This is a genomic window from Mesorhizobium sp. BHscii (assembly GCF_053848065.1).
The window spans coordinates 54,412-110,064 of record NZ_JBSPKW010000014.1; the positions used below are offsets into that span (position 1 = coordinate 54,412).

Sequence of the window (55,653 nt, forward strand, 5' to 3'; positions counted from 1 at the left end):
TCGAGCAGTACGGGTATCTTCTGCATCCGGGCGGCGAGGATGGCGCCGGCAATCGCTGCGAACTCACGGCCGCCAACCCGGCGCAACGCTTCCAGCGGATTCCTGAGACTTGTGCCGTGGAAGGCTCGCGCGGCATCGACCACTTCCGCCTTGCGCGCCCGCATCGATGCATCGGCGCCCGATCCGGATCCGACCCAATCGGCGCCCTCGCCGCCAAACAGTGCGGCAAACAAAGTCGCTGCAACAGTGGAATTGCCGACGCCGAGGTCGCCAAGGCAAAGCAGATCGGTGCCGCCGGCGATCGCCTCCATACCGAAGGCCATGGTGGCTGCGCAGCCGCGCTCGTCAAGCGCTGCGTCCTCGGTGATGTCGGCGGTCGGAATGTGCAGCGCTAGATCGAACACTTTCAGCCCGAGATCGTTGGCGATGCAGATCTGGTTGACCGCAGCACCGCCCGCCGCGCAAAGCTCGACGGCGTTCGCCGTGGCAGCGACAGGCCGCGGCGAAATGCCGTGCCGGGCGACGCCATGATTGCCGGCGAAGATCGCCACCAGGGGACGGTTCACCGCCGGCGGCGCACGGCCGCTCCAGGCGGCGAGCCACGCGGCGATGTCCTCGATGCGGCCGAGCGAACCTTTGGGTTTGTCTGCCTTGGCAAACAGCGCACGGACGCGAGCTTCGGCCGCCGTGTCGGCCGGCAGCAGGGTCGCCAGAAGATTGCGAAAATCGTCGAAGGGCAGCGCGCTGGTCATGTCGTTGGTGATCGTTCCCAGAGTTGGCGAGCGGCATAGCCGCCTTGCTCGGCCGGCACAACTGCCTGCGTTGACGCGAAAGCGGTTGCCGGCGGCGCTTTCCGGAGGGCTTGCATTGGCCTTGCCGTTACACCATGTGGAAGCGAGACAAGGGATTCCTGGCGGAACCCTGAGAGAATATCATGACGGCCATCGAATCCCCATGCATCCTGGTCTGTTCGATCGATATGAAAACCGGCTTCTGCTTCGGTTGCGGCCGTACGCGCGAGGAAATCGGCGCCTGGATCGACATGACCCCTGAAATCCGCCGCAGCGTCATGGCCGAGCTGCCGGCCCGGCTTGAAACGGTTGAACGCAGACCGCGCCGGGAAACGCGCCGCACCCGCCTCGCGCGCGAACGCGACGCTCTCTCGTGAGCCACATATGAACCGATTTTACTGGGTTTTGATGATCGCGATCGGGGCAGGCGTGGTCCTGCTCATGCTCAACGATTCCGCCGGCAGCACATTCGGCGTCGAGAATTACGATTTCAGCCGGCTGATCTGGCTTGGCGCATTGGTCGCGCTCATCGGCGCCGGCCTGCTCAGATCAGGCCGCCCCTTAGGCGCGATGGCCCGCAATCTGGGCACCTGGGCCGTCATCGTGCTCGCACTGATCGCCGGCTACCAATATCGTTATGAATTGCAGGATTTCGCCAGCCGGGTAACGGCCGGCCTTGTTCCCGGCAGTCCGCTGGCATTGGGCCTTGAGGACGGCCATGCCACGGTGACCCTGGACAAGGCCGGCAATGGCCATTTCGAAGCGCGCATCATGGTCAACGGCACGCCGGTCCGGGCCGTGGTCGATACCGGCGCAACCAGCACCGTGCTGACCGCGCAGGACGCGCAAGCGGCCGGATTTAATCCAGCCGCTCTCAATTTCACCATACCGGTTTCCACCGCCAACGGCATGGCGCGCGCCGCCGCTGTGAGAACCGACGAATTGGCGATCGGCGGGATCGTGCGCAAGGACATGCCGGTCATGATCGCCGCGCCCGGCATGCTCGGCCAGAGCCTGCTCGGCATGAATTTCATCGGCTCACTGTCCGGTTTCGACGTGCGCGGCGACCGCATGATCTTGCGCGATTGAACAGTCAGGCTGCTTCGGCGCCGCTCAGTGAGCGTTGAGCATCTCGACCGCTTGATCAAACCGGCCGTCCCGCTCCGCCCAGCGCAGGAAGCCACGCGCTCCACCAGTATCTCCTTGGGGGTCGGCTCCCGGCTGAACAACGCCATCGCCTCGTCAATGAACGCGTTGAGCGGCATATACTCCTCGCGCCTCGACTGGCCGGGCGTGAGTTCGGTGCGAACCGCGGGCGGCGCAAGCTCGATCACTTCGACCTTGCCCCTGAGTTGCTCGCGCAACGACACCGTATCGGAATGGATCGCTGCCTTGCTGGCATTGTAGGTCGGCGTGCCAGTCAGCGGCACGAAGGCCAGGCCTGACGAGACGTTGACGATCACGGCATTTTGCCGGGCCGCCAGATGCTCGATTAGCGCATTGCTGAGGCGGATCGGCCCGAACAAGTTGGTGACGATCGTCTCCTCCGCGTCGCGCAGATCGCGGGTCCTGGTCAGATCCTCGCGGCGCATGATGCCGGCATTGTTGATGAGCACGTTGAGCACCGGGTGCTCGGCGACTACGCGCTTGGCAAATGCTGCGATTGCTTCCGGATCTTCAACATTCCCGACCACGGCGTGCATGCCTTCACGCCCGGCGATCGTCCGCTCGAGCGCCTCCTTGCGCCGTCCCGCGATGATCACAGTGTTTCCAAGCGCATTGAAGCGCAGCGCCAGTTCCCGCCCGATCCCGGATCCGCCGCCGGTGATGAGGATGGTGTTTCCCGTCATTTTCATCGTTCTGTGCTCCATCTATTCCAGCCAATCGGGTCAAACGATCCCGCCGTTTGCGAATACCGTCTGCCCGTTGATCCAGGCACCGTCCCCGCCGCAGAGCGCCGCGATTGCGTCGGCGATGTCGGAAGGCTCGCCCAGCCGCTTGTGCGGCGTGCGAGCGGCGAAACCGGCGATCTGCTCGGGGGTCTTGCCGTCGGTGAAGAGTGTTGTGTTCACTAGGCCCGGCGCCATCGCGTTCACCGAGATCATGCGGCTTTCAAGTTCCTTGGCGAGTATGTTCGCGTAGAGTTCCTGCGCGGCCTTGGTGGCAGCGTAGGCTCCGTAGGTCGGGCTGCGCAGCTGAGTGATGCTCGAGGACAGGGCGATGATCCGGCCGCCGTCACGCACGCGCAGCGCCGCCTCGCGCAGCACATAGAAGCTGCCCTTCTGGTTGACGTCGACCATCCGGCTGAAGTCGGCGTCGGTCATGTCGCGGAAAGGCGCGAGCCGCATGATGCCGGCATTGCTCACGACGACGTCGACGCCGCCAAACGCGCGCTCGTTCTCCTCGAACAGGCGTTGTACCGCACTTGGGTCGCTGACGTCGGCCTGCACCCAGATGGCGCGCCCGCCAGCTGCCTCGATCTCTCGAACTACGCCAGCCGCGAGACCGCGGTTCTTTTCGCAATTGACGGTGACGGCATAGCCGTCACGAGCGAGGCGCCTGGCCGTCGCAGCGCCGATGCCCCGGGAAGAACCTGTCACCAGGGCGACCTTGCCGAGCGACACCGGCGCCTGGCGGGTCGTTTGCGCGTGGGCGGCACCCACCGCGAGTGCTACGGGAGCCATGGCGACAGCCGCCAGCACGGCTCGTCTCGGTACTTCATTCTGTCCAGACATATGAATTCCCTTCCTTGTCCAGCGGCTTGTTCGGTTGGGACATTTCCTACCGGGCGATGCGGTCGACAGCTTGCCAACGCATGCGCAAAACTTGCTCGATCCTGCAGCCCAGGTGATGTTTGTCCGCCCGCATGCTAGGATCGCCAGGATCGCGCCGCTGCAGGAGACATTGCATGGACGTCCTCAAACATGCCGTTCACACCTATGCCGCCCGCCATGCAAACCGAGATGGCCTGGCGCTGACGCCAGTGCCGGGTCTGCGGATGATGTGCGTCGAGTCACCACATCGCGACTTGCATTCGGTCTATCGGCCGCTGGTTTGTCTGGTTCTGCAGGGCGCTAAGCTGATGACCGTGGGCAGGGAGCAGCAAGTCTTCACCGCCGGGCAGTCCGTGATCGTGAGCGCGGACATGCCGGTCGCCGGACGCATCGTGCAGGCAAGCCAGCGCGAGCCTTATCTGGCCGTCGCGGTCGAACTCGAGATGACGCTCCTGCGCGAGGTCGCGGCGCAGTTGGGCAGCGTGCGTGCGCAGCGCCCGTCAGAGACACGCACCTTGTTCGTTGAGGACACCAAAGCCGCGATTCTAGATTGCGCAGTGCGGCTGTTGCACTTGCTGGACCGACCGGATGCTACGTCGCTCCTGCGCCCCGGAATTATGTACGAGCTGCATTATTGGCTCCTCTCCGGTCAGCACGGCGCAGCCCTGCGGTCGCTGGCGGATCCGGACAGCCACGCGAGTCGTCTCGCGGCGGCCATCGCGATTCTTAGAGCCGAGTATCGATCGCGTGTTCCCGTCGAGCGTTTAGCGGCAGCAGCGGCAATGAGCCTCACGGCCTTCCACAAGCACTTCAAGCACATGACGTCGCTGACGCCGGGACAATACCAGAAGCGGCTTCGCCTAATCGAAGCACGCCGCCTCATGCTCGATGAAGGTTTTTCGGCAACCAGCGCCGGGTTCGAGGTGGGCTACGAGAGCATCTCGCAATTCACGCGCGAATATGCCCGACTGTTCAAAGCGCCGCCGAAGCGCGACGCCCTTCGCGTCCGGGACGCAGCAAGCGGGATCAGAGAAGAAATGCAGGACGGCGAGCGGGCGAGCGCCGCTTAGCTTGACCGGCTTGCCCCAACTATCGACGGTCCCCTGGATTGCTGAACGGACTGCGCAACGCGCGCAAACGGCCGCAGATCTTGCTCGACTGAACAGTCAGGCTGCTTCGGCGTCCGTCCCGCTAAAATCGACTGCAGCGAAAGCCGCCTTCAGCACATCCGGTCCGGCGCCGGGCCTTGTCGCATCGGTCGAAAGGATCTGCCGGTAACGGCGCGCACCGGGCAGACCGTGGAACAGGCCGACCATGTGACGGGTGACATGGCCAAGCCGCCCGCCCCGCTCAATATGGCGCGCCGCATAATCCGCCATGGCATCGATCAGCGCGGCAAAATCGAACGGGTTGGGTTTGTCACCGTAAAAAGTGGCGTCGACGCCTGCCAGAATGCCCGGCGTGTGATAGGCGCTGCGTCCAAGCATGGCACCATCGACATGATCAAGATGGCGAAGCGCTTCGTCTACCGACTGAATGCCGCCGTTGATGCCGCTGAATTTGTTCGGATTTTTGGCCTTCAGCCGATACACCCTGTTGTAGTCGAGCGGCGGGATGTCGCGGTTTTCCTTCGGGCTCAGTCCTTCCAGCCACGCTTTGCGGGCATGCACCCACAGCGCATCTGCGCCGGCCGCGAAAACGCCGTCCGCCAGCGCATCGAGCGCCGGCTCAGGATCCTGCTCGTCGACGCCGATGCGGCATTTGACGGTGACGGGGATGCCGACAGAGGCTTTCATCGCCGCCACGCAATCGGCGACCAGAACCGGTGCTTTCATCAGGCAGGCGCCGAACGTACCCGACTGGACGCGGTCGGATGGGCAGCCGACATTGAGGTTGATCTCGTCATAGCCGAAGGCTTCGCCGATGCGGGCTGCCTCGGCAAGCTTCTGCGGATCGGAGCCGCCGAGCTGCAACGCGACCGGATGTTCCGTACCATCGAAGCCGAGCAAGCGCTCGCGCTCGCCGTGGATGACCGCGTCGGCGACGACCATCTCGGTGTAGAGCAATGCCCGGCGCGTCAACTGGCGATGGAGGAACCGGCAATGCCGATCCGTCCAATCCATCATGGGCGCCACGGCAAATCGCCTGTCTAAGTATTTCATTCCGTTACACTTTTTTGCTCTCAGTCGGCCCAATGCCCCACTGGACCGACTGATAAGGTAATTGCCATATCATATCCAAGAGCACGCTGAACAGCGACACAAACGTCTCCGACGCGGAATTAGAGCCCGCATTTGGCCACCTGAGTGTGCACGGTCATCCGAGGCGGTATCCCGCTGAACGGCGCACGTTCGATCGCGACCGGATGACGTTGGGGAACGGTCGGCGGGGCTTCAGGCGTCTCACCGCGCAATCACCAAGGTTTGGTTTGCCCTGTCGACGCTTCGAGTATGTCCCGTCTGTGCAACGGATGCGTTCGAGGCGGCATTCTCTCATTGATGACCAGTGTGGCTTTGGGCCAAAGGACCGCCCGATTGGTCAGCTTTGCGCCTAATATCGGTCTTGGAGTTCCGCCGTCGCCCGCGAACACGAAGGATGGGCCTTGGCCAGGGGTTGGCGTGCCTATCGAGCGATAATCGGACGCGGGCCGAACTGACTACGACCCCTGATCTATTCGGCTCGGCTCAGCACACTGTGCGAGCGCTACAGGTCGGTTTCGGCTCAGGAGGGGCGAAAGAAACAGTACTGCGGAAGATCGTGCTGGGTTTGCGGTAGACCGGAGGGCCCTTCTGCCGAACGACCATGTATTGCGGCACTTTCTGCCAAACGCCTGCGGCTATGCTCGGCTAACACGGCAGATTGACAGGAACCAAGGACATGGATCGCTTCCGGCCGAAATACGTGACTTTTGATTGCCACGGCACGCTGATCAATTTCCAAATGGCGGGAGCCGCTCGGGATCTGTTCGGTCATCTTCTGGATGGGCCGCGCATGGACGAATTCATCAGAAACTTCCAAGCCTACCGCCTCGATGAGGTGTTGCAGGACTGGAAGCCCTATGCCGATGTCGTTCACAACGCACTGGAGCGCACGTGCCGCCGCAACAACGTCGCATTCCGTGCCGAAGACGCTGAAACGATCTACAACCGCATCCCGACCTGGGGACCGCATCAGGACGTTCCCGAGGGCTTGGCTAAACTAGCCAAGGAAATTCCGCTGGTTATCCTTTCGAACTCCATGATGGCCCAAATTCCGTCGAACGTGGCAAAACTCGGCGCGCCATTTCATGCCCTCTACACCGCTGAACAAGCGGGGGCTTACAAGCCACACTTCAAGGCGTTCGAATATATGTTCGACATGCTGGGATGCGGCCCGGAGGACATAACTCACGTTTCCTCGTCTTTCCGCCACGACCTGATGTCTGCCTATGACCTAGGGATCAAGAGCAAGGTCTGGGTTAATCGCGGCCATGAGCCGGCCAACCCTTATTACGAGTACACCGAAATCCGCGATGTGACGGAGCTACCGGGCGTTTTCGGGATCTGAGGGCGAAGATGGGGCGCGGGTTTATTGGCTGGACCGCTCCACCTCTCGCAGCATGAAGAACACCATATCCAGCAGGCGAGGATCTTTCGAGTTGGGTGCTTGTAGTCATCTGGTCTCCGACGAAGAAGCAGGTCAGCCCAATGGCTCCATGGCTGCGGGACGCGACCATCTGCCTTACGCGGCAGCCTCAACCGAAGCCTATTTTCGCGCTGCCGCCGCAATCCTGGCCATGCGGCCGGGCTCCTCGGAACCGGACATGTCGGCGGCACTGCTTAAGCGCCACTACGGATTGGCGGGATCGATCGCCACATTATCCTCCGAGGTCGAGCGCACCGTTGAGGTCAACCTGCCGGACGACCGCCGACTGATCCTGAAGACGTCGACAAGACCGGAGGCGGTCGACAGCTTTCGTTTCCAAAGCGCCGCCATGGCGGGATTGCAAGGGGCCGCGGGCTTCGTTGCACCCGAAGTGCTCCGCACGAGCAGCGGCGCATTGATGTTTGAGGAAGAAGGGGTATGCGGGTACTTGCAGACCCGGATTGAAGGCGTTCCGCTGCACAAGGCGGTGCCCACTCCGGACCTGCTTTTTCGAACTGGCAGCGCTCTGGCCCGGCTGGACTTGGCCCTTGCGCAAGTCAATGTGCCCGCGGCCCGCCGCCCCGTTCTTTGGCATGTCGGGTGCTGGTCGCGGTTGATGGAACTAGAGCAATACCTCCCATCCGGGAGCATTGCCGACAGCGTTCGCGTCGCGATGGCGGACTATGTGGAGTTTGTTGAGCCACAAATCTCGAACGTGGCGTGGCAGGTCACCCATAATGATCCCAGCCCATTCAATATGATGACGACTGCCCAGGGAACGGGTTTCATCGATTTTGGCGATGGCTGCTGGAGCCCCAGGATCCAGGATCTGGCGATCGCGGCAAGTCACGCGGTGACGGATCCGAACCTTCCTTTGGGTGGGGCCGAACATCTTATCGCCGGCTATGCCTCGGTCATTGCAATTTCGGCGCTGGAAGCAAGACTGCTCGTCGGATTGATGCGGGCGCGACAAAGCGCTTTGATCCTGGTCAATTACTGGCGCTCCCACCTTTTTCCGGGCGACGCCCAGTACATCAAAAAGAACGTCGCGCGTGCCGAGCATGGCCTCTCCATCCTGACGCCTCTTGGTGGCGCCTCGGGCGAGGCGGCAGTCCAGGCGGCAATGTCGTCGTCCCGCTGCAACGCCGTATCGGTTCGCCCGACAGGCAGGGTCGCCGAACCGCGAATTGATCAAGATACTCGTTCAGATAGGCAGCAGCACATGTCCACCGATCTCATGCCGAATCGCTACAGACCTGGCGAATCCGATCTTCCCAGGCGCGAGTCCGAGCTAATTGCTCGCCGTGACGACGTTCTGGGGGCCTCCTATCGGCTCCAGTACCGCCGGCCCGTGCACTTCGTTCGCGGCGAAGGCATGTGGCTCTACGATCCTGACGGGCGGGCCTATCTTGACTTCTATAATAACGTGCCGTCTCTCGGCCATTGCCACCCGGAAGTAATCGCCGCAATGGCTGAGCAGGCGGGCCGAATAAGCGCCAACACGCGCTATCTCGAGCCGAAACTTGTCGACTATGCCGAGCGGTTGGTTGATACTTTCCCAAACGAGCTCGACCGTGTGGTTTTTACTTGCACGGGGAGTGAATCCAACGATCTGGCCCTGCGTATCGCGCGATTTGCGAGCGGCAACGAAGGTGTGATCGTGTCCACCTATGCGTATCACGGCACGAGTGCGGCTACCGCCGCGGTTTCGCCGAACCTGGGCGACGCAGTCAAGCTCAGCCCATTCGTGCGCATGGTAACCCTACCCGGGCCGGCGGGCGTGCCGGAAGCCCAGGCTGAGGACTTTTTCGAGGCACAGATTCGTTCAGCCATTATGGATCTGAACCGTCGTGGCATAGGCGTTGCGGCCCTGCTCATCGACAGTATTTTTTCCAGCGATGGCGTATGGGCAGATCCTCCTGGTTTTATTGCCGGCGGAGCTACGGCGGTGCGGGAGGCAGGTGGCCTCGTCATTGCCGACGAAGTTCAACCGGGCTTTGGGCGAACTGGCGCCCATATGTGGGGCTTCGAGCGGCACCGGATCGTTCCGGATCTTGTTACCCTCGGCAAGCCGATGGGCAACGGATTTCCAATTGGCGCCGTCGTTGGTCGCAGAGCCCCGATGGAGCAGTTTGGCGCCACCGCGCGCTACTCGAACACGTTCGCCGGAAACACAGTTGGAGTAGCTACCGCGGACGCCGTGCTAACGATCCTGCAGCGTGACCAAATTCCCCAAAAGGCGCTTGCCATGAGCCAGCGCCTCCGAGCCGGACTGGAAAAGATCGCAAAGCAGCATCATGGAGTTCGTGCGATCCGAAACGCCGGTCTTTTCTTTGGCATCGACATGGGGCCTGAGGACACACCGGCTGCGGGCCGGCGTGCAATGGCTTTGGATGTGGTCAACGCGATGCGGGATGACGGCGTACTTATCAGCACGACAGGGGCCAATGAGGATACACTTAAAGTGCGCCCTCCGCTCGTTTGCCAAGCCGAGCATGTGGACCTCTTCCTTGCATCCATGGAGCAAGCGCTCATCAAGGTCGCAGGCTAGACCGCACACCGCAATGTGCGGAAGCGCTCACCGAAGGCAGCCTGTTGGAATAGATGGCGCCACCGGCGCGCGTCCCTGCGCCTGGCGAGATGACGCCTAGAAATAGCCGAGTATAGATTTGACCTCGAGATACTCCAACATGCCCTCGAGACCGTACTCGCGTCCGTTTCCGGATTGCTTGACACCGCCAAACGGCGCGTGGGGATCCCAGGCCGGATAGTTAAGATGCACCTGACCGGCGCGGATCCGCGACGCGACGTCCTTGGCGCGGTCCATATCTCTGCCCTGCACATGCGCCCCGAGGCCATAGACGGTGTCGTTGGCGATCGCGACGGCCTCCTCCACTGTCTCGTAAGGGATGATGCAGAGAACAGGCCCGAAAATTTCCTCCTGCGCAATGCGCATGTCCGTGCGCACCTCGGAAAAAATCGTCGGCTTGACAAAGAGCCCGGCGTTCAGACCGCCCGGACGTCCCGTGCCGCCGGTGACGAGCTTCGCGCCTTCCGAAATCCCCACGCCGATCATAGTCTGGATGCGGTCGAACTGGGCGCGGTTGGCGATTGCACCATGGGTGGTAGTCTCCAAGTGAGGATTGCCGACGACGATCTCGTCCGCGGCACGCTCGGCGATCACCTCGATCTCGGCAAGCCGCGCCCGCGGCACGATCATGCGCGTCGGCGCGCTGCACGACTGGCCGAGATTCCGGAAGCCGGCGGCTACGCCCAGAGAGACGGCGCGATCGAGGTCGGCGTCGGGCAGGATCACGTTGGGTGACTTGCCGCCGAGTTCCTGCGCGACGCGCTTCACCGTCGGCGCGGCGGCCTGGGCCACCGCGATGCCAGCGCGGGTGGACCCGGTGATGGAGATCATGTCCACGTCCAGGTGGGAGGCAAGCCTCATACCCACGCCTGGACCGTCACCATTCACGAGGTTGAATACACCGGCAGGGAAGCCGGCTTCCTCGATAGCCTCCGCGAACAGAAGAGCGCTCAAGGGAGAAAGCTCGCTTGGCTTCAAGACGATCGTGCAGCCTGCGGCGAGCGCCGGCGCTACCTTGGCGGTGATCTGGTAGAGCGGCCAGTTCCACGGCGTGATCAGCCCGCAGACACCGACCGGTTCGCGGGTGACGGCGGTGTGGCCGCGCTGCTCGACGAAGGTGAAGGCTGTCAGGACATCGCGAGCGGTCTTCACATGGGCGATCGCCAGCGGAACCTGCGCGGCCCGCGAATACGCGATCGCCGCGCCCATTTCGAGGGTCAGACATTGTGCGATGAGTTCACTGCGCTCCTCGAGCAGCGCCTGCAGACGATCGAGCAACCCCGCGCGATATTCCGGCTCGGTCCGGCTCCAGGTGGCGAATGCCCGACGGGCCGCGGAAACGGCCGCGTCCACGTCCTCGCCATTTCCGAGCGGAAACTGCGTCACCACTTCTTCCGTCGCCGGATTCGTGACGGCGGCCTGGCCAGTGCCCCTGGGCGCGCGCCATTCGCCGTCGATGAAGAATGTGCCGAGGCGGCCGTTGCGAGACAGGTGCTCGAGGGGCGTGGTCATGTCACGAGATCCTTCATCCGATAGTAGGCGCCGAGGACTCGGCAGGAACCAGGGACGCCCGAAATATCCGGGGATCGCCGGCCAGCGGAACTTCTACCAGCCGCGGATCCGCTCCCACCGCGCGTCGATCTCCGGACTTCCTCCATTGACGACGCTGTAGAAATCGTGCTGGCCGGCCATCGCGCAGGCGTGGTTTGGCAGGATCCGCACCCGGGCTCCGACCCGAAGGTTTGGCATGCTCTTGGCCGAGCCGCTGCGGATCGCCAGGATGCCGTGTTCCTGGCTGGCCTGTGATACGATCACGTCTTCGAGCACGCGACCCGCCTCGTCGCATACCAGGCCGTAACCCTGATCTACCCGCTGGCTCGCGGTGCCGCGATCGCGCGAGAGCGCCATCCACCCCGCGTCGACGAGCACCCAGCCCTTCTCCGGCTTGACGCCGATCACCGTGGCCAGCACTGAAATCGCGATGTCGTCGACGGCACAGACCCCGACTCCGTGCTGGACGAGGTCGAAGAACATGTAGACACCGGCGCGCAGTTCGGTGATGCCATCGAGATTCTCGGCGAAGTGTGCGGTGGGCGTCGAGCCGAGGCTGACGATCGGGCAGGCGTGGCCTCGAGTGCGCAGAATTTCGGCGGCTCGCACCGTGGCCGAACGCTCGTTCTCTGCCGCCTTCACCAGCGCGTCGGGCGTGCTCAAACCATAGGACTCGCCCGCATGGGCGAGGACGCCGACGAGGTGGGCGCCCGCCGCGACCACCCGGTCGGCGACCTCGATGAGCTTGGGATCGTCCGGCTTCAGTCCACCGCGATGGTCGTCGCAATCCAGTTCGATGAACACGGATGGAGTAACGCCCGTGGCCTTGCGCACATCGGCCAGGGCATCGGCCTGTTCAACGGTATCAAGCAGCAGCTTCAGGTCGACGCCGGTGCGGCGGCAGAGCTCCGAGGCACGCAGAGCCGAGGCCGGCGACAGGCCGACGGCATAGGTCATGTCGCGATAGCCGTGGCTGGCGAAGTATTCCGCCTCGGCGATGGTCGAGACCGTGATCGGGCCGGGTTCAGTGGGGAAGACCTGTCGGGCGACGTCAATGCTCTTGGCCGTCTTCATGTGCGGGCGCAACACAACGCCAAGCTTCCTGGCGTGGTCGGCGAGACGGTTTATGTTGCGCTCGAGCTTCCCGCGATCCAGCAGCAGCGACGGTGTGACAAGGCCATCGATCTTTTGGACCGGTTCCAGCGATTTCGCGTTCGTTTCCATGTTCTCGATGTTCCTCATCACTAACCGAAGGACTGGTTCGCCAGGGCGTACATGCAGGCCGCACCGTCGGGCATTGGTCGCCGCCCCTTGACCATGGCGGTGGCGCCGCCGACCCTGACAAGGCCCAGGCTTTCCAGCCAGTCGCCCAATCCATGCTCGGCATAGACGTCGATGCGCACGAACTGGCCGTGGAGCCTCGAAAGCTGGTCTAGGATCAGGCGTTGCGCGTCTTCGGCGCTTTCGGCGGCCACTGGGCCGACAACATAGCCGCGCCCGAACTTCCTGGCGATCGCGTAACCGGTGACCCGTCCACGGCGGTCGATCACCACCACGTCGCCCACATCGGCGAGCGCAGCGACCATCGGCCCGCGAGGCATTCCGGTGGCCCGTTCGTCGAAGGCGTGGAGTGCCGGCAGGTCTGATACCGTCCCCGGCCTGATGTCGGCGCAGGCCTTCGCGGGTACGGGGACGTTCAGTTGGCCCTGGTGCTGAAGCACGGTGCCCCAAACGGTGAAGCCGCGTCGCCGGTAGAGCGTCAGCCCATCTTCGGTCGAATTGAGCAGCACGTTGCGACCTTCCGTCGCCTCAAGCAACGCGTTGAAGAGCCTCGAGCCATTGCCGCCGCCTTGCGCGGAGCGGGTGACGATGATCATCCCGGCCGAGGCATAAGCCTGCCCGTAGTTCCACCACATTGCCGACCCGATCACCTCGCCTGAACGCTCAAGAACAAGGCCCTCGCCCACCCTGGCAGCAAACTCCCAGTCCTCGCTGCGGTAAGGCCAGCCCATTTCCTGCGACAGCTTCAGCGCGCCCGGCACATGGCTGATCTCGAACGCGGTCAGCTCGGTCGGATCGCCGACGATGTCATTGTTAAGCCCAACGGCCATGCGCAAGACGCCTTCGATTTACCCAGAGATCGAACCTCAAGGTGCCGTCCGGAGCACAGATTTCGCTGCTGTTTTGCCCGTTCAGATCAGCGAGACTATTCGTTTTGAGCCATTCCTCGGCATACCAAACTGCGCAAAGCGGGCGAAGTATATCCGGCGCCTCGTATCGCCTCGCTTTCATCGTTTGGCGATCCGTGTTGCGCCCGCACGGTTCACAACGGACGCGATCCAAGCCCCGCAATCGCACAGTCGCAACACGCCCCAACGATGAACAGCTTGTTGCTCAGGAGGTATTCGGGATGATCTACATCAGCGAAGAGGACTCAGCCGCCCTGGTCACCCATGAACTGGCTTTCGACGCCGTGCGGAGAGCTCTCGTTGCTGCCGCTTCGAAACAGAGCCTGGTCTTTCCCGCGGTTCTCGGGCGTGCACGGGAGGCGACCAATACCTTCTCAATCAAATCCGGTTCGTCGGACGAGCTGACCGGAGTCAAGATCGGCTCCTTCTGGTCGGGCAATCCCGCGCGCGGCCTGCCCCGCCACAACTCCACCGTCGTCCTGCTCGACCAGGAAACCGGACGCCTCGGCGCCGTGATCGAGGCAGGCAAGGTCAATGCCTATCGAACAGCCGCCGCCGACGCGGTGGCGGCCGACCTTCTTGCCCGGAAGGACGCCAAGGTGCTGGCGATATTCGGCGCCGGCAACCAGGCGGGTTTCGAGGTGGCGGCGCTGGCTCGCATCCGTCCGGTCGAGACGGTATTGGTCGTGGCCGGACCTTCACCGCGACGCGACACTTTTGTCGAGCGTATCCGCGCCAAAGACCTCGCGGCGCGCGCCGTCTCGGCCGAAGACGCCGTGCGTCAGGCGGACATCGTGGTCACTGCAACCCCCTCGCGCGAGCCACTGTTTCAGGCCCATTGGGTGCGTGACGGCGCGCACGTCGTCAGCATGGGATCGGATGCGCCCGGCAAGCAGGAATTGCCGACAGAATTGCTCTCGAGGGCAAGCCTCTTCTGCGACTTGCCTTCACAGTCCGTCCAGATCGGCGACTTTCAGCACGTGCGCGACGAAATCGACGCCGGCATGCTCGCCCTAACGGCGATCGGCGATGTGATCGAAGGCCGCGCGCCGGGACGCCGCTCCGACGAAGAGATTACCGTCTTCGACAGCTCCGGCATCTCCCTACAGGATCTCTACATGGCCGAGGCGCTGATCCGCGCTGAGGCGTCCCACCGCTGATCTAGCGCACGAGGGATTTGACCGGCATCTACTGCATACCTGCTGAGCCAAACGAAATCTTGCATTCTGCTTCCAGCCATCGAGCAAGATCGTGGGCTTTCCCAGACAGTTCAGTTTGTCCTATCCATATGAGCCCGTAGTGGCTTCCGTCGGGATCGAAGCCGACCGGTGCGACGAGCCGCTCTCTATCTATGTCGTCGGTTGCGAGGACCATGGGACTGAGGGCAACGCCCAACCCCGCCGATGCGGCTTCAACGATCAGAAAGTGATGGTCGTAGAAGCGAATTTCCGTTGGGCGCAGCACCGAGGGGTGGAGGGTTGGTGCGCGTCAGGCCTGACTTCCGGTTGACCTTCAGATGGCGGCAATGTCCAGCTTCGAGCCGTCGACCAGACGCGACAGGCGGAACGGTGTAGGATCGACGCAAGGCGTGTTGTTTACGACGAGCTCTGCGGCGAGATGGCCAAGCCCCGGGCCCAAACCGAAGCCGTGGCCCGAGCAGCCCGCCGCGAGGACGAGGCCTTTCACCCCGTCCACCTGCGACACCACAGGCACTGCGTCCGGCGTGCAATCGACGAAGCCGCCCCAGGCGCTATCGATCTCTATATCGCCGAGTTGAGGGAAGGTTTTCCGGACACTCTCCACCACTTGGCTTACCAGCCATTTCAAGGGTGGAGGATCCAACACGCGATTCTTTTCGAAGATCCGATCGTCGCTGGTCAGGAGCGCCGGCAATGAATCCGGCCCCGAAACGAACGATTGGCCGATGCCGAGCCTGACGTTCTTCAGGCGACGCAAGAACTGCGGCATGAATTCCCGGCTATACCGAATAGCCTGGGGCGTGATTTCGAGGTTCGCCTTGCCGCTGATCGCAAGCGTATAGCTGCCGTCCAGTCGGCGCGTGATCGTGCAGTAGGGTGTGGAGACCGCCTCGCCTATGTTGATTGTCGGGGTGGAACGCAGCGCGGTCTGCCGGATGCTCGCTTGGGGGAAACTGATTCCGAGCGGCCTCAGGAAGCGCGAGGCCCAAGCGCCAGCGGCGCACAGCACCGCGCTGGTTCTGATGTAGCCCTTCTCCGTGTGCACGCCCGCAATCTTGCCATTGGCCAAGTCGAGCGCCCGCGCGGCGCATCCCTGGTGGATCGTGGCGCCCAGAGCTCTGGCCCCATCGGCGATAGCCGGCGCGGCGAGCGCAGGTTCGGCCTTACCGTCCCGGTCCGAATAGGTCCCGCCGACCCATTTGTCGCGCGCTTCGGGGACGCGCTCGGCCACTTCCGCCCGGCTCAGCACGCGGGTGTCGACGTCGTACTCCCTGGCGACCTCGCGCCACTTTTCCCAGCCGGCGAGCACAGCCTCGTCGTGGGTTGCATAGACGAGACCGCAGCGTCGAAATCCAAGGTCCCGATTGATATCGCGCGTGAGCTCGTCCCACAGTCGCATGGAGATCACCGAGAGCGGCAGTTCGCGCCGATCGCGGTTCTGCTGGCGGCACCAACCCCAGTTTCGGCTCGATTGTTCACAGGCGACGTGGCCCTTCTCGAGCAGAGCCACAGAGAGGCCACGTTTCGCCAGGAAATAGGCGGCCGTAGAGCCGAGGATGCCGCCGCCGACGATGACGACGTCGGCCTCGGCCGGGAGACGCTCATCGCTGTGAATGCGTTCGACTCGGGGCGACATGTTCCAACCAACCTCGGCTGCCAAGAATGCGGAAGCAAAGTTCCGATCAGCCCTTCATCGCATCGCGCGCTCGAAAGAATGTGCCGAAATCATCCAGGACTTCGCCAGATATGCGGGTTTTTGATCGCTTGATCGATACGAGTTGCTCAGGCCCGATCGAGCGCCCGTTCCGCGAAGGGCGGCACCTGCTCGCGAGTGCGTCGGATAGCGCTCAAGGGTCTTGAGCCTGCGAGCGAAGTTGTAGGCGGCAACAAGGTCGGCGAGGTGTTACCTGAGCTGATCGTGGCTCTCATAGTAGAAGCGTTTGACCGTGGCGTCCTTGATCGTGCAGTTCATGCCGCGGATCTTGACATAGGTCTCGTCGATCCGAACTGAGCCACAGTGAGGCCGACGAAACTGACGGAGCCGCTTCTCGATCAGCGGCGCGTAGGCGAGGACCCAGCGATTGATCGTACTGTGGTCGACTTCGAAGCCACGTTCGGGAACATCTTGTCCAAGTCTCGGTAGCTGAGTGGATAGCGTAGATACCAAGTCACCGCCTGCACAATGAGCCGTGCCGCGAAATGCCGCCCTTTGAAATCATCCTTCGATTGACGCTTCAGTTTCTCGGCAATGGCGTTCAGGATCATCGCTACGCTCCACAACATTTTGAGCGGGAATTTCTCCGGCGATGGTCGATAGGCCGTTAACGGAGAAAATTTGCGACACGCCCGTTACGACCGTGTCCTATCGAGGCGACTGGAATAGCGTACCGGAAGTTGGTGCCGATCGACTAAGAGTGTTCGGTGTCGCTGCTCAGGCCCTGGGCTAATTCGCCTAAGGTGTGCTGATTTTCGGTGAAGAGGTGGCGCGATCGCTCATCGGGCCACCTCGGTCACCGTCAGGCTGCCGGTGTAGCCTGAAGCAGTTCGCCGAAGCGAGAGAGGTCGATATTGCCACCGCTCAGGATCACGCCGACGCGTTTTCCCGCAAGCTTCGCGGCATCGGCCTGCACTGCGGCAGCGCCGAGGCAACCGGTGGGTTCCACGATCATCTTCATTCGTTCGGCGAAGAAGCGCATGGTCGACACGAGTTGCGCATCGGTCACGGTCATGATGGCGGAGACCTTCTCGCGGATGATCGGAAAGTTATGCTCGCCGAGATGGGTGACGACGGCGCCGTCTGCGATCGACTGCGGCACGGGGATTGTGACGATTTCGCCCTTCTCGAACGACTGCTGGCCGTCGTTACCTGCCGCTGGCTCGACGCCAACGACACGGCATTTGGGCGACAATTCCGCAGCAGCCAAGGCTGCGCCGCCGAGCAAGCCACCGCCGCCGAGGCAGACATAGAGCGCATCGAGCTCGCCGACCTCCTGGATCAGCTCCAGTGTGGCGGTGCCCTGGCCGGCAATCACATCGGCATGGTCGTAAGGCGGGATGAGGGTCGCGCCGCGCTCGGCGGCGACACGTCTTCCGATTTCCTCGCGGTTTTCGGTATAGCGGTCATAGAAGATGACATCTGCGCCGTAACCCTTGGTCGCCTCCACCTTCAGCGCCGGTGCGTCCTTCGGCATGATGATTGTTGCCGGTACCACGGTGATCTGTGCTGCATAGGCAAGTGCCTGCGCGTGGTTTCCGGACGAGTAGGCCACGACACCGCGGGCACGGAGTTTCTCGTCGATCGCCAGAATGGCGTTCATCGCACCGCGGAACTTGAAAGCTCCGCCGCGCTGAAGGTTTTCGGATTTGAAAAACACCTCGGCGCCGGTCATCGCATTGAAGGTGCGCGACGTCATCACCGGCGTCTTGTGTGCGATCCCGTCAATACGTTTAGCCGCGGCGGTGACATCGGCAAACGTCGGAATCTGGATCGTGTTATTCTGGGCCATGAAGCCTCTCTGCTACGTCGGGTTAAGCAAGACAAAGAAACGCAGTGCGTCAAACCGCGTCCTCGATCAGGTCAGGGCAGGAGATCCTTGACGCGATAATATGCGCCAACGACCGGCAGGAACCAGGGCTTTCCGGTGTGCATAGGTACGGCATCGAGTTCCATGCCGTCGAGGGGATTTGTTCCCTTTATGTCCAAGGCGATGTCAGCAAGTACATTGCCGATTAAGGTCGACATCTGCGCCCCATGTCCGGAATAACCCATCGCGTAGATGACGCCGTCGGCTTTGCCGGCCCGCGGAAAGCGGTCGGGCGTGCAGCCGACCAAACCACCCCAGCAATAGTCGATCTCGACGTTCTCCAACTGCGGGAACATGCTGAGCATCTGCCGACGTAGCAACTCGCCGGAGCTTTGATCCGTACGGTGGCTCGAAGCGGCGGAAAAGCGGGCACGTCCGCCGAACAGGAAGCGATTATCCGGCGTCAATCGGAAGTAGTTGGCGATGTTGAGCGAGTTGACGTAGGTGCGATTGCCCGCAAGCGTGTCAGCGACTTCCGTGCCGGTCAAAGGCCGCGTCGCGATGATGAATGAGGCGATCGGTATGATGCGTCGCTGAAAATATCCGAAGGCCGACGTCGTATAGGCATCAGTGGACAGAATGACCTGTCGCGCCGTAAGACTGCCCGTCGGCGTCGTCAGCTGCCAGCCATTGGCGACCTTCTGCCGCGAGATCACCAGATTGTTTTCCCAGATCGACGCACCATGCCGCTTGGCGGCCGCTGCCAGTCCGTTTGCATAGCGCCCCATATGGGCCATTGCTGTCTTCGGATAGAGAACCGCGCCGTGGAAGGCGTCAGACCCGAGTTCCGAGCGCAACTCGTCTTTGTCGAGCCAGCGGACTGACTGATCGACTTCACGGGCGATTTCCGCACCCATAGCGCGCAGCCGCGCAACATGGGATGGTTTGGACGCGAGCTTCAGCTTGCCGGAGCGCCGGAAACTGCAGTCTATCGCCTCCTCCTCGACGATCGCTTCGATCATGTCGATTGATCGATTATAGGCGTCCCACAGCGTACGCGTCCTTGCTTCACCCAAATGGGCGCTGGCCGCCCCGAAGCTTTCGGCAAGGCCGCTATTGAGGTGGCCGCCATTGCGCCCCGATGCCCCGTAGGCGATGTGCTGTGCCTCGATAAGGGCAACCTTTGCGCCGGACTTTGCGAGTTTTCGAGCGGCGTTCAGCCCGGTAAATCCGGCGCCGACCACCGCGACATCGAAATCCCCTGATACAGGCGCGGCGTTGGCGCCATTGAAGCGTTCAGAGGTGTCATGCCAATAGGAAGCGAGCTTCATTGAAATGGTCCAGTCTCAGACGTTACAGGCCAACCACCGAGGCAAGGCCGGAAATGTCCTGAATTTCGGTATATTCATAGAAGGGGTTGGCCGGCTCGTGGCGACGATTGACCCAGACCTTGTTCTTGATGCCGAGATCATGCGCGGACATCAGGTCATAGCGGAATGACGAGGAGCAGTGCAGAATGTCTTCCGGGCCACATCCGAGCATGTCCATCATGTACTCGAACGCGCGGAAGCGGGGCTTATAAGCCTGCGCCTGCTCGGCCGTGAAGACATGCGCAAACGGAGCGCCGAGCTTTGCGACATTCTTGTGGATCTGGTCGTTCGACGCGTTCGACAGGATGACGAGCGGAATTTCCGCTGCGACCTTTGCAAGGCCTGCCGGAACGTCGGGCCAAGGACCCCAGGTCGGAACCTTGTCATAGATCTGCTGGCCGTATTCCGGCCGATGGGCAAGGCCGTTCGCCTTGCAAGCGCGCTCAAACGCGTCGGCGACGACTTGCGAGTACGGCTTCCAGTCTCCTAGGATTTCGTCAAGGCGATAAGCCGCGAAGTTCTTGATGAGCTTGGCCATCTTCTCTTCGGAGAGCAACGTCCCATAGATATCGCGCGCGGCGCCCGCCATGTCGAAGTTGATGAGCGTGCCGTAGCAATCAAAGGTGATGAATTTGGGACGGAAGGTCATGGCTCTCTCCGGTTCGTCAGGTGGTTCCAGAATGCGTGTTTGCAAGCGGTAGAGCTTGCGGCCTTTTATGTTCGGCGCGCAGGAAATTGCGTTTTCGGGCAGGCTCCACGGCATGGACTGCTGCCGGTCGCAAAAGAACAGGAAAAGCGAGCAAGGCGACGGCGATACATTGGTCTGAATTCAAGCCGCTCAGTTATGAGGCATGGACTTGAAGCCTGTCAGCAGATCACGGCAGACGGCCTTCGGCGGAGGGATACTATTGAACCGCCCCGAAGCTCGATGAAAATGACATTGCACAAGAACGCCTGCGCAGGCTCAGCGGCGGGCGCGCCACCAGGCGATCTTGTCCTGCAGGCCATAACCCTTGATGACCGCCGGCATGAACCACGGATTGCCCCGATAGAACGGCACAGCCGCGGGCGGCCGGAAGTCGAAAGCCGAGCGTGCCCTGTCGGCATGGCCCATGAGTTTGTGGGCGGCACGCGTACCGACCCACGGCGCCCAGACCACACCCGAACCGCAAAAGCCGGTCGCATAGACCACGCCGTCCTTCTCGAAGATGCGGGGAATCATGTCGCGGTTCATGGCCACGTTGCCGAACCAGCTGTACGAAAGGCGAACCTTCTCCAGCTCCGGGAAAATTTCAATCAGACCGTTACGCAGGCGGAGCGTCGGGGCTGTCGGATCGCTGTTGCCGCGGGAGCTGTCTCGCCCACCAAGCAGAATGCGCCTGCCGTCGGGCGAAGGACGATAGTAGAAGCCCAGCTCCCGGTTCTCGCCCATCATCATCAGCTTGGGCATCAGCCGCGCCATCAATTCAGGCGGAAGCTCCTCGGTGACGATGATCCGGCTGCGGACGGGAACCAGACGGCGGCGCAGGAAGGGCGCGCCGCCATCGGTATATCCGTTGGTGCAGACCAGCACCTGCCGGGCCTGCACAGTCCCGGCCGATGTCGCGACACGGAACCCGGACACATCTTTCTCGATGGAAATCACGGGCGTTCCTGAGTGGACCGTCAGCCCGGAAGCCAAGGCCACCCGCAGGAGCTCGGCGTGCAACTTAGCCGGGTGCAAACCGCCAATGTCCATCCGAACCGTGCCGCCGCGGTAGAAGTCGGTGCCGATGTAGTTGCACTGCTCGGCATGCGGAACAGCGTAGGATTCGATCCCCAGCCTCTTCGCCAACGCCTCGGCGCCGCGGGCCATCTTCTCGTACTGGTCGTATCCGAGAGCACCCATGAACCGGCCGACCAGCTGGAAATCGCAGTCGATCCCTTCCGTCTCGATGAAGTCGTACAGGAACTCGCGGGCGATCTTGCCCTCGGCCTCGATCGCCATCGCCTTTGCCTCGCCGAAGCGCCTGGTGATCGTCGCATAGTTCGGTCGGATGCTTCCGCTGGTGATCCCGCCGTTGCGCGACGAAGCTCCTTCCCCGGGGTTCATCGCATCGAAGGCCGCAACTGACCGTCCTTCACGCGCCAGCACCAGCCCGGCGGACAGCCCGGCATAGCCAGCGCCGACGATTGCCACATCGAGCCGCTTTGCCAGCGGCTGCGACGGCAGCGGCCTGACAGGTGCGGCTTCCCACCAGTAGGGCGTGTTCTTGTCGGCGACTTTCTCCTCATGCACGTGCGCTACTTCCCGTTGCGTTTTTAGGATCTGCAGTGGGTCGCGTTTGCTGACGAGATCAGACACGGTCATCTCGCACGTCGAGCGCGTCGCGCAGTCCGTCACCGATAAAGTTGAAGCTGGTGACTGCGATGGTGATGGCGGCGCCCGGGATGATCGCCAGCCAGGGCGCGCTCGCCAGATACTGCTGGGCCCCCTCCAGCATGTTACCCCAGCTGGCCAGCGGCGGCTGAATGCCATAGCCCAGGAAGCTGATATAGGCTTCCAGAAGGATCGCGTGCGCAACTGTCAATGTGGCGGCCACAATGATCGGTCCCATGGCGTTGGGCAGGATCTCCCGGAACATGATGTGGGCGCCGCTCAATCCCAGCATGCGCCCAGCCAGGACGAACTCGCGCTCGCGCAGAGAGCGGACCTCGGCCTCAACAATTCGTGCGACCTCCATCCAACTGGTGACCGCGATGATGACGGTGACCATAGCCGGGCTCGGCTTCAGCGCCGCAGCAAGCGCCAGCAGCAGGAAGATCGACGGGAAGGACAGGAAGCCATCGACCGTGCGCATCAGCGCCGCGCCGATCCAGCCGCCGCGATAGCCCGCGATTACGCCGACGAGCGTTCCGATCAGCGTCGACAGCAACATGGCGAAGAAGGCCACCGCCAGCGAGATCCTTCCCGCCATGAGCAATCGCGCTGCCAGATCGCGCCCCAGCGGGTCTGTCCCCAGATAATGGTGGCCGGTCAGCGGCGGGGAAAACCGGGCGCGCAAATCGATGTAGAGCGAATCATAGGGCAGAAGATGAGGGCCGAAGACGCATGCCAGCGTGAGGAGCGTGATCATCGCCACCCCCAGCAGCGCCAGATGATGACTCGTGAAACGGCGCACCGTGCGGCTGCGCCACCAGCGGCCTTGTCCTGCATTTGCGACGAGAGCGGTCATGTGGCTGCCTCCTGTCAGGGGTGAGATTGCGCGCTCAACCCAGGCGAATGCGCGGGTCGACGATCGCCACCGCGATGTCTGCGATCAGGTTGCCCAGGATGACGAGGATGGCCGAGAACATCAGCAGCCCCATCACGACCGGGTAGTCGCTGTAGCCGAGGCTGTCGAGGAACAGCCGCCCCATGCCTGGCCAGGTAAACACTGTCTCCGTCACCAGTGCGCCGGTCAGGATGCTGGGAAGCTGCACCCCTGCCAGCGTGATCATCGGCAACAGTGCATTGCCAACGACGTGTTTCATTATGACTCGGCGCTCGGTCAGGCCCTTGGCGCGGGCAGTCTTGACGAAATCCTGGCTGATCGCGTCGAGGGTGGAGGTGCGCATGTAGCGGCTCCAGATCGCCACATGCACCAGCGACAGCACGAGGCTGGGCAGGATAAGGTGGTGCAGATAGTTCAGCACCGAGCCGTCGCCGATGGTGTACATGTTGCCCGCAGGCACCCATCCCAACTTGAGCGAAAAAATGTAGATGCCGACGAGCCCGAACCAGAAGGTCGGGATCGACAGCGCGACCATGGCGCCAACCGTCGCCAGATGGTCAAACAGCGAGTAGCGGTGCGTGGCGCCACGGATGCCGATCCAGGTGCCAATGGCGATTGCGATCGCGGTGGATGTGCCCATCAGCAACAGCGTGGCAAAGACGTGCCGGCCGATCACCGACAGCACCGGCGCCCCATCGCGGAAGGAGTTGCCCCAGTCGCCCTGGAGAAGCCGCCAGGCCCAATCGAGATATTGCATCCACAGCGGCCGATTGAGCCCTAGTTGCTCCTTCAGGCGATCGAGATCGTCCTGCGTCATGCCGGGATCGAGCCCGAATTGCGCCAGTGGCCCCCCCGGTAACAAGTTCAGGACAACGAACCCGATGACCGACACGATCAGGAGCAGGATGAGGCTCTGCGAGAGCCGGTTGAGCAGGAAGCCACGCATTCAACTCTCCCCTTTCAAGACGCCGGTGACACGCCGCCGCCCTAAGGCGGCGGCGTAAGAATGTCAGTCCTTCCAATGCCATCCGGCGGCATGCCAGGATGCGACGCGGGTGTTGGAATTTGCCTCGAAACCCTCCAGCCCTGCCTTGCGGCCGAACACATTGGCGTAGGCAAACAGAGGCAGGAACGGCAGATCCTGACGAACAATTTCCTGAACACGCAGATAGATGGCGCGCCGCTCTTCCCGATCGAAGGTGCGGGTACCCTTGTCGAGCAGCGCATCAACCTCCGGGTTGGAGTATTGGCCGGTGTTCGAGCCCTTTCCGCCCTTCGCGACGATCGCCTTTGTGTGCAGGCGGTTGGTAACGTCGGGGTCGCCCGCGATGACATTGGTTACACCGGAGATAGCTGATTCGAACTGCGATTTGAGCCAGAAATCACCCCACATGACGGCGGCCGGCAGGTTCGAAATGGTCATCTCCACCCCGATCTCGGCGAACGTCTGCTGCAAGAACTGCTGCGTCTGCTCGCGCAGGTGGTTGCCGGAGGTGGTGGAGTTTGCGAACGACAGACGCACCCCGTCCTTCACTCGTATTCCGTCGGATCCGGGTACCCAGCCGGCCTCGTCGAGGATCTGGCGCGCGCGCTCGATGTTGAACTCCTGCGCCGGCAGGTTAGGATTGTAGTAGTAGGAATTCTGCGGCATGAAGGTCTCGGTGGGGTTGTGGACCCCGTAATAAAGTCCTTCGAGGATCGCTTTCCTATCTATTGCGGCGTAGAGCGCCTGGCGAACCGCAGGGTCCTTGAATTGCGGCTTCTCAAGATTGAGATAGATCGACTCGACCGATGCTCCGCGCTCCAACATGACCACGCGATCCGGTAGTGTGCTGGCTTCCGCATAGTTGTCGGCGGTTATGAATGCCTGGTCGACAAGATCAATGTCGCCGCTCTTGAACTGGGTGTAGAGCACCGTCATGTCGGGGATGTATTTGAAGACGAGCCGCTCCAAATAGGGGCCCTCCCCGGCATAGTCCGTGTTCGCCACGAGTTCGATGTGATCGCCGGCGATGCGCTGCGCCCACTTGAATGCGCCAGTGCCGACAGGCGCCTGATTGAAGGCGGCGGCGTTCGGGTCGGCCTCTTTTTCGAGGATGTGCTTGGGAACCATGAAGGTTTCGGCGAGAAACGACAGGTAGGGGGCGAAAGCCTCCTCCATCCGCCAGGTGAGCTCGGTCGGCGAGACCACCTTGATGTCGCGCACCAGCGAATGACCCGCCGTGCGCCACGCGCGGAATTTCGGATTGGTGATTAGCTCAAGCGTGAACTTCACATCCTCGGCCGTGAAGGGTTGGCCGTCGTGCCAGCGAACATCATCACGCAGGCGGATGCGCCACAAAAGTCCATCCTCCGAAATGCCGCCGTTCTTTTGGCTGGGCACTTCGGCCACAAGATTGGGCTGAAGAACGCCCTTGGGGTCCATGCGAACGAGTGCATCAAACACCGAGAAGTGCACGGCGTCGTCGCACTCGGTATGCGGCATCAGTGGATTGAAGACGGTGGGTTCCTGCGAAAATCCGACGACGACGCGGCCGGTCGGGCTCGCTGGAGGGTTCTGGGCGAAGGCGGGTTTGCCCAAAAGATTGGGCGCAATGAGGCCTGCGGCCCCGCCTATCGCCATCAATCGAAGGGCGTCGCGCCGCGAGTAGTTCGATTTGGAGTTCGTACGTTCACTCATTGGAATTCCCCTTGTTCTGGCGGTGTCCGCCGTGGCTCTTACCCGTTTGCTGCAACCGGGCGGTTAGCTCCCGGCTGCTCTCCCGGAATCGCCGCCACCAGCTCACGCGTGTAGGCTGATTGCGGGTCGAGGAAGATCTGCGAGGGTGGTCCGCGTTCAACGATCCGCCCTTTCTGCATCACCGCGATTTCGTCGCAGATCTGGCTGGCGACGCGCAGGTCGTGGGTGATGAAGATCATCGATACGCCGGTCTCTCGCTGGATTTGGTCCAGCAGCTTCAGGATCTGCGCCTGGATCGAAACGTCGAGCGCCGACACGGCCTCGTCGGCGATCAGCAGCTTCGGCTTGAACATCAGCGCCCGGGCGATGCCTATGCGCTGGCGTTGCCCACCGGAAAATTCGTGCGGATAGCGGCCGAAGGCGCCGGTATCGAGACCGACATGAGCCAGTAGCACCTTCGCCTCTTCACGCGCTTGGGCATACGGCATCCCGTGCGCGACCGGGCCAACAGTCAGGATGTGGCCGACAGTCGAACGCGGGTTGAGCGAGGCGAAGGGGTCTTGGAAGATCATCTGGACCCGCGGCCGCAGCGGGCGGAACTCGGCTTCGGAAAGCCTGGCAATGTCGCGGCCCTCGAACAGAATCCCGCCGCCGTCGCAGTCCAGCAGCTTGATCAGAAGCCGGCCCAGCGATGATTTGCCGGAACCGCTCTCGCCAACGACGCCCAGCGTGCGCCCGGGCGCCAGATCGAACGAGACCTCGTTAACGGCGGGCACGACGCGCTCCTTGCCGAACAGCGCACTGCCGCTGCGGTAGGTCTTCACCAGGCCTTCGACCTTCAGGATCGGCGCTTTGTTGGCCGTCTCCAGAGGAACGCGGTCCTCGCCGGTCAGGCGCGGGACGGCCGCGATAAGGCGCCGGGTGTAGGGATGGCTGGGCGACTTCAGGACCTGTTGAGCGCTACCCTGTTCGACGATGTGGCCCTTCTCCATCACGACGACACTGTCCGCGATCTCGGCCACCACCCCGAAGTCGTGGGTGATGAACATGACGCTCATTCCCTTGCGGCGCTGAATGTCGCGGATCAGCTCCAGAATCTGTGCCTGGGTGGTCACGTCGAGCGCGGTCGTCGGTTCATCCGCGATCAGGATCGTGGGTTCAAGCGCCAGCGCCATGGCGATCATAACCCGCTGCCGCTGCCCGCCAGAAAGCCGGAACGGATACTGATGATACATGAGTTCGGGATCGGGCAGCCCCACCTCGGTCAGCAACTCGACAGCGCGGCCACGACGGGATTTCGGGGTGCCGACGCCATGTGCCGCCATCACTTCGTCGATCTGCGCGCCCACCGTCATCAGCGGGTTGAGTGCCGAGAGCGGATCCTGGAAAATCATCGACACAACCCGACCGCGTAGGCTGCGCAGCTTGTCGGGCGACAAACCTATGATGTTCATCCCATCCAGCTGGATGGCGCCCGAGGAGACGCGGATCACCTTGGGCAGTAGCCCCATGATCGCATTGGCTGTGACAGACTTTCCCGATCCGGATTCGCCGATGATGCACAGGATCTGACCGCGCTTCAGATCAAAGGAGATGTTCTCGACGGCATGGGTCCGTTCCATGCCTTCCGGCAAATTCACCGTGAGGTCGCGTATCGAAAGCGCCACATCGTGGGGGGCTACAGCCTGGATGCTTGCGACCATCGAGATCACCTCCCCTTTAAACCGAACGGGTCCACGCTGTTGCGGACCGAATCATCGCCCTTTGAGCAGAAGCGCCTCACCGGAGCGGCCGTCGTCTGGCCATCTCGGCGCTTCGCGCCCTGAGGCTGCGAGAAACGGATTCTGCTCATCCTGGCGGCTCCCTTGATGAAATCCGGTCCGTGTACCGGACACTGTTCCCTTTTGTTGGAGAACTCTCCGAAGGCGTAAGCCCTGCCTATCGGAAGTCCTCTGGAGCTTGCCTGCCATAAGGAAAGGTTGCTCCGTTCTTTCAGCCAGTTTGACTGTTTTGTTTCCGCAGAGTCATCGAAACTTGGCCCTCGGGCGGCAGGAACTTCTGAAAAGAACGTCCAGTTCGGCATTTCACTCTGCAGCTGTTCGGGGCCCGCGACATGATCCGGCAATCATATCCTTCATGCGGTAATACGCGCCCACGACGGGCAGGAACCAGGGCTTCCGGCGTGCATCGACACCGTCTGCCACGCAATGCGGTCGAGCGGAACGGTGTCCGTGCGGCCCATCGCAATGTAGGCCAAGGCACTGCCGATCAGGGTCGGCAACTGTGCGCCGCGCGCCCTGAATAGCCATGCCGTAGATGACGCGACTGCATGAAATGTACTCCTGCTTGCCCCGGTGCCAGCGAGCTTTTCGCGCAACAATTGCCCGTCCTAGAGGCCGCTAACCGCACGATATTCCGTCCAGGCACAAACTTCGCGGCCTGCGTCTGTCGGGGGCAGGTTAGGATGCTTCAAATTACCGGAGTCCCCATCCATGCCCGCGCCGCTCATGCACATCGATTCCAGCCCATCCCTGCCTCGCGAGGCGGACGTCGTCGTCATCGGCGGCGGCGTGGTAGGCGTATTCACGGCATATTATCTCGCACGCCGCGGCGTCAGCGTTGCCCTGCTGGAGAAGGGGCGCGTTGCCGCCGAACAGTCCAGCCGCAACTGGGGCTGGTGCCGCCAGCAGAACCGTGACGCGCGGGAGTTGCCGATGGCAACCAAGAGCCTCGATCTCTGGGAAAAAGTGGCGCAGGAGACTGGCGAAGACACCGGCTTTCGCCGTTGCGGGCTGCTCTATTTGTCGCAGAACGACGATGAACTCGCAGGTTGGGCAAAGTGGCGCGATTTTGCAAGGACGGTCGGCGTCACGACGCATATGCTGAGCGCGGAAAAAGCCACCGAACGGGGTAAAGCGACCGGCTGCAAGTGGAAGGGCGGCGTTTTCTCACCGACCGACGGAACGGCAGACACCTCGAGGGCGGTACCTGTAGCCGCGCGAGGGATCATGGCGGCTGGCGGCTCCGTACATCAATATTGCACGGCTCGCGGCATAGAGTTGAGTGCCGGCCGGGTCAGCGGCGTCGTTACAGAAGCCGGAACCATCCGGACAAGGACCGTGGTCATGGCCGGAGGCGCGTGGGCTTCTTCCTTCTGCAACCAGCTTGGTATTCGTTTCCCGCAAGCTGCCGTGCGTCAGTCCATTCTAGCCGTAGCGCCGGGCGCAAATGGCTTGCCGGATGCCCTGCATACCGCGCGCGTCTCGCTGACGCGGCGCGGCAACGGTGGATACACTCTGGCGATCAGCGGGCGGGCGCGAGTCGATCCAACGCCGCAGCAGCTCAGGTTCAGCCGCGAGTTCGTGCCCATGTTCGCCCGCCGCTGGCGCAGTCTGGCCCCGGGAGCGTTCGAGGGCTGGCGTCAAGGTCATGAAAGCCTGAGGAAATGGGTACTTGACGACGTGACACCAATGGAACGGAATCGGATTCTCGACCCCAAACCTGACATGAGGCAGATTCGGCTGACATATCGACGAGCCTGCGAATTGATGCCCGAACTCAAGCGCGTCGCGATCTCCGATGCCTGGGCGGGTTATATCGACAGCACGCCCGACGGCATTCCCGCAGTCGGTGAAATCGAGGGGATTCCGGGTTTTATCCTGGCGGCGGGACTCAGCGGTCACGGCTTCGGGATCGGCCCCGGCGCGGGGCATATGATCGCCGACATCATCACGGGCAGCGAGCCGATCGTCGATCCACGTCCTTATAGGCCGGAGCGCCTGAAGACCGCTGCGTGGGGCAAGGTCGCTGAATTCTGAGAAGACCGATTTGCCAACGTCCAACCGGGCGCACACGAGATCGAGGCAGCGAGGCGGCCAGCACTGAAAACAGGGAAAGTGACGATGCGCGAATATGAGATTGCCGCCATTCCAGCCGACGGGATCGGGCCAGAGGTCATTGCCGCCGGTCTCCAGGCGCTTGAGACACTTGAAGAGCGCTGCGGCGACTTCAAGCTGCGCGTCAAGCACTTCGACTGGGGCTCAGACTACTACAAGGCCCATGGTCGGATGATGCCCGAAGATGGTGTGACGCAACTGAAGCCTTTCGACGCTATCTTCTTTGGCGCGGTCGGTGCTCCCGATGTGCCCGACGACATCACTCTCTGGGGCCTCCGGCTGCCGATTTGCCAGGGCTTTGATCAGTACGCGAACGTGCGGCCAACCAGGATACTGCCGGGCATTGCTTCTCCGCTGGCGGGCGTTGGCCCTGGCGATCTCGATTGGGTGATCGTGCGGGAGAATTCCGAGGGCGAGTATTCGGGCCACGGCGGCCGCGCCCATCGCGGCCTCCCCGAGGAAGTCGGAACCGAGGTCGCGATCTTCACGCGCGTCGGCGTCACCCGCATCATGCGCTATGCATTTCGGCTGGCGCAGTCACGGCCGCGAAAGCTCCTGACAGTTGTTACGAAATCCAACGCGCAGCGTCACGGCATGGTAATGTGGGACGAAATCGCCGGCGAGGTGGCACGGGAATTCCCGGACGTCACGTGGGACAAGATGCTGGTTGATGCTATGACGGCGCGTATGACGCTGAAACCACGGAGCCTCGATACGATTGTCGCCACCAATCTTCACGCCGACATCTTGTCGGACCTTGCAGGCGCGCTTGCGGGCAGCCTCGGTGTAGCACCGACCGCCAATATTGATCCCGAGCGGCGCTACCCCTCGATGTTCGAGCCTATCCACGGCTCGGCATTCGACATTGCCGGCAAAGGTATCGCCAACCCTGTCGCCACCTTCTGGACCGTTGCCCAGATGCTTGACCATCTGGGCGAAAGCGAAGCGGCCGACCGGCTGATGCGCGCTGTGGAATCGGTGACAAGGGAAGGCGTGCTGACGCCGGACGTTGGTGGCACCGCGACCACGCAGGAAGTAACGGACGCCGTTTGCCGGACGATCCGCGGTTCGAACGTGTGACAGGTTTCTGATGAAGCTCGACAAGATCGACATCAAAATTCTCTCCGAGCTGCAAAAGAACGGGCGCATATCCAACGTCGAGCTTGCCGAGCTGGTGTATCTGTCACCGAGCCCCTGCCTGATGCGGGTCAAGAAGCTTCAGGCGGAAGGCTTCATCACCGGTTATTCCGCCCAGATCGACGTCTCCAAGCTCGGGCAGACGTTGACGGTCTTCACCGAGATCACGCTCAGGAACCATCGGCAGAACGATTTCGCGCGGTTTCTTGCCACCGTCGAGAAGATCGATTCCGTCATCGAATGCCATCTTGTTTCAGGTGGCTACGACTACCTGGTGAAGTTTGTCACAGCGGGAATCACCGAATACCAGACGGTCATGGAGCGCCTTGTCGAAATGGACATCGGCATCGACAAATATTTCAGCTTTGTCGTGCTGAAATCCCCTATCGTGAAATCTCACCTGCCGCTCGACGCCATATTCGACAGATGAGGAAGAGGCTGCCCCGCGCATGCGGCGGCAGTCTGGACGATCATCTTTTCATTGTTGCCCGCACGTCCTTGTCTTCGAGGGTTTGATCCAGCGTCATCCGCGTGCGTTCGAGGATTCCATCGATATCGTCCTCCGTGCAGCAGAGCGGCGGCGCATAGCCCAGGATGCCGCTGTTGAAGGCGCGGATGACGAGGCCGTTCGCCCATGCGCGGTCGAAAATACGGCGACCCGGATCGGCTGCCACCGGCAGGGGCGTCTTGCGCTCCTTGTCGGTGACCAACTCGACCGCGGCCAGCATGCCGCGACCGCGAATATCGCCAACCAGCGGGTGGTCGGCGAGCGAGCGAAGGCCTTCCATCAAGCGCTTCCCGGCCTTCCGCCCGTTCTCGAGCAAGCCCTCTTCGTAGAGACGCAGGCATTCCAGCCCCACCGCCGCGCTCACGGGATGGGCTGAATAGGTGTAGCCATGGCCGACAGGCGCTTTGCCGGCTCCATCCGCGATCGTATTGTAGACATGGTCCGACATGAAGACTGCGCCCATCGGCACGTAGCCCGAGGTCAGTCCCTTCGCCGTGGTCATGAAATCCGGCACCACATCGTCCTCGTCACAGGCGAAGAGCGGGCCGGTGCGGCCAAAGGCAGTGATGACTTCGTCGGCAACGAACAGAATGTCGTATTCCTTGCACACGGCGTGCAGGGCCTTCAGCCAGCCTGTCGGTGGAACGAGGACTCCGCCCGAACCCTGAATGGGTTCGGCGTAGAAGGCCGCAACGCAGTCCGCGCCGAGTTCCGCGATCTTGGCGCGCAGGGCCGCGACCGATGCGTCGATAATCGTCTGCGGATCGGAACCGACCGGATTGCGATAGGCGTAGTGCGAGGGAATCTTGTGCTGCCAGTCGTAAGGCACGCCGAAGCCCGCATGGAAAGCGGGGATCGCGGTCAGACCGGACCCTGCCGTCGAGGATCCGTGGTAGCCATACTCGACCGAGATGAACTGGTCCTTTTGCGGCGTACCCTTGGCATGGTAGTAGTAGCGAATGAAACGGATCGTGCTGTCGACTGCGTCGGAACCGCCCAGCGTGAAATAGACATGGTTCAGATCGCCGGGCGCCAGTTCGGCAAGTCTGGCAGCAAGACGAATGGCAGGCTCGGACCCCAGCCCGAAATATCCCGTCGCATAGGGAAGCTCTCTTAGCTGCTTGGCCGCTGCCTCAACGACGCTTTCCTGCCCGTATCCGATGTTTACACACCATAGACCCGCGAATCCGTCCAGCAGCGTTTTCCCGCTTGCATCGGTCACCATCGCGCCCTTGGCGGATTTCAGCACCCGCACACCGGTTTCCTCGTGGCTCCGATAGCATGAAAACGGGTGAACCAGATGTGCGCGATCGAGTTCGATCAGTGAGTTTGCCAGCATTTCTTCCTCCGATTCAACCGAGTGCCTGACTGACCAACACATATGTGCGGTGATGCGCGGGCTTGCTTTCTTTGTGCGTGGCCATGGAGCGTCGCATCGTGATCCCACCGCCGACGTGCGCGAGCCCGCGCCCGGTGAGCCATTCAGCGAGATTTGTGGAACCATCCGTATCGATACGGACAAACCTGCCCTGGTGATGGGCGAGCAGAAAGTCGATCAGCGCCTTGGCTTCGCTACCGTTTCTCGCCACCACTGGGCCGATGACCAATCCTCGACCGAACGGGCGGATCGCCCCAAAGGCCTGGACTTCGCCTTCGTCACGAACGACGGCGAACTTCGCCCGCTCTCGCAAGAGCTGCATCAGCGCCGAACGGTCATATCCATACGCCGCGCGATCCAGAGCCACGAGGCGGCCATGATCGCCGCTCTCGCTCCAGGATACATGGTCCGGTGCGTCGACCGGCAAAGCCTCGCCCTGATACTGCACGATCTCGCCTGTCGTAACAAAGCCCAGCTTCTCATAAAGCGGGAGCCCTTCCTGTGTCGCCACCAGATAGCAAGTGCGCTCACCCGCCTTGGCAAGCGCCTCCTCCATCATCTTTCGGCCGAGCCCGCGGCCGCGCATGGCCGCATCGACGATCACCATGTTGATGGTGGCGGCATCGTCGCCGTAGGGGGTAATCATGATGGTCGCCACCACGCGTTCTTCTTCCAGAGCGACGATCCCCCGGCTGATCGACTGGACCAGCTCCCAATCCTCGCGGCGATGCGGCCATTTAACTTGGCGAGACAACTCGACAGCACCTTCCAGGTGCCCCGGTGTCATCTCTTCAAGGATGATCTGTCGTGTGGTCATGATGAATTTCCGGCCTTCGTCTTCAGGTGCTAACGGTAAACCGCCGAAGACAGCAGTTCCTCCCGACGCACCGCCATGCGCTACGCGTTTTCGCTATCCTTCGCCGCTCGCGCCGCATCTTCTGCCGAAGCATGGCCGACAGGCCGTGCTGCTCCCAAGCTCGAAAGGACACCTGGCGCAACTCTCTGCCAATCCGGCGATGCAATACGAAACGATCTGCTTCAGGTCGCGGCGAATGCGGCCGTTAGTCTTCCATGTCGCCGACTATGGTGATTGCGGTACAGGCACGCTGTGCCGAGGAAAACTAGGAGGATGGTCGCCATGTCGACGTTCAGACCGAAATACATTACCTTCGACTGCTACGGCACGCTCACCAATTTCGATATGGCCGGTGCCGCGAGGCGCGTCTACGGCTCGCAGCTTTCGCCTGCCGCGTTGACGCAGTTCATCAAGGATTTCGCGGGCTATCGCCTCGACGAGGTTCTTGGCGCCTGGAAGCCCTATATCGAGGTCGTGCACAATTCCGTGGAACGGACCTGCAAGCGCAACGGCGTCGCATTCCGGCCCGAGGATGCCCAGCGCATCTATGAGGAAGTGCCGACATGGGGTCCGCACCCGGATGTCCCGGCGGGGCTGGCCAAGGTCGCCAAGGAAATCCCGCTGGTGATCCTATCCAACTCCATGAACAGCCTGATCATGTCAAACGTGGAGAAGCTCGGCGCACCCTTCCACATGGTCATCACGGCCGAGGAGACCGGCGCCTACAAGCCTTTGATGAAGGGCTTCGAATATATGTTCGACAAGCTCGGCTGCGGCCCTGAGGACATTACGCACGTGTCGTCCTCATTCCGCTACGATCTCATGACCGCCTATGATCTCGGTATCAAGAGCAAGGTCTGGGTGAATCGCGGCCACGAGCCCGCGAACCCCTTCTACGAATATACCGAGATCAAGGATATCGGAGGTCTGGCCGCCGCCGTCGGACTGGAGCCCGTTCGGGAAGTTGCTTGAGGCTGGCGGGCCTCCGGCCATCGCGGCATCCGATGTATCGAATGAGAAAGGGGCGGTTCGACCGCCCCTCTCTCATTGCTGGTCCGGTCTTGGGATTCCGGATAGCCTCTAATGCAAGCCGCCGACGTGAAGCGTCTTGACCTCCAAATATTCCTCAATCCCCAGCTGCGATCCTTCGCGCCCCAGCCCCGACTGCTTCACACCGCCGAACGGCGCGACCTCTGTCGAGATAAGACCGGTGTTGAGTCCGACCATGCCGAACTCCAGCGCCTCAGCGACACGCCACGATCGTTTGAGGTTTTCCGTGTAGAAATAGGCGGCAAGGCCGAAGGGCGTTCCGTTGGCGATCGCGATCGCTTCTTCCTCCGTCTCGAAGCGGAAGAGCGGAGCCACGGGGCCGAACGTCTCTTCCGACGCCAGGAGCATTTCGGTCGTGGCGTCGCCGAGCAGAATAGGCCGGGCGTATTGCTTGCCTTCCGGCACTGCTTCGCTCCGGGCAATTATCCGGGCGCCTTTCTCCAAAGCATCGGCGACATGCCGCTCGATCTTCTCGATGGCGGCACCATTGATCATCGGCCCGATGACGACGCCCTCCTCTGTACCGGCGCCTACCTTCATCTCTGCAACTCGGCTGGCGAGCTTGGCAGCAAACGCCTCATAGATGCCGGCCTGCACGAGAATGCGGTTGGCACAGACGCAAGTCTGGCCGCCATTGCGAAATTTGGAGTTTACCGCCCCTTCGACGGCAAGATCGAGATCTGCGTCATCGAAGACGATGAAAGGCGCGTTCCCGCCGAGCTCGAGGCTGAGCCTTTTGATGCCGTCGGCGGCGCCCTTCATCAGAAGCGCGCCGACGCGGGTTGAACCTGTGAAGGAGATCTTGCGCACCGTTTCGTTGGCCATCAGCTCTTTGCCGATCTCCGCCGGCATGCCGGTTACGATGTTGATAACGCCTGCCGGGATGCCCGCTCGCTCCGCCAGGACGCCGAGCGCGAGCGCCGAAAATGGTGTGAACTCGGACGGCTTGATCACCACCGTGCAGCCGGCAGCCAGTGCGGGGGCGACTTTGCGCGTGATCATCGCGTTGGGGAAATTCCACGGGGTGATGACGGCGCAGACGCCGACTGCTTCCTTGAGAACCAGAATGCGGCGATCGGCAGTGGGTGACGGAATGGTCGAGCCACCGGTCCGGCGCGCCTCCTCCGCAAACCATTTCACGAACGACGCGCCGTAGCGGATCTCCGCGAGCGCCTCGGCAAGCGGCTTACCCTGTTCCAGAGTCAGCAGAAGCGCCAAATCCTGTTCATGCCGGCGAATGAGGTCGTGCCAGCGTTCCAGCAGTCCCCCGCGCTCGGCATGAGTCTTCTTCTTCCAACTCCTGAACGCTTCGGCCGCAGCGCCGATCGCGGCCCTGGTCTCGTTGCCCCCCATGTCGGGAACGGTGCCGAGAACATTCAGGCTGGCAGGGTTGGTGACCTCGGCGACGGCCTTTGTGTCCGCTTCCCGCCAGACACCGCCAATCAACGCCTGCTGGCGGAACAGGTCCGTATCGTTAAAGGTGCCAATCCTCGTGATCGCATTCATGGTCTTTTTCCTCTGCCCTTTCAGTTCAATGCCGCAAGCACGGCTCGCGTGATGGTTTCAGTCCGGTCCTTGCCTGCGATCGTGCCTATGCCCTGCGCGGTTATGGACTCGATTGCCGACATCACTTCTGCCGCAGCATGCCGCTCGCCCAGATGCTCGAGCATCATCGCACCGGACCAGATCGCGGCGATCGGATTGGCGACGCCGAGATGCGCGATATCGGGCGCCGACCCATGGACAGGCTCGAACATGGAAGGTGCGCTGCGATCGGGATTGATATTGGCCGAGGCGGCATAACCCAGCCCGCCCTGGATCGCCGCTCCGATATCGGTGAGGATGTCGCCAAACAGATTCGAGGCGACGATTACGTCGAGGCTTTCAGGCGCCAGCACCATGCGGGCAGCCATGGCGTCGATGTGGTAGTGCGAGACCTCTACATCGGGATAGTCTTTCGCTATCTCGTGCGTCACCTCATCCCAGAAAACCATGGAATGTTTCTGCGCGTTGGATTTGGTCACAGATGCGAGCTTATTGCGGCGCGCCCGCGCCTGTTCGAAGCCGAAACGCATGATCCGTTCGACACCCGCACGCGTGAAGATTGCTGTCTCAATCGCGACCTCATTGGCCGTGCCGGAATGGACGCGCCCGCCGGCGCCGGAATATTCGCCTTCCGTATTCTCGCGTATGCACAGGATGTCGAAGCCATCGGATCGGAGGGGCCCCTGGACGCCCGGCAACAGCCTGTGCGGTCGTATGTTGGCGTACTGCGTGAACCCTTTCCGGATCGGCAGGAGCAGTCCGTGCAGCGATACTGAATCAGGCACTTCCGCGGACCACCCCACAGCGCCCAGGTAGATCGCATCGAATTTTCGAAGTGTCTCGATGCCGTCTGGCGGCATCATTGCGCCGGTTTCCAGGTAGTAGGCGCAGGACCATGGGAAGCGTTTGCCATCAAGGGCGAAACCGCCCCGTTTTGCCGCCGCCTGCATCACCTGCCATGCCGACTCGGTCACGTCCTTGCCGATGCCGTCGCCGGGGATGAGCGCTATGTTGTAGGTCTTCATTTGATGGAGGTCCTCATTCGCACTAGCGTTTCATCGGAACAATAATGGACTGCGCGCCGCATTTTCCGTCGAGGATGAGCCGCCCGACGGCGTCGAATCGCATCAGGCGGAACTTGGAAAGTCATTTGTTCTGGAACCGCCACGCGCTCTATTCGGCCGGACCTTGAGCATTGAACTCAGTCATAAACGCAGACGTAGATCTTGCGCACGGTCTCGATCGTGCGCCAGACGCCGACGAAACCGGGCTTCATCACGAAGCTGTCGCCGGCGCGATAGGTCTTCGTCTCGCCCCCGTTCTCCTCGATTTCGATCACACCCGAAATGATGTGGCAAAACTCGTAGGTGGTGCCCTTGATCGAATGCGTCTCGCCGGGCGTCGCCTCCCAGACGCCGGTCAGAACCGTCTCACCTTTGGAGGCATCCTGCGCCCAGGTCTTGAAGGATGGAGTGCCGGAAATGAGCCGCTCCGGCAGCGGCAATGCCTCCTTCGGCGTGAAGGCGGGATTTGTGTCGACAGTGATCAGAAGTGACATGTGAGGTTTCCTGGTTAGTAGCCGAGCGTCCGATCGACGAGGCCGATCAGAGCCTTCCCGGCGCGGTGGCGCCGGATGTTGTCCACGGCGGATTGCGCCGCCGTATGCGGTTGCGTCACCGAGGCGATGTGCGGCGTTATCATCACCTTCGGATGCGACCACAGCGGATGGTCTTCCGGGAGCGGTTCTGGATCAGTTACGTCAATCATCGCCGCAGATACGTGACCGGTGTCGAGCGCGTCGATCAGCGCGGCCTGGTCGAGCTGCGGACCCCTGCCGACATGCAGCAGCTGCGCCCCGGCGGGCAGTAGGTCGAAGAGCTTTGCATCGAGCATGCCGCGCGTTTGTTCCGTCAGCGGCAGCAGGCAGACGAGAATATCCGTTTGCTTCAGAAAGCCCGCGAGTTGGTCCGCGCCATGAAAACAGGCCACCCCCTCTATCCGCTTTTCGCTGCGGCTCCACCCGGCAAGCGGAAACTGGAACGGCTTCAAGCGCTCGATAGCCGCCTGCGCCAGCATGCCAAGGCCGAGGAAGCCAACCCGGCGCTCGGCCGCCTGTCGAGCGGCAATTGGTTGCCAGAGGCACCTTTTCTGCTGCTCGAGATAGGCGGGCACCTCCCGGTGGAGCGCCAACACGCCGAGCGCGACGTATTCCTGCATCATGCGGATGATGCCATCCTCGACCATCCGCACAAGCTTCACATGGCTTGGCACCACGTCCTGCTTGAACTGGTCGACGCCCGCTCCGATGCAAAACAGCACTTCCAGATTGCGGTAGCGCGAGATCTCGTCCGGCACCGTCCAGGTAATGAGATAGCGCACCTTCTCCGGCTCCATCTCCTCGCCGGAATGGAAGAATTCCAGCTCCGGGAGCTCGCGCGCGAAGATCTCGCGGAACACCGCAGCACGCGCGGCATCGGAATTGAAAAGAAACGCCATGGAAACCGCCCCTTCCTTCAGGCCGCGAGACGCGCGCCGAGCCCGTGGATCATCTTCCGGCAAGCGGCAAGTTCACCGATCTCGATATATTCGTCGGCACGGTGAGCACGGCCGATGTCGCCGGGGCCGCAAATGATCGCATCGATACCGGCCAGCTGATAAAGCCCGGCCTCCGTGCCGTAACTGACCGCTGTGTGCGGCTCCTGCCCCGTCAGCTCCGTCAGAACCGCCGCTAGCTCACTCCCCTTCGCGGGTGCAAGGGCGGGATAGGAACTCAACTCGTGCCAAATTACCTCGAAGCCGCTGTCGCGCAGGGCAAAAAGCCCAGCCTTGACCGGCTCAAGCAGGGAGGATGGAGAAACGCCCGGCACGGCACGTACCTCGATATCGGCAGTGCAGTGGCCAGCGATGACGTTGACCGCCTGTCCACCGGCGATGACGCCCACCTGCAACGAAGAATATGGGGGCTCGAAATCTTGATCGAGCGGTCCGTCGGCAAGGGATTGGCCATAGGCCACGGCGTGCGTGATGACGCCGGCCATGGCGTGCACAGCATTGAGTCCGAGATCGGGGCGAGACGAATGGCCGGATCGCCCGACCACCTCGAGCCGCGCGGCGGCCTTCCCCTTGTGCGCGCGCACCGGCTGCATCCGGCTCGGCTCGCCGACAATCGCGCCAAGCGGCCTCTCGCATAGGCCTGGCAACGCAGCTAAGAGATGCGGCACGCCACGGCACCCCGCCTCTTCATCGTAGGAGAATGCGAGATGAATTGGCTGCCGCAGGTTCATCGCCGCAAGTCCTGGGAGCGCGGCCAATGCGCAGGCGAGAAAGCCCTTCATGTCGGTGGCGCCGCGGCCGTAAAGCCTGCCGCCCTCGCGGCGCAGGACAAACGGATCCGAGCTCCATTCCGGCTCGCCGGCCGGCACGACATCCACATGTCCGGAGATGATGTAGCCCCGACCCTCGCGCGGGCCGATCGTGACGAAGAGGTTGGACCGGTCGCCCTCGGGACCAGGAAGAACCGTCACCTCGGCTCCCGCTGCCTGACAGTAGTCGCGGATCCAATTGACGATCGCGCCGTTTGGGGTGCCCACAACAGAGGGAAATGCAATCAGGGTCGCGAGGATTTCTTCCACGTTCATGGCGGTCCGCTCTGCTTGCACATTGTCACCGGGTGCGACCAGCCTATCCGTAGGCAGCAGTGTTCCCTGCCGAATCGCGTCGTGCTTTGGCTGAAGATTGCGAAAAAACGCCTCGAACCAGCGAAACCTGCTGGCTTTCTCGTGTAAAGCTGCGGCAAATGAGGCCTGTCGTGACATGGCGTCGACGACGGAAACACCACATGCTTGCGACGCTGGGCATTGGTTGAAGGAGCCGATCGACTGAGATGCAGAGATCAGTGCGCCTGAAATCCTTTGAACTGGTTGCGCGGGACATCAATGATGTCGACGTTGAGCTGCTGCATGCACTATCGATTTCTGTCCGCTGGCCGCATCGCCCCAAGGACTGGGATTTGTTGCGCCGCGCCGGCCACGGCATCGTCGCCGTTGACGGAATTGGGCGCGTCTTCGGAAGCGCGATGTGGTTTCCCCACGGGGACGATTTTGCCACCATTGGTCTTGTGATCACGACGCCCCGCGCACAGGCGCAGGGAGGTGGCCGATGGCTCATGGAACAGGTCCTTGAGCAGTGCGGGGATCGCAATCTGGCTCTGAATGCAACTCATCCCGCCTATCCTCTGTATATTTCACTCGGCTTCACGAGCGAGGCGATCGACTATATGCGCCAGGGACAGGTCTCCCAAACACTCCCGCCGATGCCAGCTCTCGACGGTGACCTAAGTGACCTGCCTAGCGACAGGCTCGGCGACATCACCGCGCTGGACGCGCGCGCATTCGGGACAAACCGTGCAAGGCTGCTTGCTTTGCTCTCGGACGATGCCTCAATCGCCACTTTGATTCGTGGCGGCGAGGTCGCTGGCTATTCCATGTGTCGCGAGTTCGGGCGCGGCCACGTGATTGGCCCCATTGTGGCTCGGAGCGACCAGGACGCGGTCCATCTCACCGCCGTCCATCTGAAGAAGCTGGCAGGTCGATTCGCGCGCGTCGATACGCGCGAGAGGGATGGCGTGTTTGCCGAGTTCCTTCAGCAGAGCGGCCTAGGCGTTGCCGAGACCGTGACGACAATGTCCAAAGGCCGCCGGTTTCTGAACCGGGAAAGCAACGGACCTTGGATTTATGGGCTGGCCAGCCACGCCTGGAGCTGAATGCAAGTACACTCCGCCCTCAAGCAGCGGTCAGAGGTGTCTGTAGATCAGAGCGCTCGAATTGCACCGAAAAGCCCAAGCAACGGGTGTAGTGCGGTTGCTATCATGCGGCCGGGACGACTACCGCTTAGAATCTTCCCCGAATCCCGGATTCGGTTTCGCTGCCGACAAAATGACCGTCCGACGCCCACCCGCCACGCCATCTAACGTGGCCGATGCCGCGCGAGCACAGTGCGATTCGCGCGTTGACGTGATTAATGTCCCGCAGCAGATCGGATGTCAGATGACGTCCGGCGATGACCCGCATGCGACCAACCGGCCGTCCGCGATGGCCTCCGCCTGATCGGTGAAGCGCAGGGGCAGACATAGACACGGCGTAAATCCCTACCGAACAGGCAGCGGAACCGACCGGCATGAAGACGGTTGAATCGGCATGAAGGCTCGTCTTCTGACAGCCAGCAATGCAGGCTACATCATGAGCATTCTGCAGAGTGCCAAGAAAGCTGTCGAGCAGGCTACCGGTGTCGCAAGACCGGGCAGGCAAGAAGTAACCAGTCTTGTAAGGCGGCGAAAAGCGAATGAGTTTTGGTTCAAGGATGATGGCCTGGTGCCCAATCATCCGTTTTGGCCGCTTGTCGTCTATCGAGGCGCCGTGAGGCTGCCTGACGAATTTGATCCCGCAGCCGTCTTGGAGGAGCTTTTCGAGGCCAATGGATGGGGGGACAGCTGGCGGAATGGCATCTACGACTACGTTCACTACCATTCGCGAATACATGAGGTGCTCGGGGTTGCAGCCGGGGCGGCCAAAGTCCGGTTTGGAGGCAAAAAGGGACGAACCCTGTCCCTGAAGGCCGGCGACGTCGCGGTTCTTCCGGCCGGCACCGGGCACCAATGCCTTTCGGCATTCGCCGATTTTCTAGTGGTCGGCGCCTATCCTCCATTTGGGACCTATGATGAATGCACGACTGCCCAGGAGCATGATCGCGCGCTCGCGACAATCCAGAAGGTAGGTCGTCCACGCAAGGATCCCGTCTATGGGAGCAAAGGCCCGCTTCTGCAAAATTGGAGGAAGACCTGAAGTAGGCGCAGATCGATCGAAGACCTCCAAGTACAGCTCAGGCTAACGGCCGAGCGCCGCATTGCGATCAACTGTCCGTCGGCGGCAGGCGAACGACCAGCGACAGTCCGGCATCACGGCCGGACCGCCGGCGTCTCGACCAGCAGGCCGCGGGCCCGCTCCATCAGATGGAGCTCCAGCTCGACGAGTTCGGGTGCGCTGAACGCGAAGGGCTCGGCCCTCACCCCGATCATGCAGTTGCGCAGGCGCCGCTGCAGCGAACCGACCGTCTGCCACTCCAGTCGGTAGAGCGGATAGCCGGTCGGATGGGCCTGCGGGATGACACTGCCGCCGAGCCGTTTGCCCCAATTGTCGTCGTGGCAGGAGGCGCAGGAGAGGTCGAGCTGGCCGATGCGGCTCTGGAACAGGCGCCGTCCGTTGTCGCGAAACGGCGCGAGCCGGGCGTCGGTCGCCGGTATGATTGGCATGCCGCGCGACTGATGCGCCACATAGGCCGTCAGGGCGAGCAAAGCGTCAGACTCCGGCGCTAACGGCTCGGCCTGCTGCCGCTCCGCTCGGCAGGAGTTGATACGCCCGGCAAGGTCGATCGGCCGTCCTATCGCCTCGTCAAAGGCCGGGTAGCGCGCGGCAACGCCGCGCATCGTCTGGGAAGCATCGCCATGGCAGCCGGCGCAGGCGACATCCTCCCTGCCCCCCGCCTGTTGCCAGAGCTGCTCGCCCTGCAGCACCCACAGCATGCCGGGGTTGCTCGTGTCGTCGGCCTGCAGCGCCTGCGTCTCCGGCGTCATAAAGTCGAAACCGGAGCGCTTCGCGCTGTCTTCGATGCCGGCGGCAGAGACGATGCCGCAAATAGCGGCAACACCGAGGGCTGCTAGCCGCCAGGGCGTATGCATTAGTTCACCGTTATCATGGCGGACGCCGTCTGCGCCCTTCCTGTGTCGTCCGTCCAGGTGAAGTCGATCGTGCCGCTCGTCGTGGCGACGAGCGTGAAGGCAATGAACGGATTGGCCGACACCGCTGGAAAGAGATCGGCCGAAAACACCTCCTCGCCGTTGTAGGCGCAGGCGAAGCGGCGGATAATGTCGCGGGGGATGTTGGAGCCGTTCGGGCCGATACGATAGCCGGTTTCCATCGGATGGGCGATCATCGCCTTGATCTCGACGACCTCGCCCTGCCTGGCCATTTTCGGCACATTGACGAGCGCGCGCGCCATTATGAGAGATCCTCGATGCAGGCGGCCAGCGTGACGATGGCGCTCGCCCGGCTCGACCAGAAGCTGCCGTCGCTCATCTCCGCAACGGCCACCACCACCTGAGTGGTCGCGAGGCGGATCCGCGTCGAGACGGTGGCGCGGCCCGTGCGTGGCCCGAGGTGGAAAACCGCGACATTCGCCTCCGGGTTCTTCTCGTTGAAGACCGCGATGCGCCGGACATGGTCGTCCGCGGTCATCGGGCTCTCGGCGGCGACCGTGATCCCGACCGCGTTGCCGTTCTCGACCAGGGGTGGCAGATCGAGCCGGACGCGGCCGTCGAGGACGTCGGCTCCCCCGGTGAAGGTCCGGATCGCGTCCTCGAGGCTCGGACGGGCAACAGCCCAGCGCGGCAGACTGATCACCAGCAGACCAGTCATGCCGGCCCGAAGAAACTGACGCCGTCCGGCCAAGCGAAGCGGGTCTTCGTGCATAATCACCCCTTCAGTGTGGTGAGATAGGCGACGATATCCTCGATATCGGCGCCGCTCAGGATCGGCTTGCTGCGCCAGACGGTGGCGACACGCCGGCCTTGCTCATCCGCGACCCGATAGTAGGAAGGCATGATCGTGTTCGGCACGAGCCGCTTCATGTCGACCACGCGCAGCCGGATCTGGCCATCCGAAAGCCTTGCCCCGACGCCGGTCAGGTCGGGCGCCAGCGTGCCGTGCAGATGCGCGTCGGGAAACGGGCCGCTGTGGCAGAGCGTGCAGAGGCTGCGCTGCCGGTCCGAGATCAGCGTGGCGCCGCGCGCCGGATCACCCGTGCCGCCGACCAGAGGCTCCATGATCGCATCGCTGGTCACGACATAAGACCCCATCTCCTCGCCGGCACCGGGCGAGGCCGCAAGCTGCAATCCCATAAGAGCGAGGCAAGCCACCCTGCTCATCCGAACACTTCACTGGTGATCGTTCGGAACCAGTCCTCCGCATAGGCCGCTTCCAGTTCGCGATCGGAGGGCGGTGCTTCGAGCGGGCTGGTGCCGCCCGCACCCTCCACCTCGGCAAGCAGGCCGTCGCGCGGCTGGTAGACGCCTGCGATCGAAATGCCGTAGCCGGGCGCGACCAGGCTGTAGCAGGTGTTGATGAGCTTCGGCTGCGCCGGCTGCCGCTCCCTGATCAGCGCGCTGACCGCCGCAGCGCAGGCTTTTGCCTGGGCGTTGGCGCTGAAGGCGGATTTCGGCATAGCCCCGCCGATCGCCGCGTCGCCGACGACGTGGATCGCCGGCTGCAGGCGGGACTCGAAGGTGACCGGGTCGATCGGACACCAGCCCGTCTGATCGGCGACGCCGGCCGACTGCGCGATCCCGCCCGCACGCTGCGGCGGGATCACGTTGGCGACATCCGCCTTGTGATTGCCGAACTCGGTCACCAGCGTCCTTGTCGCCGGGTCGACTTCCGTCACCCTGCCGCCCGAGGACAGTGGCACCCATTCGATCAAGCCGGGATAGAGCTCTTGCCAGGCCGCTTCGAACAGGCGCTGCTTCGAAAAGGCGTCCTTGGCGTCGAGGATGATCAGCTTGGAGCGTGGCTTGCTGGTCTTGAGGTAATGCGCGATCAGGCTTGCCCGCTCGTAGGGACCGGGCGGGCAGCGGAACGGATTGGCTGGCGCGGAGAGAACGACGACCCCACCGTCCGGCATCGCCGCGAGCTGGTCGCGCAGCAGCAGCGTCTGCGGCCCCGCCTTCCAGGCATGCGGCATGATCGCCGCCGCCGCCTGGTCGTAGCCCGGCAAAGCGTCGAAGCGCAGGTCGACGCCGGGCGCCAGCACCAGTCTGACGTAGCCGATGTCCGTACCATCCTCCAGCCGAACGCGCCGGCGCTCAGCATCAACGGCGACAGCGCGCTTGCGGATGAGGCCGATGTCGCCGAACCGGTCATAACCGAAGGTCTGCGCCTCGATGCCACGCAGCCCTGCAACAACTGCATTGCTGAACGGGCAGGCCAGATAGGCTGTCTCTGGCTCAATCAGCGTCACGGCAAGGTCGCGATCCAGCCGTTTCAGCGCGCGGGCGCAGCTCGCCCCGGCAAAGCCGCCGCCGACGACGATCACGCGGGGCTGCGCCTGTGCGCGCACCTGCGGCGCGGCAAGGACGGCCGCGGCGACGCTGGCCGCCGCGCCGCCGATCAGGGCTCTACGGCTGGGCATGGCGTGCCGCCTCCTGTTTGGCGAGCCATTCGGCGATGGCGCGCGTCTCCTCCTCGGTAAATCCCCTGGCGATGCGGTCCATGACCGTCGCCTTGCGCTCACCGGAACGGAAGGCTTGCATCTGGGCAATGATGTCGTCGGCCGCATGGCCGTCGAGCGAGGGGATGGCTGAGCCGAGCGCCGCCGGCCCGTGACAGCCGGTGCACGCCGTCGCACCAGGTGCCGCGTCGGCCCGCGCCGACGCGCTGGCCACGAGCCCCGCAAGCAGAACGGGCACGAACGTTCGTCTGCCGCGCCTGTTCTTCGAGCGCCTCATGTCATGCGAGGTCATGGTTTTTCAAAGGCAGCGTGCGGATGCGCTTTCCGGTGGCGGCGAAGATCGCATTGAGGACGGCCGGCGCGGCGACCGCTATGGTCGGCTCGCCGACGCCGCCCCAGAAGCCGCCGGACGGCAGTATGATCGTCTCCACCTCCGGCATCTCGGCCATGCGCAGAACCTCGTAGCTGTCGAAGTTCTCCTGCTCCATGCGGCCGCCATTGACCGTGCACTCGCCGTAAATGCAGGCGGAAAGGCCGTAGACGAAGGAGCCCTCGACCTGCCGTTCCACCTGTGCGGGATTGACGACATGACCCGGATCAGTGGCCGCCACAATGCGGTGGATCCTGAGCTGCCCGTCGGTGACCGAAACCTCCGCTGCCGCCGCGACATAACTGCCGAAACCCATGATCTGCGCGAGCCCGCGGTGAACACCCGCTGCGGCCGGGGTGTCCCAGCCGATCCGTTCGGCAACCGCCTCCAGCACAGCGAGATGCTTCGGATGTTTGGCCATCAGCTTGCGGCGGAAGGCGAGCGGGTCGACGCCGGCCGCATGGGCGAGTTCGTCCATGAAACACTCGATGTAGAGCGCGTTCTGGTTGAGGTTCACGCCGCGCCAGAATCCTGGCGGGATCGGCGGGTTGCGCATCGCATGGTCGACAAGCAGATTGTCCACCGTATATCCCAGCGTGCCTTCCGTGCCGGCGAGCACGAGGCCCTGAAAGACCACCGGGTCCATACCGTTCTGCATGCCTTCCGGCCGCACTGCGGCAAGGATCGACTGGCCGGATATGCGCATGTGCAGAGCGGTCAGGTTGCCGTCCGCGTCAAGCGAGCCCGTCAGTCGGCATCGCGTGGTCGGGTGATAGGCGCCGTGCAGCATATCCTCTTCGCGCGACCACATAAGCTTTACGGGCGTTCCTGGCACCTGCTTGGCAATGCTGACCGCCTGGCGCACATAGTCCTGGAAGTTGCCGCGCCGGCCGAAGCCGCCGCCGAGATGGATCTTGTGCACCTCGCATTGCTGCACCGGCAGGCCTGCGGCCTCGGCCGCTGCAGCAAGGCTCGCCTCGCCATTTTGGGTCGGCACCCATACCTCGCAGCGCTCCGGCGTGTAGAGCGCCGTCGCGTTCATGGGCTCCATGGTCGCGTGGTTCTGATAGGGGTAGGCATAGGTCGCCGTGACCCTCCGGCCGGCGGCGGACAGGGCGGCACCCGCGTCACCTTGCTCGGCGCCAATGAAGGCATCATTTGCGGCGAGGCCCTCTTCGAGCATCGCCGCGATCGAGGCGCTGGTGACCTGCCTGTTGGGGCCTTCGTCCCAGACGACCGGCAGGGCATCGAGTGCGGTCTTCGCCCGCCACCACGTGTCGGCGACAACGGCAACGGCGGTTTCGTCGACCTGAACGACAGTGCGCACGCCGGGCATGCCTGCGACCGCCGCCGCGTCGAAGCTCTCCACCTTGCCGCCGAAATACGGACAGGCCCGGATCGCCGCGTTGAGCATGTTCGGCAGCTTGAGATCAACACCGTAAACCTGGCTGCCGTTGAGCTTGTCGGCCGTGTCGAGCCGCGGCAGCGGCTTGCCGGCTATGGTCCAATCCTTGGGGTCCTTCAGCGTGATGTTGGCGGGCGGCCTCATCCGCGCGGCGGCGGCGGCCAACTGACCATAAAAGGTGGCGCGATCTGATGCTGCATGCGTGACCATGCCCATCCTTGCAGTGCATTCGCTGGCCGGCACGCCCCATTCGGCGGCCGCTGCGGCAATCAGCATCTCGCGCGCAACGGCGCCACCAATGCGCACATACTCGTGCGACTCGCGGATACCGCGGCTGCCCCCGGTCGAGAAATTGCCCCACACGCGGTCGCGTGCGAGGTTCTGGGCCGGCGACGGATATTCGGTCGTGACCTTTGACCAGTCGCAATTCAGCTCCTCGGCGACGAGTTGCGCCAGGCCGGTCAACGTCCCCTGCCCCATCTCGGAACGGGCGATGCGGATGACAACCGTATCGTCGGGCCTGATCACCACCCAGGCATTGATCTCCGGCGCGGTCTCGGCGCCCTCGGCAAGTGCCGGCTTGATGAACGGCACGTTGAATCCGAGGGACAGGCCGCCGGCCGTGGAGGCCACGCCGATGATGAAGCTGCGGCGGGAGATGGAAATTATGGCGTTCATGACTGATCTCCTCAACCGCGCTGCGTGGCTTCGCCGCTTTTGGCGGCCAGCTTGATCGCGGCGCGCACCCGGTTGTAGGTGCCGCAGCGGCAGATATTTGTGATCTCGGCGTTGATGTCCTCGTCAGCGGGGTTCGGGTTCTGCATGAGCAGGCCCGCCGCAGCCATGATCATGCCGGCCTGGCAGTAGCCGCATTGCGGCACATCGAGCGCAAGCCAAGCCTGCTGGACCGGATGTGAACTGTCTGGCGAAAGCCCTTCGATGGTGGTGATTTGCTGGTCCGGCTCGACCGCGCTCACCGGAAGTACGCAGGAGCGCGTGGCGACGCCGTCTATATGAACGGTGCAGGCGCCGCAGGCGGCAACGCCGCAACCGTACTTCGTCCCGGTAAGCCCGATCTGCTCGCGGATCACCCACAGCAGCGGAGTATCCGGATCGACCTCGATGTCACGGGGCGTGCCGTTGATGATCAATCTGGCCATTGTGCAATCCTTTCGATCAAAGGCTGGCGAGGACCGCCGTCCGGATGCCGCGCGGCACGGCCTGACGGCAAAGACCGGAAGTCCGGGCTAGCGACGAGGCCAAGTTAGGCGGAAGCTGTCGCAGAACCTTGTCCCGACGACCGGCAGTTCATCGCAAGCTGTCGCAGGCGCTGCGCTCTGATACATTTCGTTACACTTCTCACGCTTTGTTGATGCCGCACGAGATTGCCGCCGTGGCGCAGAAGGTGATCATCCGTGTAGACGCAAACTAGATATCGTCGATACTGGCCGACTATTCAGCGGCGGCTTTGGAGCATTGTATGGAAGCGGCGCAGCACATCGCGGTCGTCGACGACCACAGGGACATCCGCGACCTCGTCGGGAAATACCTCACCCAGCAAGGTTATCGCGTCAGCGTCGCCGACAGCACGGCCGCGCTCAAGCGGCTGCTCGACCGCAGCCTGCCCGATCTTATCGTCCTCGACGTCATGATGCCTGGCGAGGACGGCATTGCCGCCTGCCGGCACGTGCGCGGGACGGTGGACGTTCCGATCATCTTTCTTACCGCCATGGCCGAGGAGATCGACCGGATCGTCGGCCTCGAGATCGGGGCCGACGACTACCTGACGAAGCCGTTCAATCCGCGAGAACTGCTGGCGCGGATTAAGGCCGTGCTCAGGCGCGTCCACAGCCTGCCGCCGCAGCGCGGTCGTCTCAAATCGAACGCGCTGCGGTTCGACCGCTGGACGCTGAATGTAGGCCGCCGCGAGCTGGTCGGGCTCGACGGCGTGGCGGTCGCGCTCAGCACGGCTGAATTCCGCCTTCTCACCGCCTTTATCGAGCACGTCGGGATCGTACTCAGCCGGGATCAGCTGCTCGACCTCACGGTTGGGCGCTCGGCCGACGGTTTCGACCGGGCCGTCGACAACCAGGTGAGCCGGCTGCGCAAGAAAATCGAGGCGGACCCGAAGAGTCCGATGCTGATCAAGACGCACTGGGGCGGCGGCTACTGCTTCACCGCCGAGGTGGCTCCCGCATGATGCTGTTGTGGAGACGCAGCCTGGCGGCCCGCTTCCTCATGCTGGTGCTGCTTGCGCTCGCCCTGTCGCAGGCAATCACATTCCTGATCTCGTGGGACGAGCGCGGACAGGCCCTGCACGCGGCGGCCAAGGGCGAGTTCGTCAGCCGCACGTCCTCGCTTGCGCTTCTGCTGGACACCACGCCGCCCTCGCTTCGGCCCGACATCCTCAACGTCAGCGGCACGGCCTATACGCGTTTCTGGACCTCGGACGGCGGACCGAACAATCCTCTCGCCTGGCAACAGCAAGCCTTGACCCAGCTCGCCAAGCCGCTGCCCGGGATTGCCGGGAAGTATGCCGCCTACGTGAACGGACAGGCCTCGAGCGCAGTCGATGCCGCCGACCCTTCCGTGCCGCCGCGCATGGTGGATTTGTCCGGCAATGGCAGGCCTTTCTCTCGGCCGGCCAAGTTTCTTTATATGGACGCCGCCCCAAACGGCATGGGCCTTTCCGTCCGCCTCGATGACAGCACCTGGCTGAATGCCGCCTACGCCAAGGCAATGCCGAACGCCTTCTGGACGACGCAATCGGCGATATCGCTGGCGCTCACTGCACTCATCCTCTCCGCCATCGCGATTTTCGGGGCGCAGGCAATCGCGCGTCCGCTGCGACGGCTCGCCAATGCCGCTGAACTGTTCGGCCGCGGCGAGGCTGTGCCGCGGCTGCCGGAATCAGGGCCGGCCGACATCCGCCAGACCGCCGAGGCGTTCAATCGCATGCAGGAGCGCCTGCAGCGTTTCGTCGAGGATCGCACGCGCATGCTGGCGGCGATCAGCCACGACCTGCGCACGCCGCTGACCTCGCTCAGGCTGCGCGCGGAGTTTGTCCAGGATCACGATCTCCAGGAAAAGATGTTGAAGACCATCGAGGAGATCCAGTCGATGACGGAAGCAGCGCTCGCCTTCGCGCGCGAGGACGCCGCCGTGGAGGAGACGCGAACCGTCGATCTTTCGGCGCTGGTCGGCAGCCTCTGCGACGATCTGGCAGAGCTGGGCCAAAACATCACCGTCAGCGACGGGCCAAAGGTGCTGTATCGCTGTCGGCCGGACTCCCTTCGCCGGGCGATCCGCAATCTCGTCGAAAATGCCGTCCGCTATGGCGAGCAGGCCAAGGTGAGCCTGGTCAGGAGTGCCGACAGCCTGGACATCGTGGTCCAGGACACCGGACCTGGCATACCGCCAGGCGATATGGAACAGGTGTTCGCCCCCTTCTTCCGCCTGGAGCAGTCGCGCAACCGGGAGACTGGCGGCGTCGGGCTCGGCCTGTCAATTGCCCGCGCCATCGCCCGTCACCACGGCGGCGACATCGTGCTGGAAAACCGGAGCAACGGTCTTCGCGCGGTCATCAGGCTGCCGCTCATCGACATGGCCAAGCAGCTGGCCCCGGCGCCTGTACCTGAAACGCACCCTCCGACCGGACTGCGATCCTTGCCGGTTTGACCGAAACCTGTCCCGCGATCGGAACTCCCGCGCTGTCGCGCCACGGTTCGATCAATGTCGTCGCAACCCACATGCTCCCCAGTGCCTTTCTTAACCCAGCCGCCGCTCTCGCTGCTGAGTGGCTGGTCCTGCCGGAAGCTTCCGGCCACCAGCAAAGCCCCTCTCTTAAACGTTCCGCAGAGGTCATCCGATGAGCCATTCACAAGCCACGACACGCAACCACGTTATTTCCGTCGGAGTTGCCACCGCATCTCCGGCGACGTTCATCACGCGAGCGCGTGCGTCCCTGGCAGCGCTCTTGGTTGCCGGCGGCCTGCTGTTGCCGGGCGCCGCTTCCGCGCAGCAGGCCGACGGCGAGCGGCTGTTCCGGCAACGCTGCGGCAGCTGCCACAGCTTGGAGCCAGGCCAGAACAGAACCGGTCTGCATCTGTCGGGCGTCATCGGGCGCAAGGCCGGCAGTGTCGAGGGCGCCCGCTATTCGGCCGCGCTGCGAGAATCGGCCATCGTCTGGGAAGGCGGTACCCTTGATACCTTCCTCGCGGCGCCACGCCAGATGGTTCCGGGCACGTCGATGACAGTGGGCGTTCCCAACGCCGCTCAGCGCGCCGCGATCATCGGCTATCTGGAAGGTGCGGTCGCACAATAGTGTCCGCTGATGAAACCAAGGCGTCGCCCTGTTCAATCGACCTGCCCAGAATATCCGCGAAGCTGTGAGTACCGGCGGATCTGCTCAGGGGTAAGCAATCCGGCCATCTCGAGATGATAGCGCAGGTGCGCTGCCCGTAGCGCGCCTTGCACGTCGGCGATGGTCTTTGTCAGTTCAGCGAGGTGTGCCGAAATTATCTTTCGTTCGGAAAACAAGCGGTCAAGTTCGGTCTCTTTCTCGATGATGCGCAGTCCGAGCGGGATGGTTTCTGCCTTCATCCGATCCAGCAGGGCCTTGGTCCGCGACGCCTGTTCATCGGTGACGCCAAGGGCATCCCGCAGTTCGAGGACATGTGACGGACCCGGATAGGAGTTGAGTTCGGCCGCCAGCGCCAGACCCATCCCTCGCCCGGCCAAAAGATCAGCCATCTGCTCGCCCGAGAGCGCTTTCACGCGGCGTTTCTCCATCCCGGAATAAGAAGATGTGGCTGGATCCTTTCCTTCAGCGGACTTGTGATGGTTGATGCTGCCATGCTGCTGTGCCAGCCCGTGAGCGACGGCAAGAAAAGTCAGCATGAGAGACAGCACGGCAATGGGGAGGCGGTTCATCGAGCGATCTCCGGCGTTTCTTCTTGCGAGGTTTGACACGGCCGCGGGAACTGAAACATGATTGCGATCATGTCTGAACTCCTCTTCGAGCGATTCCTTGAACTCGCGGAACGCGAGCAATCTCTCCCTACCGGCAGCGTCCTGTTTCGTATGGACGACCCGGTCTTGTCGCTCTTCCTGGTCACCGCGGGAGAACTGCGCCTTGTCCGGGCACTTCCTGACGGGTTCCAGCTGACGTTGCAGCGTGCCGGCTCGGCTTCGATCCTGGCCGAGGCTTCGCTGTTTGCGGATCGATACCATTGCGACGCCTTGGCGACCGAGGAATCGACGGTGCGCGCTGTGTCGATCACCAGGGCCAAGGCGGTGCTCGAAAGCGATCGCGCGCTGGCCTCCTCACTGCTGCGACACTTGGCGGGCGAGGTCCACCGGACGCGAACGCGGGCCGAGATATTATCCCTGAAATCCGTTGCGGCGAGAGTTAGTGCCTGGATGGCATGCAACGGTGGCATCTTGCCGCCCAAGGGACGCTGGCATCACGTTGCGTCGGAGATCGCCGTTACGCCGGAGGCGTTTTATCGGGAGCTTGCCCGTCGGCGATAATGTGCCGCCACAATGCGGCTCATCGTGCGGACGATTCCCGCCGCGCAAAGACGCGGTTCAGTTCGTCGTGGCGACGGCGCATGTCGTCCGGCCAGCGCGACTTGATATAGGACAAGGCCGCGATGATATCGGCGTCGGTTAGGAGTCCCCTGAAAGCTGGCATCCGCGTTTTGTAATCCTTGAGGTTGGCGGCTTCGGCGACGCCAAGTTTCGTTATCCTGAACAGCAGTGTGTCCGGGTGGTGCCAGGTGTGACCGCTTTCGTCGTGGGGCGGGGCCGGAAGGAATCCATCCTTGTCCTGCGCTTTCCAGCCCGGTTGACCTTCTAGGTTCTTGCCATGGCAAGAGACGCAATGCGCCACGTAAACGGCCTCGCCGCGCGCGATGACACGGGCATCGTCGGGCTTGAGGATCCCGCCCGACTTGCCGCCGAAAACAAGAACCACGCAGACCGCCACCAAGGCGGCCAGAGCAAGCGCCAGCGCCAGCTTTCCAGTCACCCTACGATCCACTGTGTCACCGCATCAACGACCGAGTGCGGTCCAGTTGACGCCGCCGTCGGTGCTGGCCAGGATATCACCTTGGTGAGACGCCACGAATATCCGATCCTTGTCGGCCGGATCGACCGCGAGATGCAGCAGGATTTGGTCACTCAAGCCGCTGGGAAGAGGCGCGAAGTTCAGAGCAGCCTCCGCGGATCGGACAAGTCCTCGTCCCACCACGAACGCGTAGACGGAACCGTCGGCCGTCACCTCAACGAGACTGACGGGCGCGCCATCGAGGACCGTTTCCCAGATCAGGCCTCCATTCCTACTGACCGACAGACCTCCTTCAGTCGCGGCGTAAATCGTGTTGGCGTCCTTTGCCGATGCGGCGAGGTCGATTAGCTTTTCGGGCAGCAGTCCAACCACCGACCATGTCTTCCCGGCATCGCGGCTCACCTGTAGGCCGCCGTAGGCGCCGTAGAGAACCTGAGGATCGGCCGAGCTGACCGTCAACTGGTGGAAGTCGACCGGCCCGTCTGCACCCGGCGCGATCTGCGTCCATGTCGCGCCGTTGTCGGTCGAGGCGATGAATCCGAGATTACCGCCGCCTGCGGGGTGGCCGCTGGCGTAAAGCGACCTCGGGTCGGATGGGTCCGGAGTGAATCCCATGAAATCCTGCACCGGCGAAATGAGCTCTGCCTTCCCGTTCGGCCCGGCACGAAAGAGCCCATGGTGCGTTGCTATCAGGAGTTTTTGCGAATCTTCCCTGTCGATGGCCAGCCCATGGATATGGGTGCGCTGTTTCAGCTGTGAAACCGAAACAGCCTCGGCTCCCGCCGCGGATGCGCTCCAGGCGGCCGCAAGCGCAAGGGCCGATATCATGCTTGCGGCGATCGTCATCAAAGTTCGTCTCATCTGATCACCTCCGGCTTCTGGCATTCATTGTGCGCACGATATCAGAACGGGGATTGCAGTGCATCGGATCCGTCTGCGCAGCCAGCCCCGGTTTGACTGACGCGCAAGGCGAGCCGTGCAAATGCGCCGCTGATGTCAGGCCGCCCTATTCAGGCATCCGGCGTTCTCGACCGCGTGCGAAATTCTTTCAGCATCGGCCCCGGTCTCGACCGATACGGCTTTGGCCGGCAAGTCCACGGTGACGACCGCCTGGCACCGAGACGTATCTGTCTCACGCGAGGATTCACGTTTTGGACAGAGAACGATGTTTCGCGATCCTGGCGGCCATCCTGATCGCAGAGATGAGGCTGCCCGGATCCGCGACCCCGCGCCCAGCGAGGTCCAGAGCTGTGCCGTGGTCCGGCGACGTGCGCACGATTCCGTTTTGGTCTTAGCTCGCCGACAAGATCGCAGCACGCCGGCAACATGCACAGCCAGAAACTCCTCGATCGCAACCGCTAGAAGCGCTGTATCAACGTCTTGGGTCCGCTTTTGCACGGGTTAGCCGCGAGGTTGCAACCCGGCCAGTGTAACCGCGACCAGCCGGCGGACCGCGGCCTTGGATGTCAGGCGGTTGGCTGCCGTGAGGGCGTGGAGGCAATAGGTCGCAAGCTCGACAGGCGCGACGTCGTTCCGGAGGGCGCCCATCGCTGCGCCCTCGGCCAGCAGATCGCGGACGAGCAGGTGGAGATGGTGCTGCGCCTTGACGACGTGGTCGCCGCGATGCAGGCGTGCTGCGAGTTCGGTGCCATGGTGCTTCTGAGAAATGAACGCGTACGCTTCAAGTACCGCCTCCAGCCTCTCACCGGCGTCGCCAGCCTTGTCCCGGATTGCAACGAGGTGTTCGAGGTGACCGGCGACCTGGCGTTCGTGCCAGGCGACGAGGATTGCTTCGACGTCCGGGAAATATTTGTACAACGTTGCACGACCTATTCCAGTCTCCTCGGCGATTTTCGCCATCGTCACGGACAGCAACCCGTGCTTGGCCACCAGCGCCGCGGTGGCGTCCAGGGTGGCGTCGCGCACCGCGCGGCGGTGCGCATCGATTGTTTCGTTCCATAACTTCGGCACCGTCCCAATATACGTGACGTAGCAGCCGTGTCGAGATACGAGACATCAAGACTTGATGGAGACATACTGTGTCGATAAAATCTTCGTGTCATGAAAACGCGACCACCCCGCACGACGCAGGAGACGCCCATGGCCGACCCACCTCCTTATCCCGGCGCACCCCGCTGGGTGAAAGTTTCGGGGATCATCGCGATCGTCCTGGTCCTGCTGATTATCGCTGTGGTCTTCACGGGTGTCGGCGGGCCCCACGGCCCCGGTCGGCACCTGCAGTCCTCCAGCGTTACAGAGCCTGGCATGCAACAGCGATGACCATGACACCGGGCGTTCGCAAATTCGCGCTCACCGCGCATGTCACGTCCTCGGTCGGCACTCTCGGTGCGGTCGCCGGCTTCCTGGCTCTCGCCGTCGCCGGCCTGACCAGCACAGATTCGCAGGTGGTGCGCGCCGCCTATCTCGCGATGGAGTTGACCGCATGGTACGTCATCGTTCCGCTGGTCCTGGCCTCGTTGGTCACCGGGCTTGTCCAGTCACTGAGCACTCCATGGGGCCTGTTCCGCCACTATTGGGTCGTGGCGAAACTGCTGCTGAACGTCCTTGTCACCATCGTCCTGCTGCTTCAGCTGGAGCTAATCGGCTATTTAGCAG

At 62.7% G+C, this 55,653-nt stretch carries 52 protein-coding genes and 4 pseudogenes (2 of these 56 cut by a window edge); 18 read left to right on the top strand and 38 right to left on the bottom strand.

Annotated features, from left to right (window positions below; all coding sequences use genetic code 11):
* Positions 1–752 carry the 5' portion of a nicotinate-nucleotide--dimethylbenzimidazole phosphoribosyltransferase gene (locus ACWTU7_RS19775; RefSeq protein WP_455839796.1) on the bottom strand. Its footprint begins 244 nt before the window's first position, so 752 of the gene's 996 nt are visible here — the first part of the coding sequence; the start codon lies at positions 750–752; its stop codon lies off the left edge, out of view.
* A 182-nt stretch (positions 753–934) separates the two neighbouring features.
* On the opposite strand from ACWTU7_RS19775, the gene ACWTU7_RS19780 reads away from it, so the two are divergent.
* Both ACWTU7_RS19780 and ACWTU7_RS19785 read left to right on the top strand, forming a co-directional pair.
* Positions 935–1,168 carry a DUF1289 domain-containing protein gene (locus tag ACWTU7_RS19780; RefSeq protein WP_127208292.1) on the top strand — a complete coding sequence of 78 codons (234 nt, stop codon included), beginning with the start codon at positions 935–937 and terminating at the stop codon, positions 1,166–1,168.
* A gap of 7 nt (positions 1,169–1,175) precedes the next feature.
* Positions 1,176–1,880 (top strand): TIGR02281 family clan AA aspartic protease, encoded by a 705-nt coding sequence (locus tag ACWTU7_RS19785; RefSeq protein WP_127208293.1) that lies wholly within the window; start codon positions 1,176–1,178, stop codon positions 1,878–1,880.
* 24 nt (positions 1,881–1,904) lie between these two features.
* On the opposite strand, the pseudogene ACWTU7_RS19790 reads toward ACWTU7_RS19785, so the two are convergent.
* Positions 1,905–2,647 (bottom strand): annotated as a pseudogene (locus tag ACWTU7_RS19790) (SDR family oxidoreductase).
* Positions 2,648–2,680: 33 nt separating this feature from the next.
* A complete protein-coding gene (locus tag ACWTU7_RS19795) occupies positions 2,681–3,526 on the bottom strand; it encodes an SDR family oxidoreductase (RefSeq protein ID WP_455839795.1) in 846 nt (281 codons plus the stop codon).
* Positions 3,527–3,699: 173 nt separating this feature from the next.
* Here ACWTU7_RS19795 and ACWTU7_RS19800 point away from each other — a divergent pair, with 173 nt between their 5' ends.
* Positions 3,700–4,635, top strand: coding sequence for an AraC family transcriptional regulator N-terminal domain-containing protein (locus tag ACWTU7_RS19800; protein ID WP_455839794.1), 936 nt, complete (start codon positions 3,700–3,702; stop codon positions 4,633–4,635).
* Between the two features lie 96 nt (positions 4,636–4,731).
* Here ACWTU7_RS19800 and dusA read toward each other — a convergent pair whose 3' ends face one another.
* Positions 4,732–5,727, bottom strand: a complete 996-nt coding sequence (dusA, locus tag ACWTU7_RS19805; RefSeq protein WP_455839793.1) for a tRNA dihydrouridine(20/20a) synthase DusA — start codon at positions 5,725–5,727, stop codon at positions 4,732–4,734.
* Between the two features lie 715 nt (positions 5,728–6,442).
* Here dusA and ACWTU7_RS19810 point away from each other — a divergent pair.
* From ACWTU7_RS19810 to ACWTU7_RS19820, 3 genes and pseudogenes are all read left to right on the top strand, one after another.
* Positions 6,443–7,111, top strand: a complete 669-nt coding sequence (locus ACWTU7_RS19810) for a haloacid dehalogenase type II (protein ID WP_455839792.1) — start codon at positions 6,443–6,445, stop codon at positions 7,109–7,111.
* 256 nt (positions 7,112–7,367) lie between these two features.
* Positions 7,368–8,042, top strand: a pseudogene (locus ACWTU7_RS19815) (phosphotransferase); the annotation flags it as partial.
* A gap of 369 nt (positions 8,043–8,411) precedes the next feature.
* Positions 8,412–9,740, top strand: coding sequence for an aspartate aminotransferase family protein (locus ACWTU7_RS19820; RefSeq protein WP_455839842.1), 1,329 nt, complete (start codon positions 8,412–8,414; stop codon positions 9,738–9,740).
* A 96-nt stretch (positions 9,741–9,836) separates the two neighbouring features.
* On the opposite strand, the gene ACWTU7_RS19825 is transcribed toward ACWTU7_RS19820, so the two are convergent.
* From ACWTU7_RS19825 to ACWTU7_RS19835, 3 genes are all read right to left on the bottom strand, one after another.
* Positions 9,837–11,291, bottom strand: a complete 1,455-nt coding sequence (locus ACWTU7_RS19825; protein WP_455839791.1) for an aldehyde dehydrogenase family protein — start codon at positions 11,289–11,291, stop codon at positions 9,837–9,839.
* Between the two features lie 93 nt (positions 11,292–11,384).
* A complete protein-coding gene (locus ACWTU7_RS19830; protein ID WP_455839790.1) occupies positions 11,385–12,554 on the bottom strand; it encodes an alanine racemase in 1,170 nt (389 codons plus the stop codon).
* 20 nt (positions 12,555–12,574) lie between these two features.
* The gene (locus tag ACWTU7_RS19835; protein ID WP_455839789.1) at positions 12,575–13,441 is read right to left on the bottom strand and encodes a GNAT family N-acetyltransferase; all 867 of its coding nucleotides are present in this window, start codon (positions 13,439–13,441) and stop codon (positions 12,575–12,577) included.
* 299 nt (positions 13,442–13,740) lie between these two features.
* Between ACWTU7_RS19835 and ACWTU7_RS19840 the strand changes: the two genes are divergently transcribed.
* Positions 13,741–14,679, top strand: coding sequence for an ornithine cyclodeaminase family protein (locus ACWTU7_RS19840; protein ID WP_127208310.1), 939 nt, complete (start codon positions 13,741–13,743; stop codon positions 14,677–14,679).
* Between the two features lie 28 nt (positions 14,680–14,707).
* Here the strand turns inward: ACWTU7_RS19840 and ACWTU7_RS19845 are convergent, their stop codons facing one another.
* The 11 genes and pseudogenes from ACWTU7_RS19845 to ACWTU7_RS19895 form a co-directional block, all read right to left on the bottom strand.
* Positions 14,708–14,983, bottom strand: a complete 276-nt coding sequence (locus ACWTU7_RS19845) for a LysR substrate-binding domain-containing protein (protein WP_455839788.1) — start codon at positions 14,981–14,983, stop codon at positions 14,708–14,710.
* A gap of 48 nt (positions 14,984–15,031) precedes the next feature.
* The gene (locus ACWTU7_RS19850; RefSeq protein WP_455839787.1) at positions 15,032–16,354 is read right to left on the bottom strand and encodes an NAD(P)/FAD-dependent oxidoreductase; all 1,323 of its coding nucleotides are present in this window, start codon (positions 16,352–16,354) and stop codon (positions 15,032–15,034) included.
* Positions 16,355–16,690: 336 nt separating this feature from the next.
* Positions 16,691–16,983: pseudogene (locus tag ACWTU7_RS19855) on the bottom strand (IS6 family transposase); the annotation flags it as partial.
* A 251-nt stretch (positions 16,984–17,234) separates the two neighbouring features.
* Positions 17,235–18,224 (bottom strand): threo-3-hydroxy-L-aspartate ammonia-lyase, encoded by a 990-nt coding sequence (locus ACWTU7_RS19860; protein ID WP_455839786.1) that lies wholly within the window; start codon positions 18,222–18,224, stop codon positions 17,235–17,237.
* Positions 18,225–18,295: 71 nt separating this feature from the next.
* Positions 18,296–19,573: an NAD(P)/FAD-dependent oxidoreductase gene (locus tag ACWTU7_RS19865; RefSeq protein ID WP_455839785.1), complete on the bottom strand. Its 1,278-nt coding sequence runs from the start codon at positions 19,571–19,573 to the stop codon at positions 18,296–18,298.
* Between the two features lie 22 nt (positions 19,574–19,595).
* Positions 19,596–20,261 (bottom strand): haloacid dehalogenase type II, encoded by a 666-nt coding sequence (locus ACWTU7_RS19870; protein WP_128340889.1) that lies wholly within the window; start codon positions 20,259–20,261, stop codon positions 19,596–19,598.
* A gap of 315 nt (positions 20,262–20,576) precedes the next feature.
* Complete coding sequence (locus ACWTU7_RS19875) at positions 20,577–21,962, bottom strand: NAD(P)/FAD-dependent oxidoreductase (RefSeq protein WP_455839841.1); 1,386 nt, start codon at positions 21,960–21,962, stop codon at positions 20,577–20,579.
* Complete coding sequence (locus ACWTU7_RS19880) at positions 21,949–22,827, bottom strand: ABC transporter permease (RefSeq protein ID WP_065009362.1); 879 nt, start codon at positions 22,825–22,827, stop codon at positions 21,949–21,951. The genes ACWTU7_RS19875 and ACWTU7_RS19880 overlap by 14 nt, the downstream gene beginning before the upstream one ends.
* A gap of 34 nt (positions 22,828–22,861) precedes the next feature.
* Positions 22,862–23,812 (bottom strand): ABC transporter permease, encoded by a 951-nt coding sequence (locus tag ACWTU7_RS19885; RefSeq protein ID WP_065009363.1) that lies wholly within the window; start codon positions 23,810–23,812, stop codon positions 22,862–22,864.
* Positions 23,813–23,875: 63 nt separating this feature from the next.
* Positions 23,876–25,546, bottom strand: a complete 1,671-nt coding sequence (locus tag ACWTU7_RS19890) for a peptide ABC transporter substrate-binding protein (protein ID WP_065009364.1) — start codon at positions 25,544–25,546, stop codon at positions 23,876–23,878.
* 38 nt (positions 25,547–25,584) lie between these two features.
* Entirely contained in the window at positions 25,585–27,249 is a 1,665-nt protein-coding gene (locus tag ACWTU7_RS19895) for an ABC transporter ATP-binding protein (protein ID WP_455839840.1), read from the bottom strand.
* Between the two features lie 789 nt (positions 27,250–28,038).
* On the opposite strand from ACWTU7_RS19895, the gene ACWTU7_RS19900 reads away from it, so the two are divergent.
* The 3 genes from ACWTU7_RS19900 to ACWTU7_RS19910 all read left to right on the top strand — a co-directional run bounded on the left by ACWTU7_RS19900 (position 28,039) and on the right by ACWTU7_RS19910 (position 31,009).
* A complete protein-coding gene (locus ACWTU7_RS19900) occupies positions 28,039–29,364 on the top strand; it encodes an NAD(P)/FAD-dependent oxidoreductase (protein ID WP_455839784.1) in 1,326 nt (441 codons plus the stop codon).
* A gap of 84 nt (positions 29,365–29,448) precedes the next feature.
* Positions 29,449–30,522 carry a tartrate dehydrogenase gene (locus ACWTU7_RS19905; RefSeq protein ID WP_455839783.1) on the top strand — a complete coding sequence of 358 codons (1,074 nt, stop codon included), beginning with the start codon at positions 29,449–29,451 and terminating at the stop codon, positions 30,520–30,522.
* Positions 30,523–30,532: 10 nt separating this feature from the next.
* Positions 30,533–31,009, top strand: a complete 477-nt coding sequence (locus tag ACWTU7_RS19910; protein ID WP_029352587.1) for an Lrp/AsnC family transcriptional regulator — start codon at positions 30,533–30,535, stop codon at positions 31,007–31,009.
* Between the two features lie 40 nt (positions 31,010–31,049).
* Here ACWTU7_RS19910 and ACWTU7_RS19915 read toward each other — a convergent pair whose 3' ends face one another.
* Positions 31,050–32,426: an aminotransferase class III-fold pyridoxal phosphate-dependent enzyme gene (locus ACWTU7_RS19915; protein WP_455839782.1), complete on the bottom strand. Its 1,377-nt coding sequence runs from the start codon at positions 32,424–32,426 to the stop codon at positions 31,050–31,052.
* Between the two features lie 13 nt (positions 32,427–32,439).
* Positions 32,440–33,282 (bottom strand): GNAT family N-acetyltransferase, encoded by an 843-nt coding sequence (locus ACWTU7_RS19920; RefSeq protein WP_455839781.1) that lies wholly within the window; start codon positions 33,280–33,282, stop codon positions 32,440–32,442.
* A 321-nt stretch (positions 33,283–33,603) separates the two neighbouring features.
* Between ACWTU7_RS19920 and ACWTU7_RS19925 the strand changes: the two genes are divergently transcribed.
* On the top strand, positions 33,604–34,293 hold the full coding sequence (locus ACWTU7_RS19925) for a haloacid dehalogenase type II (RefSeq protein ID WP_192363946.1): 690 nt from the start codon (positions 33,604–33,606) through the stop codon (positions 34,291–34,293).
* A 108-nt stretch (positions 34,294–34,401) separates the two neighbouring features.
* On the opposite strand, the gene ACWTU7_RS19930 is transcribed toward ACWTU7_RS19925, so the two are convergent.
* The 5 genes from ACWTU7_RS19930 to argE form a co-directional block, all read right to left on the bottom strand.
* Positions 34,402–35,877, bottom strand: coding sequence for an NAD-dependent succinate-semialdehyde dehydrogenase (locus ACWTU7_RS19930; RefSeq protein WP_455839780.1), 1,476 nt, complete (start codon positions 35,875–35,877; stop codon positions 34,402–34,404).
* A 20-nt stretch (positions 35,878–35,897) separates the two neighbouring features.
* On the bottom strand, positions 35,898–36,941 hold the full coding sequence (locus ACWTU7_RS19935; protein ID WP_455839779.1) for a tartrate dehydrogenase: 1,044 nt from the start codon (positions 36,939–36,941) through the stop codon (positions 35,898–35,900).
* Between the two features lie 176 nt (positions 36,942–37,117).
* Positions 37,118–37,474, bottom strand: coding sequence for a cupin domain-containing protein (locus ACWTU7_RS19940; protein WP_455839778.1), 357 nt, complete (start codon positions 37,472–37,474; stop codon positions 37,118–37,120).
* A 14-nt stretch (positions 37,475–37,488) separates the two neighbouring features.
* Entirely contained in the window at positions 37,489–38,412 is a 924-nt protein-coding gene (locus ACWTU7_RS19945) for a 2-hydroxyacid dehydrogenase (RefSeq protein WP_455839839.1), read from the bottom strand.
* A gap of 17 nt (positions 38,413–38,429) precedes the next feature.
* Complete coding sequence (gene argE, locus ACWTU7_RS19950) at positions 38,430–39,554, bottom strand: acetylornithine deacetylase (RefSeq protein WP_455839838.1); 1,125 nt, start codon at positions 39,552–39,554, stop codon at positions 38,430–38,432.
* Between the two features lie 245 nt (positions 39,555–39,799).
* Between argE and ACWTU7_RS19955 the strand changes: the two genes are divergently transcribed.
* Both ACWTU7_RS19955 and ACWTU7_RS19960 read left to right on the top strand, forming a co-directional pair.
* Positions 39,800–40,678: a GNAT family N-acetyltransferase gene (locus ACWTU7_RS19955; RefSeq protein ID WP_455839777.1), complete on the top strand. Its 879-nt coding sequence runs from the start codon at positions 39,800–39,802 to the stop codon at positions 40,676–40,678.
* A 475-nt stretch (positions 40,679–41,153) separates the two neighbouring features.
* The gene (locus tag ACWTU7_RS19960) at positions 41,154–41,756 is read left to right on the top strand and encodes a cupin (RefSeq protein ID WP_455839837.1); all 603 of its coding nucleotides are present in this window, start codon (positions 41,154–41,156) and stop codon (positions 41,754–41,756) included.
* Between the two features lie 113 nt (positions 41,757–41,869).
* Here the strand turns inward: ACWTU7_RS19960 and soxA are convergent, their stop codons facing one another.
* Genes soxA through ACWTU7_RS20000 form a run of 8 tightly spaced genes read right to left on the bottom strand, consistent with a single transcriptional unit; the run spans position 41,870 to position 48,127 of the window.
* Entirely contained in the window at positions 41,870–42,649 is a 780-nt protein-coding gene (gene soxA, locus ACWTU7_RS19965) for a sulfur oxidation c-type cytochrome SoxA (RefSeq protein WP_455839776.1), read from the bottom strand.
* On the bottom strand, positions 42,649–42,969 hold the full coding sequence (gene soxZ / locus ACWTU7_RS19970; RefSeq protein ID WP_455839775.1) for a thiosulfate oxidation carrier complex protein SoxZ: 321 nt from the start codon (positions 42,967–42,969) through the stop codon (positions 42,649–42,651). The genes soxA and soxZ overlap by 1 nt, the downstream gene beginning before the upstream one ends.
* Positions 42,969–43,439 carry a SoxY-related AACIE arm protein gene (locus ACWTU7_RS19975; protein ID WP_455839774.1) on the bottom strand — a complete coding sequence of 157 codons (471 nt, stop codon included), beginning with the start codon at positions 43,437–43,439 and terminating at the stop codon, positions 42,969–42,971. The genes soxZ and ACWTU7_RS19975 overlap by 1 nt, the downstream gene beginning before the upstream one ends.
* Positions 43,440–43,441: 2 nt before the next feature.
* Positions 43,442–43,894, bottom strand: a complete 453-nt coding sequence (soxX, locus tag ACWTU7_RS19980) for a sulfur oxidation c-type cytochrome SoxX (RefSeq protein ID WP_455839773.1) — start codon at positions 43,892–43,894, stop codon at positions 43,442–43,444.
* Positions 43,891–45,153: an FCSD flavin-binding domain-containing protein gene (locus tag ACWTU7_RS19985; protein ID WP_455839772.1), complete on the bottom strand. Its 1,263-nt coding sequence runs from the start codon at positions 45,151–45,153 to the stop codon at positions 43,891–43,893. Before ACWTU7_RS19985 ends, soxX begins: the two co-directional genes overlap by 4 nt.
* Positions 45,140–45,484, bottom strand: coding sequence for a c-type cytochrome (locus ACWTU7_RS19990; protein WP_455839771.1), 345 nt, complete (start codon positions 45,482–45,484; stop codon positions 45,140–45,142). Before ACWTU7_RS19990 ends, ACWTU7_RS19985 begins: the two co-directional genes overlap by 14 nt.
* Positions 45,471–47,645, bottom strand: a complete 2,175-nt coding sequence (locus ACWTU7_RS19995; protein ID WP_455839770.1) for a molybdopterin cofactor-binding domain-containing protein — start codon at positions 47,643–47,645, stop codon at positions 45,471–45,473. The genes ACWTU7_RS19990 and ACWTU7_RS19995 overlap by 14 nt, the downstream gene beginning before the upstream one ends.
* Before the next feature lie 11 nt (positions 47,646–47,656).
* The gene (locus ACWTU7_RS20000; protein ID WP_029352620.1) at positions 47,657–48,127 is read right to left on the bottom strand and encodes a (2Fe-2S)-binding protein; all 471 of its coding nucleotides are present in this window, start codon (positions 48,125–48,127) and stop codon (positions 47,657–47,659) included.
* A 320-nt stretch (positions 48,128–48,447) separates the two neighbouring features.
* Here ACWTU7_RS20000 and ACWTU7_RS20005 point away from each other — a divergent pair, with 320 nt between their 5' ends.
* The 3 genes from ACWTU7_RS20005 (at position 48,448) to ACWTU7_RS20015 (ending at position 51,291) form a co-directional block, all read left to right on the top strand.
* Positions 48,448–49,167, top strand: coding sequence for a response regulator (locus ACWTU7_RS20005; protein WP_065009610.1), 720 nt, complete (start codon positions 48,448–48,450; stop codon positions 49,165–49,167).
* Positions 49,164–50,645: an ATP-binding protein gene (locus ACWTU7_RS20010; RefSeq protein WP_455839769.1), complete on the top strand. Its 1,482-nt coding sequence runs from the start codon at positions 49,164–49,166 to the stop codon at positions 50,643–50,645. Before ACWTU7_RS20005 ends, ACWTU7_RS20010 begins: the two co-directional genes overlap by 4 nt.
* A gap of 190 nt (positions 50,646–50,835) precedes the next feature.
* The gene (locus tag ACWTU7_RS20015) at positions 50,836–51,291 is read left to right on the top strand and encodes a c-type cytochrome (protein ID WP_455839768.1); all 456 of its coding nucleotides are present in this window, start codon (positions 50,836–50,838) and stop codon (positions 51,289–51,291) included.
* A 32-nt stretch (positions 51,292–51,323) separates the two neighbouring features.
* Here ACWTU7_RS20015 and ACWTU7_RS20020 read toward each other — a convergent pair whose 3' ends face one another.
* A complete protein-coding gene (locus tag ACWTU7_RS20020; protein ID WP_455839767.1) occupies positions 51,324–51,899 on the bottom strand; it encodes a Spy/CpxP family protein refolding chaperone in 576 nt (191 codons plus the stop codon).
* A 69-nt stretch (positions 51,900–51,968) separates the two neighbouring features.
* On the opposite strand from ACWTU7_RS20020, the gene ACWTU7_RS20025 reads away from it, so the two are divergent.
* Complete coding sequence (locus ACWTU7_RS20025) at positions 51,969–52,499, top strand: Crp/Fnr family transcriptional regulator (protein WP_455839766.1); 531 nt, start codon at positions 51,969–51,971, stop codon at positions 52,497–52,499.
* A 19-nt stretch (positions 52,500–52,518) separates the two neighbouring features.
* Here the strand turns inward: ACWTU7_RS20025 and ACWTU7_RS20030 are convergent, their stop codons facing one another.
* The 4 genes and pseudogenes from ACWTU7_RS20030 to ACWTU7_RS20045 form a co-directional block, all read right to left on the bottom strand.
* The gene (locus tag ACWTU7_RS20030) at positions 52,519–52,998 is read right to left on the bottom strand and encodes a c-type cytochrome (RefSeq protein WP_455839765.1); all 480 of its coding nucleotides are present in this window, start codon (positions 52,996–52,998) and stop codon (positions 52,519–52,521) included.
* Positions 52,999–53,022: 24 nt separating this feature from the next.
* Positions 53,023–53,898, bottom strand: coding sequence for a WD40/YVTN/BNR-like repeat-containing protein (locus tag ACWTU7_RS20035; RefSeq protein WP_455839764.1), 876 nt, complete (start codon positions 53,896–53,898; stop codon positions 53,023–53,025).
* 283 nt (positions 53,899–54,181) lie between these two features.
* Positions 54,182–54,313 (bottom strand): annotated as a pseudogene (locus ACWTU7_RS20040) (4-hydroxythreonine-4-phosphate dehydrogenase PdxA); the annotation flags it as partial.
* Between the two features lie 125 nt (positions 54,314–54,438).
* Positions 54,439–54,963, bottom strand: a complete 525-nt coding sequence (locus tag ACWTU7_RS20045; RefSeq protein WP_455839762.1) for a TetR/AcrR family transcriptional regulator — start codon at positions 54,961–54,963, stop codon at positions 54,439–54,441.
* A 350-nt stretch (positions 54,964–55,313) separates the two neighbouring features.
* Here ACWTU7_RS20045 and ACWTU7_RS20050 point away from each other — a divergent pair, with 350 nt between their 5' ends.
* On the top strand, positions 55,314–55,653 hold the 5' portion of the coding sequence (locus ACWTU7_RS20050; RefSeq protein ID WP_455839761.1) for a hypothetical protein. 188 nt of this gene lie beyond the right edge of the window; only the first 340 of its 528 coding nucleotides appear in the window; the start codon lies at positions 55,314–55,316; its stop codon lies beyond the right edge, outside the window.

Coding starts and splice junctions, on each gene's coding strand:
- ACWTU7_RS19780 (WP_127208292.1), top strand. CDS start 935: ATGACGGCCATCGAATCCCCATGCATCCTGGTCTGTTCGATCGATATG.
- ACWTU7_RS19785 (WP_127208293.1), top strand. CDS start 1,176: ATGAACCGATTTTACTGGGTTTTGATGATCGCGATCGGGGCAGGCGTG.
- ACWTU7_RS19795 (WP_455839795.1), bottom strand. CDS start 3,526: ATGTCTGGACAGAATGAAGTACCGAGACGAGCCGTGCTGGCGGCTGTC.
- ACWTU7_RS19800 (WP_455839794.1), top strand. CDS start 3,700: ATGGACGTCCTCAAACATGCCGTTCACACCTATGCCGCCCGCCATGCA.
- dusA (WP_455839793.1), bottom strand. CDS start 5,727: ATGAAATACTTAGACAGGCGATTTGCCGTGGCGCCCATGATGGATTGG.
- ACWTU7_RS19810 (WP_455839792.1), top strand. CDS start 6,443: ATGGATCGCTTCCGGCCGAAATACGTGACTTTTGATTGCCACGGCACG.
- ACWTU7_RS19820 (WP_455839842.1), top strand. CDS start 8,412: ATGTCCACCGATCTCATGCCGAATCGCTACAGACCTGGCGAATCCGAT.
- ACWTU7_RS19825 (WP_455839791.1), bottom strand. CDS start 11,291: ATGACCACGCCCCTCGAGCACCTGTCTCGCAACGGCCGCCTCGGCACA.
- ACWTU7_RS19830 (WP_455839790.1), bottom strand. CDS start 12,554: ATGGAAACGAACGCGAAATCGCTGGAACCGGTCCAAAAGATCGATGGC.
- ACWTU7_RS19835 (WP_455839789.1), bottom strand. CDS start 13,441: ATGGCCGTTGGGCTTAACAATGACATCGTCGGCGATCCGACCGAGCTG.
- ACWTU7_RS19840 (WP_127208310.1), top strand. CDS start 13,741: ATGATCTACATCAGCGAAGAGGACTCAGCCGCCCTGGTCACCCATGAA.
- ACWTU7_RS19850 (WP_455839787.1), bottom strand. CDS start 16,354: ATGTCGCCCCGAGTCGAACGCATTCACAGCGATGAGCGTCTCCCGGCC.
- ACWTU7_RS19860 (WP_455839786.1), bottom strand. CDS start 18,224: ATGGCCCAGAATAACACGATCCAGATTCCGACGTTTGCCGATGTCACC.
- ACWTU7_RS19865 (WP_455839785.1), bottom strand. CDS start 19,573: ATGAAGCTCGCTTCCTATTGGCATGACACCTCTGAACGCTTCAATGGC.
- ACWTU7_RS19870 (WP_128340889.1), bottom strand. CDS start 20,261: ATGACCTTCCGTCCCAAATTCATCACCTTTGATTGCTACGGCACGCTC.
- ACWTU7_RS19875 (WP_455839841.1), bottom strand. CDS start 21,962: ATGACCGTGTCTGATCTCGTCAGCAAACGCGACCCACTGCAGATCCTA.
- ACWTU7_RS19880 (WP_065009362.1), bottom strand. CDS start 22,827: ATGACCGCTCTCGTCGCAAATGCAGGACAAGGCCGCTGGTGGCGCAGC.
- ACWTU7_RS19885 (WP_065009363.1), bottom strand. CDS start 23,812: ATGCGTGGCTTCCTGCTCAACCGGCTCTCGCAGAGCCTCATCCTGCTC.
- ACWTU7_RS19890 (WP_065009364.1), bottom strand. CDS start 25,546: ATGAGTGAACGTACGAACTCCAAATCGAACTACTCGCGGCGCGACGCC.
- ACWTU7_RS19895 (WP_455839840.1), bottom strand. CDS start 27,249: ATGGTCGCAAGCATCCAGGCTGTAGCCCCCCACGATGTGGCGCTTTCG.
- ACWTU7_RS19900 (WP_455839784.1), top strand. CDS start 28,039: ATGCCCGCGCCGCTCATGCACATCGATTCCAGCCCATCCCTGCCTCGC.
- ACWTU7_RS19905 (WP_455839783.1), top strand. CDS start 29,449: ATGCGCGAATATGAGATTGCCGCCATTCCAGCCGACGGGATCGGGCCA.
- ACWTU7_RS19910 (WP_029352587.1), top strand. CDS start 30,533: ATGAAGCTCGACAAGATCGACATCAAAATTCTCTCCGAGCTGCAAAAG.
- ACWTU7_RS19915 (WP_455839782.1), bottom strand. CDS start 32,426: ATGCTGGCAAACTCACTGATCGAACTCGATCGCGCACATCTGGTTCAC.
- ACWTU7_RS19920 (WP_455839781.1), bottom strand. CDS start 33,282: ATGACCACACGACAGATCATCCTTGAAGAGATGACACCGGGGCACCTG.
- ACWTU7_RS19925 (WP_192363946.1), top strand. CDS start 33,604: ATGTCGACGTTCAGACCGAAATACATTACCTTCGACTGCTACGGCACG.
- ACWTU7_RS19930 (WP_455839780.1), bottom strand. CDS start 35,877: ATGAATGCGATCACGAGGATTGGCACCTTTAACGATACGGACCTGTTC.
- ACWTU7_RS19935 (WP_455839779.1), bottom strand. CDS start 36,941: ATGAAGACCTACAACATAGCGCTCATCCCCGGCGACGGCATCGGCAAG.
- ACWTU7_RS19940 (WP_455839778.1), bottom strand. CDS start 37,474: ATGTCACTTCTGATCACTGTCGACACAAATCCCGCCTTCACGCCGAAG.
- ACWTU7_RS19945 (WP_455839839.1), bottom strand. CDS start 38,412: ATGGCGTTTCTTTTCAATTCCGATGCCGCGCGTGCTGCGGTGTTCCGC.
- argE (WP_455839838.1), bottom strand. CDS start 39,554: ATGAACGTGGAAGAAATCCTCGCGACCCTGATTGCATTTCCCTCTGTT.
- ACWTU7_RS19955 (WP_455839777.1), top strand. CDS start 39,800: ATGCAGAGATCAGTGCGCCTGAAATCCTTTGAACTGGTTGCGCGGGAC.
- ACWTU7_RS19960 (WP_455839837.1), top strand. CDS start 41,154: ATGAGCATTCTGCAGAGTGCCAAGAAAGCTGTCGAGCAGGCTACCGGT.
- soxA (WP_455839776.1), bottom strand. CDS start 42,649: ATGCATACGCCCTGGCGGCTAGCAGCCCTCGGTGTTGCCGCTATTTGC.
- soxZ (WP_455839775.1), bottom strand. CDS start 42,969: ATGGCGCGCGCGCTCGTCAATGTGCCGAAAATGGCCAGGCAGGGCGAG.
- ACWTU7_RS19975 (WP_455839774.1), bottom strand. CDS start 43,439: ATGCACGAAGACCCGCTTCGCTTGGCCGGACGGCGTCAGTTTCTTCGG.
- soxX (WP_455839773.1), bottom strand. CDS start 43,894: ATGAGCAGGGTGGCTTGCCTCGCTCTTATGGGATTGCAGCTTGCGGCC.
- ACWTU7_RS19985 (WP_455839772.1), bottom strand. CDS start 45,153: ATGCCCAGCCGTAGAGCCCTGATCGGCGGCGCGGCGGCCAGCGTCGCC.
- ACWTU7_RS19990 (WP_455839771.1), bottom strand. CDS start 45,484: ATGACCTCGCATGACATGAGGCGCTCGAAGAACAGGCGCGGCAGACGA.
- ACWTU7_RS19995 (WP_455839770.1), bottom strand. CDS start 47,645: ATGAACGCCATAATTTCCATCTCCCGCCGCAGCTTCATCATCGGCGTG.
- ACWTU7_RS20000 (WP_029352620.1), bottom strand. CDS start 48,127: ATGGCCAGATTGATCATCAACGGCACGCCCCGTGACATCGAGGTCGAT.
- ACWTU7_RS20005 (WP_065009610.1), top strand. CDS start 48,448: ATGGAAGCGGCGCAGCACATCGCGGTCGTCGACGACCACAGGGACATC.
- ACWTU7_RS20010 (WP_455839769.1), top strand. CDS start 49,164: ATGATGCTGTTGTGGAGACGCAGCCTGGCGGCCCGCTTCCTCATGCTG.
- ACWTU7_RS20015 (WP_455839768.1), top strand. CDS start 50,836: ATGAGCCATTCACAAGCCACGACACGCAACCACGTTATTTCCGTCGGA.
- ACWTU7_RS20020 (WP_455839767.1), bottom strand. CDS start 51,899: ATGAACCGCCTCCCCATTGCCGTGCTGTCTCTCATGCTGACTTTTCTT.
- ACWTU7_RS20025 (WP_455839766.1), top strand. CDS start 51,969: ATGTCTGAACTCCTCTTCGAGCGATTCCTTGAACTCGCGGAACGCGAG.
- ACWTU7_RS20035 (WP_455839764.1), bottom strand. CDS start 53,898: ATGAGACGAACTTTGATGACGATCGCCGCAAGCATGATATCGGCCCTT.